Annotated in this window: 45 protein-coding genes, 1 pseudogene and 1 riboswitch (1 of these 47 running past the window's edge); of the genes and pseudogenes, 19 read left to right on the forward strand and 27 right to left on the reverse strand. The window is 70.9% G+C overall.

The genetic code is table 11. From position 1 onward, the window contains the following. Positions 1–117 precede the first annotated feature (117 nt). From moeZ to ACFHVL_RS04165, 4 genes are all read right to left on the reverse strand, one after another. Positions 118–1278 carry an adenylyltransferase/sulfurtransferase MoeZ gene (gene moeZ, locus ACFHVL_RS04150; RefSeq protein WP_416625693.1) on the reverse strand — a complete coding sequence of 387 codons (1161 nt, stop codon included), beginning with the start codon at positions 1276–1278 and terminating at the stop codon, positions 118–120. 141 nt (positions 1279–1419) lie between these two features. Then, positions 1420–2310 carry a DUF3152 domain-containing protein gene (locus tag ACFHVL_RS04155; protein ID WP_416625694.1) on the reverse strand — a complete coding sequence of 297 codons (891 nt, stop codon included), beginning with the start codon at positions 2308–2310 and terminating at the stop codon, positions 1420–1422. 310 nt (positions 2311–2620) lie between these two features. Then, on the reverse strand, positions 2621–3601 hold the full coding sequence (locus ACFHVL_RS04160) for a DUF3152 domain-containing protein (RefSeq protein WP_416625696.1): 981 nt from the start codon (positions 3599–3601) through the stop codon (positions 2621–2623). An 89-nt stretch (positions 3602–3690) separates the two neighbouring features. Next, complete coding sequence (locus ACFHVL_RS04165) at positions 3691–6600, reverse strand: hypothetical protein (protein ID WP_416625698.1); 2910 nt, start codon at positions 6598–6600, stop codon at positions 3691–3693. 236 nt (positions 6601–6836) lie between these two features. Here ACFHVL_RS04165 and ACFHVL_RS04170 point away from each other — a divergent pair, with 236 nt between their 5' ends. From ACFHVL_RS04170 to ACFHVL_RS04185, 4 genes are all read left to right on the forward strand, one after another. Beyond that, positions 6837–7523: a TetR/AcrR family transcriptional regulator gene (locus tag ACFHVL_RS04170; protein WP_416625699.1), complete on the forward strand. Its 687-nt coding sequence runs from the start codon at positions 6837–6839 to the stop codon at positions 7521–7523. A 66-nt stretch (positions 7524–7589) separates the two neighbouring features. Continuing rightward, positions 7590–7814 carry a DUF3107 domain-containing protein gene (locus ACFHVL_RS04175; RefSeq protein WP_326551264.1) on the forward strand — a complete coding sequence of 75 codons (225 nt, stop codon included), beginning with the start codon at positions 7590–7592 and terminating at the stop codon, positions 7812–7814. A gap of 564 nt (positions 7815–8378) precedes the next feature. Beyond that, complete coding sequence (locus tag ACFHVL_RS04180; protein ID WP_416625702.1) at positions 8379–10172, forward strand: DEAD/DEAH box helicase; 1794 nt, start codon at positions 8379–8381, stop codon at positions 10170–10172. A gap of 71 nt (positions 10173–10243) precedes the next feature. Continuing rightward, positions 10244–11413 (forward strand): methyltransferase, encoded by a 1170-nt coding sequence (locus tag ACFHVL_RS04185; RefSeq protein WP_416625704.1) that lies wholly within the window; start codon positions 10244–10246, stop codon positions 11411–11413. Here the strand turns inward: ACFHVL_RS04185 and ACFHVL_RS04190 are convergent. After that, complete coding sequence (locus ACFHVL_RS04190; protein WP_416625705.1) at positions 11406–12305, reverse strand: hypothetical protein; 900 nt, start codon at positions 12303–12305, stop codon at positions 11406–11408. The two genes, ACFHVL_RS04185 and ACFHVL_RS04190, sit on opposite strands and share 8 nt — an antisense overlap. A gap of 136 nt (positions 12306–12441) precedes the next feature. Between ACFHVL_RS04190 and ACFHVL_RS04195 the strand changes: the two genes are divergently transcribed. Next, the gene (locus tag ACFHVL_RS04195; RefSeq protein ID WP_416625707.1) at positions 12442–13410 is read left to right on the forward strand and encodes an NlpC/P60 family protein; all 969 of its coding nucleotides are present in this window, start codon (positions 12442–12444) and stop codon (positions 13408–13410) included. Between the two features lie 80 nt (positions 13411–13490). Here the strand turns inward: ACFHVL_RS04195 and ACFHVL_RS04200 are convergent, their stop codons facing one another. From ACFHVL_RS04200 to ACFHVL_RS04210, 3 genes are all read right to left on the reverse strand, one after another. Further along, positions 13491–15707, reverse strand: a complete 2217-nt coding sequence (locus ACFHVL_RS04200; protein ID WP_416625709.1) for a DEAD/DEAH box helicase — start codon at positions 15705–15707, stop codon at positions 13491–13493. After that, positions 15704–16453, reverse strand: a complete 750-nt coding sequence (locus ACFHVL_RS04205; RefSeq protein ID WP_416625711.1) for an SDR family NAD(P)-dependent oxidoreductase — start codon at positions 16451–16453, stop codon at positions 15704–15706. The genes ACFHVL_RS04200 and ACFHVL_RS04205 overlap by 4 nt, the downstream gene beginning before the upstream one ends. A gap of 127 nt (positions 16454–16580) precedes the next feature. Next, positions 16581–17591, reverse strand: a complete 1011-nt coding sequence (locus ACFHVL_RS04210) for a glycerophosphodiester phosphodiesterase (protein WP_416625713.1) — start codon at positions 17589–17591, stop codon at positions 16581–16583. A gap of 97 nt (positions 17592–17688) precedes the next feature. Here ACFHVL_RS04210 and ACFHVL_RS04215 point away from each other — a divergent pair, with 97 nt between their 5' ends. After that, entirely contained in the window at positions 17689–19023 is a 1335-nt protein-coding gene (locus ACFHVL_RS04215) for a TrkH family potassium uptake protein (protein ID WP_416625715.1), read from the forward strand. Then, positions 19016–19690, forward strand: coding sequence for a potassium channel family protein (locus tag ACFHVL_RS04220; RefSeq protein ID WP_416625716.1), 675 nt, complete (start codon positions 19016–19018; stop codon positions 19688–19690). The genes ACFHVL_RS04215 and ACFHVL_RS04220 overlap by 8 nt, the downstream gene beginning before the upstream one ends. 18 nt (positions 19691–19708) lie before the next feature. Here ACFHVL_RS04220 and ACFHVL_RS04225 read toward each other — a convergent pair whose 3' ends face one another. The 3 genes from ACFHVL_RS04225 to ACFHVL_RS04235 all read right to left on the reverse strand — a co-directional run bounded on the left by ACFHVL_RS04225 (position 19709) and on the right by ACFHVL_RS04235 (position 23947). Further along, positions 19709–21286, reverse strand: a complete 1578-nt coding sequence (locus ACFHVL_RS04225; protein WP_416625718.1) for a serine/threonine-protein kinase — start codon at positions 21284–21286, stop codon at positions 19709–19711. A 72-nt stretch (positions 21287–21358) separates the two neighbouring features. Next, positions 21359–22918, reverse strand: a complete 1560-nt coding sequence (locus ACFHVL_RS04230) for a fused MFS/spermidine synthase (RefSeq protein WP_416625720.1) — start codon at positions 22916–22918, stop codon at positions 21359–21361. A gap of 42 nt (positions 22919–22960) precedes the next feature. Further along, complete coding sequence (locus ACFHVL_RS04235; RefSeq protein WP_416625722.1) at positions 22961–23947, reverse strand: coiled-coil domain-containing protein; 987 nt, start codon at positions 23945–23947, stop codon at positions 22961–22963. 343 nt (positions 23948–24290) lie between these two features. Here ACFHVL_RS04235 and ACFHVL_RS04240 point away from each other — a divergent pair, with 343 nt between their 5' ends. Further along, complete coding sequence (locus ACFHVL_RS04240; protein ID WP_416625724.1) at positions 24291–24599, forward strand: DUF2218 domain-containing protein; 309 nt, start codon at positions 24291–24293, stop codon at positions 24597–24599. Positions 24600–24615: 16 nt separating this feature from the next. Here the strand turns inward: ACFHVL_RS04240 and ACFHVL_RS04245 are convergent, their stop codons facing one another. The 4 genes from ACFHVL_RS04245 to ACFHVL_RS04260 are packed head-to-tail and all read right to left on the reverse strand — an operon-like array spanning position 24616 to position 28714. Then, on the reverse strand, positions 24616–25422 hold the full coding sequence (locus ACFHVL_RS04245; RefSeq protein ID WP_416625725.1) for an inositol monophosphatase family protein: 807 nt from the start codon (positions 25420–25422) through the stop codon (positions 24616–24618). 3 nt (positions 25423–25425) lie between these two features. Continuing rightward, the gene (locus ACFHVL_RS04250; RefSeq protein ID WP_416625727.1) at positions 25426–25875 is read right to left on the reverse strand and encodes a response regulator; all 450 of its coding nucleotides are present in this window, start codon (positions 25873–25875) and stop codon (positions 25426–25428) included. Positions 25876–25886: 11 nt separating this feature from the next. Beyond that, the gene (locus ACFHVL_RS04255; RefSeq protein WP_416625729.1) at positions 25887–27491 is read right to left on the reverse strand and encodes a sensor histidine kinase; all 1605 of its coding nucleotides are present in this window, start codon (positions 27489–27491) and stop codon (positions 25887–25889) included. Next, on the reverse strand, positions 27488–28714 hold the full coding sequence (locus ACFHVL_RS04260) for a PP2C family protein-serine/threonine phosphatase (protein WP_416625730.1): 1227 nt from the start codon (positions 28712–28714) through the stop codon (positions 27488–27490). The genes ACFHVL_RS04255 and ACFHVL_RS04260 overlap by 4 nt, the downstream gene beginning before the upstream one ends. Before the next feature lie 261 nt (positions 28715–28975). On the opposite strand from ACFHVL_RS04260, the gene ACFHVL_RS04265 reads away from it, so the two are divergent. Beyond that, positions 28976–31411, forward strand: a complete 2436-nt coding sequence (locus ACFHVL_RS04265) for a M28 family peptidase (RefSeq protein ID WP_416625731.1) — start codon at positions 28976–28978, stop codon at positions 31409–31411. Between the two features lie 101 nt (positions 31412–31512). Here ACFHVL_RS04265 and ACFHVL_RS04270 read toward each other — a convergent pair whose 3' ends face one another. From ACFHVL_RS04270 to ACFHVL_RS04290, 5 genes are all read right to left on the reverse strand, one after another. Then, positions 31513–33777: a glycoside hydrolase family 9 protein gene (locus ACFHVL_RS04270; protein WP_416625733.1), complete on the reverse strand. Its 2265-nt coding sequence runs from the start codon at positions 33775–33777 to the stop codon at positions 31513–31515. Positions 33778–33991: 214 nt separating this feature from the next. After that, complete coding sequence (rsmI, locus tag ACFHVL_RS04275) at positions 33992–34885, reverse strand: 16S rRNA (cytidine(1402)-2'-O)-methyltransferase (protein ID WP_416625735.1); 894 nt, start codon at positions 34883–34885, stop codon at positions 33992–33994. A 222-nt stretch (positions 34886–35107) separates the two neighbouring features. Next, complete coding sequence (locus ACFHVL_RS04280) at positions 35108–35362, reverse strand: Smr/MutS family protein (RefSeq protein ID WP_326551239.1); 255 nt, start codon at positions 35360–35362, stop codon at positions 35108–35110. Next, positions 35359–35730: a tetratricopeptide repeat protein gene (locus ACFHVL_RS04285; protein ID WP_416625736.1), complete on the reverse strand. Its 372-nt coding sequence runs from the start codon at positions 35728–35730 to the stop codon at positions 35359–35361. The genes ACFHVL_RS04280 and ACFHVL_RS04285 overlap by 4 nt, the downstream gene beginning before the upstream one ends. 145 nt (positions 35731–35875) lie before the next feature. After that, on the reverse strand, positions 35876–36631 hold the full coding sequence (locus ACFHVL_RS04290) for an ROK family protein (RefSeq protein ID WP_416625738.1): 756 nt from the start codon (positions 36629–36631) through the stop codon (positions 35876–35878). Between the two features lie 40 nt (positions 36632–36671). On the opposite strand from ACFHVL_RS04290, the gene ACFHVL_RS04295 reads away from it, so the two are divergent. After that, on the forward strand, positions 36672–38333 hold the full coding sequence (locus ACFHVL_RS04295) for an ABC-F family ATP-binding cassette domain-containing protein (RefSeq protein WP_416625740.1): 1662 nt from the start codon (positions 36672–36674) through the stop codon (positions 38331–38333). A gap of 200 nt (positions 38334–38533) precedes the next feature. Here ACFHVL_RS04295 and nhaA read toward each other — a convergent pair. Next, positions 38534–39892 (reverse strand): annotated as a pseudogene (nhaA, locus tag ACFHVL_RS04300) (Na+/H+ antiporter NhaA); the annotation flags it as partial. A 113-nt stretch (positions 39893–40005) separates the two neighbouring features. Between nhaA and ACFHVL_RS04305 the strand changes: the two are divergent. Together ACFHVL_RS04305 and ACFHVL_RS04310 are read left to right on the forward strand one after the other, a co-directional pair. Then, positions 40006–40134, forward strand: a complete 129-nt coding sequence (locus ACFHVL_RS04305; protein ID WP_416625742.1) for a hypothetical protein — start codon at positions 40006–40008, stop codon at positions 40132–40134. A 210-nt stretch (positions 40135–40344) separates the two neighbouring features. Further along, positions 40345–41604 carry an LCP family protein gene (locus tag ACFHVL_RS04310; RefSeq protein WP_416625744.1) on the forward strand — a complete coding sequence of 420 codons (1260 nt, stop codon included), beginning with the start codon at positions 40345–40347 and terminating at the stop codon, positions 41602–41604. Positions 41605–41650: 46 nt separating this feature from the next. Here ACFHVL_RS04310 and ACFHVL_RS04315 read toward each other — a convergent pair whose 3' ends face one another. Continuing rightward, positions 41651–42652: a bile acid:sodium symporter family protein gene (locus ACFHVL_RS04315; protein ID WP_416625746.1), complete on the reverse strand. Its 1002-nt coding sequence runs from the start codon at positions 42650–42652 to the stop codon at positions 41651–41653. A 134-nt stretch (positions 42653–42786) separates the two neighbouring features. Between ACFHVL_RS04315 and ACFHVL_RS04320 the strand changes: the two genes are divergently transcribed. The 5 genes from ACFHVL_RS04320 to ACFHVL_RS04340 all read left to right on the forward strand — a co-directional run bounded on the left by ACFHVL_RS04320 (position 42787) and on the right by ACFHVL_RS04340 (position 50483). Beyond that, positions 42787–43659 carry a LysR family transcriptional regulator gene (locus tag ACFHVL_RS04320; protein WP_416625748.1) on the forward strand — a complete coding sequence of 291 codons (873 nt, stop codon included), beginning with the start codon at positions 42787–42789 and terminating at the stop codon, positions 43657–43659. Positions 43660–43817: 158 nt separating this feature from the next. Beyond that, positions 43818–44753: a glycosyltransferase family 2 protein gene (locus ACFHVL_RS04325; RefSeq protein ID WP_416625750.1), complete on the forward strand. Its 936-nt coding sequence runs from the start codon at positions 43818–43820 to the stop codon at positions 44751–44753. Between the two features lie 94 nt (positions 44754–44847). Beyond that, positions 44848–48159 carry a methyltransferase domain-containing protein gene (locus tag ACFHVL_RS04330; protein WP_416625752.1) on the forward strand — a complete coding sequence of 1104 codons (3312 nt, stop codon included), beginning with the start codon at positions 44848–44850 and terminating at the stop codon, positions 48157–48159. 70 nt (positions 48160–48229) lie between these two features. Next, entirely contained in the window at positions 48230–49585 is a 1356-nt protein-coding gene (locus tag ACFHVL_RS04335; RefSeq protein ID WP_416625754.1) for a VWA domain-containing protein, read from the forward strand. A 1-nt stretch (position 49586) separates the two neighbouring features. Next, positions 49587–50483 carry a peptidase gene (locus ACFHVL_RS04340; protein ID WP_416625756.1) on the forward strand — a complete coding sequence of 299 codons (897 nt, stop codon included), beginning with the start codon at positions 49587–49589 and terminating at the stop codon, positions 50481–50483. 46 nt (positions 50484–50529) lie between these two features. Here ACFHVL_RS04340 and ACFHVL_RS04345 read toward each other — a convergent pair whose 3' ends face one another. Together ACFHVL_RS04345 and ACFHVL_RS04350 are read right to left on the reverse strand one after the other, a co-directional pair. Beyond that, entirely contained in the window at positions 50530–51258 is a 729-nt protein-coding gene (locus tag ACFHVL_RS04345) for a hypothetical protein (protein WP_416625758.1), read from the reverse strand. Between the two features lie 49 nt (positions 51259–51307). Continuing rightward, positions 51308–52450, reverse strand: coding sequence for a branched-chain amino acid ABC transporter substrate-binding protein (locus ACFHVL_RS04350; protein ID WP_416625759.1), 1143 nt, complete (start codon positions 52448–52450; stop codon positions 51308–51310). 59 nt (positions 52451–52509) lie between these two features. Between ACFHVL_RS04350 and ACFHVL_RS04355 the strand changes: the two genes are divergently transcribed. After that, positions 52510–52977: a hypothetical protein gene (locus ACFHVL_RS04355; protein ID WP_416625760.1), complete on the forward strand. Its 468-nt coding sequence runs from the start codon at positions 52510–52512 to the stop codon at positions 52975–52977. A gap of 25 nt (positions 52978–53002) precedes the next feature. On the opposite strand, the gene ACFHVL_RS04360 is transcribed toward ACFHVL_RS04355, so the two are convergent. From ACFHVL_RS04360 to ACFHVL_RS04370, 3 genes are all read right to left on the reverse strand, one after another. Further along, positions 53003–54328, reverse strand: coding sequence for a sensor histidine kinase (locus ACFHVL_RS04360; RefSeq protein ID WP_416625761.1), 1326 nt, complete (start codon positions 54326–54328; stop codon positions 53003–53005). Further along, positions 54325–54993: a winged helix-turn-helix domain-containing protein gene (locus ACFHVL_RS04365; protein ID WP_416625762.1), complete on the reverse strand. Its 669-nt coding sequence runs from the start codon at positions 54991–54993 to the stop codon at positions 54325–54327. Before ACFHVL_RS04365 ends, ACFHVL_RS04360 begins: the two co-directional genes overlap by 4 nt. A 1074-nt stretch (positions 54994–56067) precedes the next feature. After that, positions 56068–56745 carry a potassium channel family protein gene (locus ACFHVL_RS04370; RefSeq protein ID WP_416625763.1) on the reverse strand — a complete coding sequence of 226 codons (678 nt, stop codon included), beginning with the start codon at positions 56743–56745 and terminating at the stop codon, positions 56068–56070. Positions 56746–57007: 262 nt separating this feature from the next. Continuing rightward, a riboswitch (cyclic di-AMP (ydaO/yuaA leader) is annotated at positions 57008–57144 on the forward strand. 2 nt (positions 57145–57146) lie between these two features. Here ACFHVL_RS04370 and ACFHVL_RS04375 point away from each other — a divergent pair. Then, positions 57147–57671: the 5' portion of a coiled-coil domain-containing protein gene (locus ACFHVL_RS04375; RefSeq protein ID WP_416625764.1), read on the forward strand. Its footprint extends 498 nt past the window's final position; the window shows 525 of its 1023 coding nt (coding positions 1–525); the start codon lies at positions 57147–57149; its stop codon lies off the right edge, out of view.

The raw sequence follows: 57671 nt of genomic DNA on the forward strand, positions 1-57671 counted from the left end.
TCCCAGGTCAGAAGGCACCTGTCTTTCAAGATCCACTATGTGGACCCGCCCATAATGAAGGGCTGAGGCTAGCCGGCCGGGGAGCTGGCCGCACCAGATCCCCGGCCGGCGGCGTCGTCAGTAGCTGGGCAGCGCCGGGTCGATCTGCTTGACCCAGGAGAGCACGCCGCCTTGCAGGTGCACCGCGTCGGCGAAGCCGGCGGCCTTGACCGCGGCGAGCGCTTCGGCCGACCGTACGCCGGACTTGCAGTGCAGCACGATCTGCCGGCCCTGCGGCAGCTTCGCGAGGGCCTCGCCGGAGATGAACTCTCCCTTGGGGATCAGCGTCGATCCGGGGATCTTGACGATCTCGTACTCGGCCGGCTCCCGGACGTCGATGAGGAACACGTCCTTGCCGGCGTCCTGCCATTCCTTGAGCTCGCGGGCGGTGATGGTGGAGTCGACGACCGCCTCCTCGGCTTCGGTCGAGACGGCACCGCAGAAGTCGTCGTAATCGATCAGCTTGGTGATCGGCTCGCCGTTCGGGTCCTTGCGGATCTTGACGACCCGGTAGGTCATCTCCAGGGCGTCGTAGACCATCAACCGGCCGAGCAGCGGGTCACCGATGCCGGTGATCAGCTTGATCGCCTCGGTCACCATGATCGAGCCGATCGAGGCGCAGAGCACGCCGAGCACGCCACCCTCGGCGCATGACGGCACCATTCCGGGCGGCGGCGGCTCCGGGTAGAGGTCCCGGTAGTTCGGGCCGTGCTGGTCCCAGAAGATGCTGACCTGGCCGTCGAAGCGGTAGATCGACCCCCACACGTACGGCTTGCCGAGCAGCACGCAGGCGTCGTTGACCAGGTAGCGGGTGGCGAAGTTGTCGGTGCCGTCGAGGATCAGGTCGTACTGGCCGAAGATGTCGAAGACGTTGTCGTTGTCCAGCGACACGTCGTGGATCTGGATGTTGACGTACGGGTTGATCTCCCGGACCGACGAGGCGGCCGATTCGGCCTTGGACCGGCCGATGTCGGACTGGCCGTGGATGATCTGGCGCTGCAGGTTCGACTCGTCGACGGTGTCGAAGTCGACGATGCCGAGGGTGCCGACGCCGGCCGCGGCCAGGTACATCAGCGCGGGCGAGCCGAGACCACCGGCGCCCACGCAGAGCACTTTGGCATTCTTGAGGCGTTTCTGACCGTCGACGCCGACGTCCGGGATGATGAGATGCCGCGAGTAGCGGCGGATCTCGTCGACGGTCAGCTCGGCGGCGGGTTCGACGAGCGGGGGCAACGACACGGTGAACTCCCCGGGATCGGCAATGCTGGCTGCGCTATTGTTGCTCGCCGACCGCCCACTCGACCATGAGTAGCGACACCGCCCGCCATCCGGGATCCGGGAATAGTTGGCGCCGCGCGGATGACGGTCACGGATGACCGGTCACAGGATCGGCGGTCCGGTGTAGCGCTTGCCGTCCAGGAACGGCCAGCCGTTGGCTGTGCAGCCCTGCATCCCGTACGTCTGCTGCTGCATGACCGGCGCGGGCCGCCCCGGCCCCGGGCACAGTTCGTGGCCCATCCCGAGCTGGTGGCCGACCTCGTGGTTGATCGCGTAGGCACGGTACTCGGCGAGGGTGCCGTCGAAGTGTGGCACCGCTTCGAGCCACCGCGCCACGTTAATGATCACCTGGCCGGGCAGCCGGCACGAGGTGTACTTCTCGGTGGCGAGTCCACCGAGCGCGCACATCTGTTCCGAGGTGCCCGGGGTGGCCAGATAGATGGTGAACTCGGCGATGTCCTGCCGGGGCACCCGCTGCAGCCGCAACTGCCGGCCGGCCACCCAGCTCCGCTCGTCGCCGAGGGTCTTGTCGACGATCGCCGCGAACTCGTCGGCGCGTTGGCCGGTCCCGTCCTCCACCGCGATCCGGAAGCGGCGCAGCTCACCGGACCAGCCGAGCGTCGGCCCAGCGCCGGTGAGGTAGCCGAAGGTGCCGGGTCCGGTCTCGGGGTAGCTGGCCGGCGGGCCGACGGCCGGATCCGTCGCCGCATCGGCCGGTGGCTCGGCGGGTGACGGCTGCAGCAGCGGCGGCAACCCGGCGTCACCAGGTGCGTCGCCCTCGACACCTTCACCCTCGGCACCGGCGGTGCCGGTGTCGGGGTCGGGGTCGTGCACGGCGGCCGGGATTCGCCCGTCGGCGTCGGCGGCGGCGTGCAACAAGTAGGTGCCGGTCAAGGCTCCGGCGATCACCACCAACGCGAGTACGCCTGCCCGTCGCCGGCGGCGCAGTCTCTCTCGGCGGGCCGGCACCGGCACCAGCCCCGGCTCTGACACCGGCCTTGCGGCCGACGCCGACCGGGTCGATCCGTACCACTGCTTCTTGCGGTCGGTATCTGGCTGCGTCCCACGCACTGCGGCCCGCCCCTCATGGCGTCCCTCGCCATTCCGCGCCGGTCGGGTCGGTGCTTGGCAGGGGGCGGACCGGCGCGGATTCCTGGCCTGACGTGCACAGATTGTCACGACTTGCCCACTCCGCCGAACCGACGCGCGGAGATCGCCGGTTCAGGGGTTCAATCTGGCCAAATGCCCCGTATCCGACGACGGTCGGCGCTGGTGGCGGTGCCGGTTCGCCGGGTGGCGACGGTCACAGCGATGGACCCGCGTACCGCTCTCCGGCCAGGTACGGCCACGGGTTGGCCACACATCCGTTGAGGAACAGGGTCTGCTGCATCATCACCGGCGCCGGCTCGCCGGCACCCGGACACTGCTCGTGCCCGTGGCCGAGCTCGTGACCGACTTCATGGTTGAGCACGTACGCCCGGTAGACGTCCAGCGGCACGGCCGCCGCCACGAAGTGCTCGACCGACAGCCGCCAGCGGTCCAGGTTGATGATCACTCTGCCCTGCGCCCGGCACGAGGTGTACGGCCGGCCGTCGATCCGGATGTCGACGAACCCGGCCTGGCACATCTGGTACGCCGTATCCGCGGTGGCCAGGTAGACGGTGAAGTCGTGGCCGGCCTGGTCGGGGACCCGCTGCAGCCGCCACTGGCCGCCGGCGGTCCAACTGTCCGGGTCGGCCAGGGTCCGGTCGACGATCTCACCGAACGCCTCGACGTCCTCGCCCGCGCCGACCTCGACCGCGACCCGGTACCGACGCAACGTGCCGGAGCGGCCGGTGACCTCCCCCTGGGCGCTCGCGAAGGCGAACTCTCCGCTGCCGGTCGACGGCACCGCGCCCGCCAACTGCAACACCGGCGGCGCCGGGGTGGTCGGCGGTGGCGGTGCCGGGCTGCTCGGCGCCGGGACGCTGCCGCTGCCGCTGGGTGCCGCGGCCTCGCTGGGTGCCGCGGTCACCTGCCGGCCGACGCCCGCGAGCGCGGCCAACGCGTCACCGTCCAACCCGAACTGGGGCAGCGCGAACCCGATTGCCGCCAGCCCGAGTACCGCGACCAGCGACGCGGCCAACACCGGCCAGTGTCGCCGTTGCCGGCGCCGCCGTTGGCGTTGCTGCCGCCGTTGCCGCTGCCGCTGCCGCGACTGGACAGCCCGGCTGTGCCGGTGACGGGTCGGCCGGCTGTGCGCCGAGGCCCCGCCATCGCGCAGGTTCGGGTCGCTGGCAGGCATCGCCGACCACCTTGCCACAGGTGGCGCCGATCGCGCAGGCTCGGGCGCGCCGCCGGAGGCAGCCGCTCGGGCGGCGGTCAGGCGTCGGGTCAGGCCAACAGCGCGTCGAGGCGGCGATTCACCGCGGCCAGGGTGGCGCGCACCACAGCCTGCCGAGGGTCGCCGGCTACCACCGCCGAGCCGGCGAGTTGCTCCACCCAGCCGCCGCAGGCGAGCAGCACGACGGCGACCGCCACCTCGCAGCCACCCATCGGCACGACCGCCGCGTGCTCCACGAAACACCGGCCCCGGTCGAGTGTCCCGGACGGACCGGTGAGCAACTCCTCGATCGCCGAAGCGGCGGCCACCGCGCACAGCCGCAGCACGTAGCTGTCGACCGCCGGGCCGGTCGCCAGCCCGGACGTGGTCCGGGGTCCAGCGGTCAGATGCACCTCGACGGTGGCGTCCACCCCGAACGTGCTGACCTGCACATGGTTCAGCACGACGCGGGGGCCGGGCCGCCCGCCGGGGTTCAGCGGACGCGGCGGGCCGCTCTCCGGCCCGGTGCCACTGTCCGAATAGGGCAGGGCCGAAGCCGGCACCGCCGACGTTGGCACCGCCGCCACTCCGGCGTACCCCGGTTGGGGACGCTGTCCCAGCCGACGACGTCGCGGCACCTCCACCGGATCCGGCGCGGACCAGGACATGGCCGGGCCGTCCGGCCCGGACCGCAGATCCGCCGGCTGTGTCCCGGCCAACGGACCGCCCCGCATCGGCGCCGTCGGCATGCTCGGGCCGGGGAAGGCACCCGGCAGGTTCTGCGGTGCCGCCGCCAGCCCCATCCGCTCCTGCAGCAGCCGGGCGACCATCCGGCTCACCTCAGCCGGGTCGGCCCCCTCAGCCAGGTCGAGTCGCAGGCTGTGCGCGCCGGCATCGGTGGTACGCAGCGACGCGTCCCGTACGCCACCGACGCCACGCACCGCGGCCAGGATGGCTTTGACATCGAAGCCCTCCGGCCGCTCCTGTGGCTGCCCGGTGGAGTCGCCCCGGCGCAGATGTGAGGCGATGCGGGCAAGTTCTGGCGTCTCCGCCGAAGGTTCCACCGCAGGTGGTTGCGGCACAGTTGGCACATCCGGGTCGGCAGGGACCCGCTGCGGCAGCGTGTCGAGCGCTGCCGCAGCGATCGGGGTGGACAAATTGGCCGGGAAATCTGGAGGCGGCACCGTGGCACCGGGCGGGGGGCCGCCATCGGCCGTACCGCTCGGTCCGCGCGGCATGGTCCGCCGCCGTGGCTCCGGCCCGCTGGCCTGTTCGGGGCCTGGGCCGGGCAGGGATGTGTTCCAGGGTTGGCCCGGGTCGTACCTGTCCTGGTCGTAGCCGAGGTTGGCCGGTGCCGGCTGTTCCGGTCGCCACGGCGGTTCGTCGGGTGCCCCGCCCTGCTCGGGCGGGGACCAGCCGGGGCCGTCGTTGGCTTCGCGCCCCCACGCGCGGTCGCCACCGTCGCCCGGCCATTGCTGATCGCCGACGTCAGCCGGCCAGGAACGGTCACCGGCGTCGGACCAGCCCGGCGGCGGCGGGCCGGCATCGGACCAGCCAGGGGTCGGCGGGCCGGCATCGGACCAGCCAGGGGTCGGCGGGCCGGCATCGGACCAGCCAGGGGTCGGCGGGTCGGCATCGGACCAGCCAGGGGTCGGCGGGCCGGCATCGGACCAGCCCGGCGGCGGCTGGTCCGACCAGTCTCCGCTGGTCCGAGGCGCCCAGGAAGGCGGCTCGGTCGGCTCTGCCGCCTGCTCACCGTGCTCGGCGGGGTTGGCCGGCCAGCCCGATTCGGCGGAGACCCAACTCTCGGCGTACGGCCAGTCTGGCCCGCCGCCGCTGGCCGGCCCGCCGGAGGTCGGGGTCGTGCCGACCGGCGGTTCGCTGGCCGGTGTGCCACTGGTCGGGGTGGCGCTGACCGGTGCGGCGCTGACTGGTACGGCGTCGGCCGCGTCGGTGCTGGTCGAGGGTGGCTGCTGCCACTGGCCGGAGCCGCCTGACCGCGACCACTGCTCGGTCATCGGTCTGGGCCACTCCCCGGTGGCACCCGAGCCACGATGGCCGGGGTCCGCGACGAAGTGCGGTGGCGTACTCGGCCGGTCGCGGCCCGACGATGGTTCGCGGCCCGACGATCGCTCACGGCCTGCGGACGGGTCGTCGGCCGGCCGTGCCGCGGCGGCACTGGCCGGCGGGTTGGCGGGCCCCGACCGGCTCCCGCCGGTGGTCTGCTCCGGGCCGGCCCCGGAGAACCGGTCGTTGGGGTTGGCCGGCGCGGGCCGCTCCCCTGACGGTCGACCGGTCTGCGGTGTCTGGAAGCCGGGTGGGGTGGCGGGCCGGGCCGGGCGGGGCGCGGCCGGTGACACCGGCGTCTGCGACGTCGCCGAGGCGAGCGGAACCGCCCGCAGCGGCGTGGTCGGCACCGCTCTTGCGGTCTCCTGCCAGCGTGGCGGCGGGTTCACCGGGGCAACTGTCGGGCGGGAGTTGTCGAATGACGACCGGCGGGGCGGCTCGCCGCCGGTGGGCCGGTCGGGCTGCGGCCCGCGTTCCCGCTCCGCGCCGGCTTCGGTGCCGGTCCGGGAATCCCCACCGGGGCGGTCGTCGGATCGGGCCTGCCCGGTGAACGCACCGCCGGGTCGGTCACCGATCGACTCACCGGCCGGTGCCGGGCGCGGTGTGGGCACCATGGCCTGGTCGCGGGGGTTGCCCGGCTCCATCGGGTACGGGCTGGCGCTGATCGGCCGGCTCATCGGATCGGCGGCCAGCCGCCCGCTGTCGCCGGCCCGCCCGCTACCGCGGGCCGGGCCGCTGCGCGGGTTCCGGGGAAACTGCAGTACCTCGGCGTAACCGGACGGGGTCTGCGCCCAGCCCGGTCCGCTGACCGGGGCGTCGCGGGAGCTCCAGCCGTCGCTGGCGCGCGTCGGCGCGTCCGGCTCGACGCCCGACCCGTCCGACCACCTGGTCGGCGACCCCGTCCAGCTGCTCATTGCCTGGTCACGACGGCCTCGCGGATCCGCTCCGCCATCGTCTGATCCCGGTGCAGCCCCGCGGGGTTCACCTGATTCGTCCACCGTGCGCTCCTCGGTCGCCCCCGCTGAGGCTACCGTGTGCTGAGAGTGTCGATAAGTTGCAACGTCGGGCCAATTGACCGGCCAGCTGATATGCACTGATCGTTTCAGTTCATTCGTCGACCAGATGGCTCCACCCAACTCGGAGGTTCGACATGACCGCTGCGTCGAGCGGCGCACAGACGGCCGGCCGGCCGGCGAGGCTGCCGCGCTCCGCGCGCCGCAAGCAGCTGCTCGCCGCCGCGCAGGAAGTATTCGTAGCACAGGGTTACCACGCGGCGGCGATGGATGACATCGCTGAACGCGCCGGCGTCTCCAAGCCAGTGCTATATCAACACTTTCCGGGCAAGCTGGAGTTGTATCTGGCGCTTCTCGATACGCACTGCGACTCGATCATCGCGAAAGTCTCGTCGGCGATGGCGGCCACCACCGACAACAAGGAACGAGTCAGCGGCGCGGTGCAGGCGTACTTCGACTTCGTGGATGAGGAGAGCGGCGCCTTCCGGCTGGTCTTCGACTCCGACCTGCGCAACGAGCCGGCCGTACGGGCCCGGGTCGAACGGGTCGAACGGGAGTGCATCGCCGCTATCACCGACACCATCATCTCGGACACCGGAGTGAGCCGTTCCCGTGCCGAACTCCTCGCGTCCGGGCTGGTCGGTGCGGCGGAGACCGCCGCGCAGTTCTGGTTGGCCGGCGGCCGGCAGGTGCCCAAGAGCGAGGCCGAGTCGCTGCTGGCCGCGCTCTCCTGGCGCGGAATCGCCGGGTTCCCCCTCCAGGGCGAGGCGCCCTCCACCGCCCAGGGTGAGGCATCCTTCCCGCTACAGGGTGAGGCATCCTGACCGCAGCCCGCACTCATCGGCTAACCTTCGCGATGGCGTTGTTTTCGCCCACCTCAAGGAGGACCCGTGGAGGTCAAGATCGGCGTGCAGTACGCGCCGCGCGAGCTCGTTCTGGAAAGCACCCAGTCTCCGGCTGAGATCGAGCAGCTCGTGACCCAGGCCATCGCGAGCGAGGGGACTCTGTCACTCACCGACGAGCGCGGCCGCCGGGTCATCGTGCCGGTGAGCAAGGTCGCCTACGTCGAGATCGCCGAGGCCGCACCCCGATCGGTCGGCTTCACCGTCCGCTGACCGAGCGGCAGCACCGCGCTGGTCGACACCGATTCGACCAGCGTCCGGCCGGCGGTTCGTGGCCGACGACACCGCCGGTCCGTTGATCTTCGCCGTGCCCGGCGGTCCAGCCCGCCGGGCTGGACCTGGACCAACGACCACCCGGTGGCAGTGATTCAGCTCACAGTCGACCCTCCCGGTTCCGGGCATCGTCGCTGAGCATCTCCACCTCGGCGCGGACCTCGGCTACCATGTTCAACAAATGCTGCGGCCGTCGAGTCTGCTCGCACGGGGTTCGCGGCGCGCGTGCGGCCCGCGATCGTTCGATCGCGTGTGGCCAGCGCCGTCAGTTGACGCACCGCTGCATCCCGCGGACACCGCTCCGCCAGCGACAGCAGGTGCCGTCCCGGTGCCGAACACAGCAGGCGCCGTCCCGGCGCCGCACGAAGCAGGCGCCATCCCGGCGCCGCACGAAGCAGGCGCCATCCCGGCGCCGCACGAAGCAGGCGCCATCCCGGCGCCGCATCCGATACGCGCCCTCACGACTCAGGCGGGGCGCACATGAGAGGGCACCCCCGAAATCTGATGACTGACATCATTGAACCCGCTGGCGACGAGCCGGCCGAGCGTGCACCGGGCCGTCCGAGCAGCCCCACCTTCGCCGAGCTGGGCGCTCGGCCGGAGACCGTCGCGGCGCTCGCCGAGGTCGGCATCGTGCACGCCTTCGCCATCCAGGAGTACGCGCTGCCGATCGCGCTGCGCGGGACCGACCTCATCGGTCAGGCACCCACCGGCACCGGCAAGACCCTCGGCTTCGGCGTACCGCTGATCGACCGGGTCTTCGCCCCCGCCGAGGGCGCCGACGGCGTACCGCAGGCGCTGGTCGTCGTCCCTACCCGTGAGCTGGGCCTGCAGGTCGCCAAGGACCTGGCCGTCGCCGGCAAGACCCGGGGCGTACGGGTCCTGCCGATCTACGGCGGCGTCGCCTACGAGACGCAGATCGAGACGCTCAAGTCCGGCGTCGAGATCCTCGTCGGCACCCCGGGCCGGCTGATGGACCTGGCCAAGCAGAAGAAGCTGCGGCTGGACCGGATCCGCGCGCTGGTGCTCGACGAGGCCGACCGGATGCTCGACCTCGGCTTCCTCGACGACGTCGAACGCATCCTGGCGATGCTGCCCGAGGACCGGCAGACGATGCTCTTCTCGGCGACCATGCCGGATCCGATCGTCGCGCTGTCGCGGCGTTTCCTGCGCCAGCCGGTCACCATCCACGCCGGGCACGCGGTGGTCGCCGGGGTCCCGCCGTTGACCCGTCAGGTGGTCTACCGCACCCACCCGATGAACAAGATCGAAATCGTCGCCCGGATCATGCAGGCCGAGGAGCGCGGCCTGACGATGATCTTCACGCGGACGAAGCGAGCCGCCGACCGGGTCGCCGAGGACCTCGACTTCCGTGGCTTCGCGGTCGCCGCCGTGCACGGTGACCTCGGGCAGGGCGCCCGGGAGCGGGCCCTGCGCGCCTTCCGGGCCGGGAAGATCGACATCCTGGTGGCCACCGACGTCGCCGCCCGCGGACTGGACGTCTCCGGGGTCACCCACGTGATCAACTACGACTGCCCGGAAGACCAGGACACCTACACCCACCGGATCGGCCGCACCGGGCGGGCCGGTGCCTCCGGAGTCGCCGTCACCTTTGTCGACTGGGAGGACGTCACCCGCTGGCGGATCATCGACAAGACCCTCGGGCTGGAGATGCCGGAGCCGCCGGAGACGTACCACACCTCCGACCACCTCTACGCCGACCTGGGCATCTCCCGTGACATCACCGGCACGCTGCCGAGCGCCGACCGGACCCGCGTCGGGCTCTCCGCCGAAGTCGAAGAAGACCTCGGCGGACGCGCCCCGAGCAGCCGACGCCGCGACGGCGGCGGCCGATCCGACCGCGGACCACGCGATGGGGACAGCCGCTCCCGCTCACGCGCCCCCCGGGCCGGGTCCGGGTCCGGCACCCGATCCAGCGGCCCGACGGCCAGCGCACCGAGCACCGGCACGCCAAGCGCCAGCACGCCAGCGGCCGGCGAAGACACCTCGGCCACCAGTTCCCGCCGGCCGCGCCGCCGCCGTCGGGCCGGGCAGCCGGTCGGCGACGCGACCACCGGCACCTCCGCCGGCACCTCAGGTGCCTCGGCCGGCCAGGCCTCGACCACCGGCCGCACCGGCACCGACCACAGCGGCACCGGACCGCAGAGCAGCACCGCCGCGACCGGCGTACCCGCCGCCCGGCGGCGGCGGCGTCGTCGCAGCGGCGCCAGCGAGAGCAGCCACGGCGACGCCAGCGGCGGCGGCCGGGACAGCGGCAGCACCAGCGGCGACGGCTGACGGATCACGAGCCGGGGTCCCACCGGGGTCGGACTTCGTCCGCCCGGGTCGGACCCCGGATCATCACGACCATGCCGCAAACCCTCGTTGACGCCCTCGCCGACGTCCGGGCGCTGCTCCTCAGCCCGCACCTCACCCGGGCGGTCGCCGCCGGCCGCCGCCGCGGCACACCGCCTGCGGTGACCCGCGCCGAGCTGCGCCTGGTCGCCCTGCGCGCCGGCACCCACCTGCAGATCGTCACCAGCGACGGAACCCGGCCGACCACCCGCAATCTGCCGTTGGGGGCACCGGCCGAGGCCGCCGTCGACCAACTGCTCGCCGAACCGTTCGGCAACTGGCACGTCGAGACCGCCACCGGCACCATGCAGCTGCGGGTGACGAAGAAGGGCGCGGCGCAGGTGCACCGGCGTACCGAGCAACGGACCGTCGCCGAACCCGCCGGGCACGACCGCGCCAAGCAGTACCTGCTCGACCCCGACGACCCGCTGTTCGCGGCGATCGGTGCCAGCTCCGCCAAACGCCGGCAGGTCGACGCGTTCCTGCGGGCACTGGCCGCCACCCTGCCCGACCCGCTGCCCACCGGGCCGCTGCGCGTGGTCGACCTGGGCTGCGGAAACGCGTACCTGACCTTCGCCGCGTACCGCTATCTCGCCGATCGGGGTGCCGACCCGCTGGTCACCGGCGTCGACGTCCGCGACGACCAGCGACGGCGCAACACCGCGCTCGCCGCCGAACTCGGCTGCACCGAGCAGGTGACGTTCGTCGCCGGCACCATCGCGCAGGTGACCGTCGACCCCGCACCCGATCTGGTCCTCGCCCTGCACGCCTGCGACACCGCCACCGACGAGGCGTTGGCCCGGGCGGTCCTCTGGCAGGCCCGATGGGTGCTCGCCGCGCCCTGCTGCCACCACGACATCGCCGCCCAACTGCGCCAGCGGCCGGCCCCCGCGCCGTACGGGCCGCTGGTCGCCAGCGGCATCCTGCGCGAACGCTTCGCCGACGTGCTCACCGACACGCTTCGCGCGACGCTGCTGCGGGCCCACGACTACCGGGTCGACGTGGTCGAGTTCATCGACTCCCAGCACACCCCGCGCAACCTGCTGCTGCGGGCGCGGCGCGGCGGCGTTCCCGACCAGCGGGAACACCTTCGGGCGTACGCCGAACTCGTCGACCAGTGGGCGGTCACCCCACGGCTGCAGGCCCTGCTGACCGCCGACGACCAGCCGGCACCGGTCAACTGACCGTCACCGTGAACTCGGCGGTACGCACCACCCCGGCCACCTGAAAGTCCAGGAACAGCCGGTAGTCACCCGGTCCCGGCGCGGTCAGCCAGAACTTCACCGCCCCGTCGACCAGCTCCGGGTCCGGATGCACATGCAGGTAGCCGAGGTCACCGGCGCGCACCGCGACCAGGTGCCCGTACGCGCCGAGGTACGGCTCCAGCCGGGGTGCCGGGTCGTCGGCGCGGACCACCTCGAACAACAGCGGCGCGACCACCGCGCGCTGCGGCGCACCCCGCATCCGTACGGTAAACCCGTCCACCTCGGCGGTGTCGGTCGCCGCCGGCAGGGCGGTCGGGGTGTAGTCGCCGGCCACGACGAGGTCGACGCCGAGCGTCAACGCCAACGGCGTACCGCCGGGGTCGCGGAGGGTGAAGTCTGTGTAGAGCCGCCAGATCCCCGGATCGGCCAGCCGCAGCGGGATGCTCCAGGTACCGTCCGGCGACATCTGCGGATGCAGATGCTGGTAGCCGGTCAGATCCCGGCGGGCCACGATCAGGTGCATCGGCTTGTCGTGCACGACCTCGAACGAGGTCACCGGCCGCAGCTCGGCGTCGACCACCTGGAACCGCAGATCGACCTCGACGCCGGCCGGCAGTTCGGTGCGCCGCGGGACGAGCGTGTAGCCGCTGTCGCTGACCGCCAGCCCGGACACCTCGTCACCGCCGTCGGTGCCGCCGTGCAGATGCGGGCCGGTGCCGGCTGGGTGGGAGTGGTCGTCGGAGCTGGCTGCGGGCTGCGTACCGATGCCGGTCGGGGCGGTGACGGCCCGGCCCAGGGCGAACCCGCCGAGCAGCGCGAGCAGGACGACGCCGGTCCCGGTGGCGAGCCGCACCGTGGATGTCTCCGTCACCTGCCGGCCGCCTTTCCCGTCTCGTCGCCGGTGTCCGACCGACGGTAGCCCGTGGCGGATCAGCAGAAATCAGGCGGGGCGTCGGCCGTGGCTTTCGTAACGTTCCGTCGTTGTACCCCCTGTGACCGTTAATAGCTTGGCAGGCAGGGCAGCCGCCCTCGTCACCGCTGTAACCGCCACGTTGCTGCCGGCTCCGGCCCAGGCACAAGCCTCGATCGCCGAGTTGGACCGGCGGATCGACCAGGCGGCCCATCAGTTGGAGACGGTGGTCGAGCAGTACAACGAGATCCGGGTGGACCTGCTCCACAACCAGAAACGCGCCGGTGAACTCAGCGAGACGATCGAGGAACTCGATCGTCAACTCGCCATCCGCCACGACCAGGTGGGCCAGCTGGCCGCCAGCACCTACCGGGTCAACGGCAACCGGCCGGTCGTCACGCTGCTGTCCACGGCGTCGGCCGAGAACTTCGTCGACCAGCTGCTGCTCGCCGACGTACTCAACCGCGACAACGAGCGCACCATCGCCGGGTTGCAGGCGGCGCGCGGCCAGAGTGAATCGGCCCGCCACGCGGCCACCGCGCTGATCGAGCGCCAGCAGCTGCAGGAGCAGCAACTGGCAGCCAACCGGCAGCAGATCGAGAGCGACATCCGGCACCTGACCGAGTTGCGGGCCCGCCAGCGGGCGCTGCTCAACCGGGCCGGTGCGGCGGCCGCCAGCCGCAGCCCGACGAACACCCGGCTGCCCGAGGCGGCGACCGGGATCGCCGCGGCGGCGGTCTCGTTCGCCCACGGCCAGCTCGGCAAGCCGTACCGGTGGGGGTCGGCAGGTCCCTACTCGTACGACTGCTCCGGGTTGACCTCGGCGGCGTGGGCCAGGGCCGGGGTGCAGTTGCCGCACAACGCCCGTCGCCAGTTCGGTGCCGTCACCCGGGTCGGCAAGGACCAGCTACGCCCCGGTGACCTGGTGTTCTTCTACAGCAACATCCAGCACGTCGGGATCTACATCGGCGCCGGGCAGATGATCCACGCGCCCCGGCACGGCGAAGTGGTCCGCGTCGACCGGATCGACCACATGCCGATCCGTGGCTACGGCCGGCCAGGCTGAGCCGGTCGCCACCCGCCGTCACTCCTGTCTGAAGGCCCCGCCGGGCACGCCCGGCGGGGCCTTGACGCACGGCCGGTCGGTCAGCTCGTGACGGCCAGGGTGAACGGCAGCACCGCCGGGGCACCGGACTGCCGCAGCAGCCGGGCCACCAGGGTCAGCGTCCAGCCGGAGTCGACCAGGTCGTCGACGAGCAGCACCGGACCGGTCAGCCCGGACAACGCGGCGGCCAGCTCCGGCGGCGTACCGAAGGCGTCGTGCACGGCCCGGACCCGCTGCGCGCTGTTGCCCCGACCGACCACCGGCGGCGCCTGCGCCCAGGTCGGCTCGACGAAGCCGAGCAGCGGTAGCCGCCCCACCTCGGCGATCCGCCGGGCGGTGCTGGCGACCAGCTCCGGACGGGTCCGGGAGGCGATCCCGACCACCCCGACCGGGCGGGCCGGCCACGGCTGGGCACCCCGCGCCCAGTCGCGCAGCACGTCGATCACCGCACCGGCGACGTCGGCCGGCAACGCCGTGTCCGGCCGGCCCGGCCCGAGTAGATCCCGCAGCCGGGAACCCCAGCCCAGGTCGGACAGCCGGCCGACCGCCCGCCCCGGCGACGCCTGCTGATCCGGGCTGATCTTGCCGCGCAGCGGGACCCCGACGGCTTCCAGCCCGGTCGGCCAGAGCTTCTTCGGGGCGATCTCGACACCGGCCCGGCCAAGGAACGCTTCGGCGGCGCGCAACGCGTCCGGACTCACCTGCGCGGACAGCCACCCGCCGGCGCAGCGGTCACAGCGCCCGCAGGGTGCCGCCTGCGGATCGTCGAGGCAGCCGCGCAGGAACTCCATCCGGCAGCTCGGCCGCCCGGGCACCACCTCTGCCGGCGGTACGGCGTACTCGCGCATGATCTGCTGCTCGGCGGATCGGGCCTGGGCGACCCGTTCCAGTCGGGCGGCGTCGTAGTGCCACGGCTGCCCGGTGGCGACCCAGCCGCCACGCACCCGGCGGACCGCCCCGTCCACGTCGAGCACCTTGAGCATCAGCTCCAGCCGGGTCCGGCGCAGGTCGACGATCGGTTCGAGGGCCTGGGTGGACAGCGGCCGGCCGGCGTCGTCGAGGGCGGCGAGCACCGAACGCACCTGCTCCTCGCGGGGGAACGCCAGGGAGGCGAAGTACCGCCAGATCGCCTGGTCCTCCGGCCCCGGCAGCAGCACCACGTCGGCGAACCGGTCGCCGTCGAGCGCCCGGCCGGCCCGGCCCACCTGCTGGTAGTAGGCGATCGGCGACGGCGGCGAGCCGAGATGCACGACGAATCCGAGGTCGGGCTTGTCGAAACCCATGCCGAGTGCGGAGGTCGCCACCAGAGCTTTGATCTTGTTGTCGAGCAGGTCCTGTTCGGCGGCGCGGCGCTGCGCGTCGTCGGACTGGCCGCTGTACGCGGCGACGGCGTAGCCCCGTGAGCGCAGGAACTCCGCCGTCTCGGTCGCCGCCGCGACGGTCAGCGTGTAGACGATTCCGGAGCCGGGCAGCGTGTCCAGGTGGTCGGCGAGCCAGCCGAGCCGGTGTGCCGCACCGGGCAGGTCGAGAACGGCCAGGCGCAGCGACTGGCGGTCCAGCGGGCCGCGCAGCACCAGCGTGTCCGCGAGCGTCCCACCGGCGGTGCCGTCGAGTTGCTCGGCGACGTCGTCGGTGACCCGGGTGTTGGCGGTGGCCGTGGTGGCCAGCACCGGCGTTCCGGGCCGCAGCTCCCGCAGGAAGGTCCGGATCCGCCGGTAGTCCGGGCGGAAGTCGTGCCCCCAGTCCGACACGCAGTGCGCCTCGTCGATGACCAGCAGCCCGGTGGTGGCAGCCAGGCTGGGCAGCACGTTGTCCCGGAAGTCGGGGTTGTTGAGCCGCTCCGGGCTGACCAGCAGCACGTCGACGGTGCCGGCGCGGATCTCCGTGCTGATCGTGTCCCACTCGTCGAGGTTCGCGGAGTTGATCGTCCGGGCCCGGATGCCGGCCCGCTCGGCCGCCGCGACCTGGTTGCGCATCAGCGCCAGCAGCGGCGAGACGATCACCGTCGGCCCGGCCGGGGCGCCACCGGCAGGGTCTACCCCGGTGGTTCCGGAGCGCAGCAGGGCGGTGGCGATGAAGTAGACCGCCGACTTGCCCCACCCGGTGCGCTGTACGCAGAGCACCCGGCGCCGGTCGACGACCAGCGCCTCGATGGCCCGCCACTGGTCGTCGCGCAGGGTCGTGTGCGGCCCAGCGAGGCGGTGCAGCACCTCCTCGGCCCGGTGACGTGTCCCGACCCGGTCCGGCGCCGCGGTCATCGGCCGTACACCGATCCACCGTTGACCCCGATGATCTGCCCGGTGACGAAGCCGGCGGCGGGGCTGGCCAGGTACCGCACGGCGGCGGCGATGTCGTCCGGGGTGCCGGCCCGCCCGACGAGGGTGGCGTCGACCCGGCTCTGGTGCCCCTGCGGGGTCATCCGCCCGGTGAAGAACTCGGTGTCGGCGACGTAGCCGGGGCTGATCACGTTGGCGGTGATGCCCTCCGGCCCGAACCGCGCGGCGAGGTCGAACACCCAGCCGTGCAGCGCGGCCTTCGCGGCCGAGTACGGCCCGCCGCCGCCGCGTTGGGCGGCGATCGAACTCATCAGTATCACCCGGCCACCGGGGCGACGCAGCACCGGCCGCAGCGCTTCGGTCAGCAGTACGGCGGAAACGACGTTGACGTCGAACGTCGCCCGCCAGTTGGCGGCGGTGTCGGCGGTGGTGGCGTCCGCGGCGGCACGCACGTAGGCGCCAGCATTGTTGACCAGCACGTCCACCGGTTGATCGCCGACGGTGTCGCGTACCCGGTCGACCTCGACCGGGTCGGTGAGGTCGGCGGCGACCGACACGACCGCGTCCGGGCGCCCGCACCGTTCGCTGATCCGCCGGGCCGCCTCGGCGAGCACCTGCGCGCGGCGGCCGATGATCCATACCTGGTAGCCGTCGTCGGCCAGAGCCTGCGCGGCGGCGGCACCGATACCGGTGCCACCACCACTGATCACGGCGAGTCTGTGTGCCATCGGTTCGGACGGTAGCAAGGATCCGCGACTGCGGGGCAACCGCGTTCCAGCGGTAGGCCGCTGTGGCATGTTCAGACGGCAGCGGCGTACGCCTCGAACAGCATCCCGGTGGCGGTGGCCACCGGGGTCACGGCTGGGCGGCGCGGGCGGCCACGGCAGTGTCCGGGTGGTCGGCGAACAGGCCGTCCAGCCCGAGCCCGAAGAAGAACTCGTACTCGGCGGTGAGGTCGCCCCGGGCGGTCGGGTCGACGCCGATGCGGTGGTCGACCGGCAGGAACTGGTTCTCCGCCCGGAACGTCCAGGCGTGCACGACCAGCCGTACCCGGTGGGCGTCGCGGATCAACGTGGTCGGCGGGCGCAGTGATCCGCTGGCGTCGCGCGGCACGATCAGGTCCTTGTTGGGGCCGATGGCGTCGGCGTACCCGGCGATCCACTTCAGGCCGTCCGGGGTGGCCAGGTCGGCATAGGTGCGCGGGTCGCCGGCGACGGTGAAGTCGTACGGCCGGCCGCTGGCGTTCAGCAGCTGCACCAACCGTACGTCGGTCATCTCGTTGAGTTTGTGCAGGTTGGCGGTCTCGAACGACTGAATGAAGACCGCATCGGAGCGGTCGGTCAGGTTGTTGTGCCGCAGGGTGGCGACGAGCGGTTCCTCCAACGGCAGCCCGATCGACTGGAAGTAGCTGGGGTGCTTGATCTCCGGGTAGATGCCGATGGTGCGTCCCAGCCGCCGGCTCTCCGCGCCGGCCAGGTCGATGATCTCCTGCAGGGTCGGCACCGGGAACTGCCCGTCGAAGGCGGTGTTGGTCGGCCGCACCTGCGGCAGCCGTTCGACGGTCCGCAGGGTGCGCAGTTCGGCGAGGGTGAGGTCCTCGGTGAACCAGCCGGTGGCGGTGACTCCGTCGATGGTCTTGGTTGCCCGCCGGTCGGCGAACTCGGGGCGGGTGGCCACGTCGGTGGTGCCGGAGATCTCGTTCTCGTGCCGGGCTACCAGTACGCCGTCGGCGGTCGGCACCAGGTCGGGCTCGATGTAGTCGGCACCCTGGCGGATGGCCAGCCGGTACGCCTCCAGGGTGTGCTCGGGCCGGTATCCGCTGGCGCCACGGTGTGCGATGACCAGCGGGGTGCCAGCGAACAGCATGATCGACAGGGTACGCGACAACGTCGCCGCCGCCGAACGGCTGATACACCGGCGAATACCAATATGTCGGCTGCTTGCCGGTGGTATGACAGGTCTGATGCGCCGGCCGCTGCGAAACCCCGCCCGGATCGTGCCGCTCGCGTTCCTCGGGGCGATCGCCGTCGGCACCGTACTGATGATGCTGCCGGCCAGCCGGCAGGGACCCGACCCGGCGCCATTCGTCACCGCCCTGTTCACCGCGACCTCGGCGGTGTGCGTCACCGGGCTGGCCGTCACCGACACCTCGACCTACTGGACACCGTTCGGGCTGGTGTTGATCACGCTGCAAACCCAGATCGGCGGGTTCGGGATCATGTCGATCGCCACCCTGCTCGCTCTGCTCGTCTCCCGGCGGCTCGGGCTGCGCAGCCGCCTCACCACGCAGGCGGAGACGAACAGCCTCGGCCTGTCCGCCATCCGGCAGGTGCTGCTGCGCATCGCCGCGACGATGCTGGCCGTCGAGTCGACGGTCACCCTGCTGCTGGCCGCGCGGCTGTGGCTCGGCTACGACTATCCGCCGGGTCGGGCTCTCTGGTACGGACTGTTCCACGCCGTCCAGGCCTTCAACAACGGCGGCTTCGCCCTGTACCCCGACGGGCTGGTCCGGTTCGTCAGCGACTGGTGGATCTGTCTGCCGATGATCTGCGCGGTGGTGATCGGCGGGCTCGGCTTCCCGGCCCTGTTCGAGGTGGTCCGCCAACGCGGCGGACCACGCCGATGGTCCGTGCACACCCAGCTGACCATCTGGGGCACGCTCACGCTGATCACCCTCGGCTTCGGCGCCGTGTTGACCTTCGAATGGGCCAATCCCCGTACGCTCGGCGCACTGGACCTGCCCGGCAAGCTGCTGGCCGCGCTCTTCCAGGACGTGATGACCCGCTCCGGCGGTTTCAACACCGTCGACACGGGAGCGCTCAACCCGGAGACCACCGCGGTCTCCATCGGCATGATGTTCGTCGGCGGCGGCAGTGCCAGCACCGCCGGCGGGATCAAGGTGACCACGTTCTTCCTGCTCGCCTTCGTGATCTGGTCGGAGTTGCGCGGCGAGCCCGACGTGGTGATCGGTCGGCGGCGGATCGCGGCGGCGAGCCAACGTCAGGCACTCACCGTCGCGCTGATCGGGGTGGCCCTGGTCGGCGCCGGCACCCTGGCGCTGATCGGGCTCACCGACGATGTCGGTCCCGCGCAGGCGTTGTACGAGGTGACGTCGGCGTTCGGCACCACCGGGCTGTCCACCGGGATCACCGGCGAGTTGCCGGCGCTGGCACAGGTGCTGCTCACCGTACTGATGTTCATCGGTCGCATCGGCAGCGTCACGTTGGGATCGGCGATCGCGTTGAACACCAGACGCAGACGGTTCCACTACCCGGAGGAGCGACCCATCGTTGGCTGACCGCAACGGCAGCAGGTCGACCAGGACGGTCGTCGTCATCGGGCTCGGCCGGTTCGGCGGCCAGGTCGCCGAATCGATGCTGCGGCTCGGCTTCGAGGTGCTCGGTGTGGACGAGAACGACGCGGTGGTCCAGCAGTGGGCCGACCGCCTGACCTACGTCGTGCAGGCCGACTCGACCGACACCGAGGCGCTGCGCCAACTCGGAATGGGCGACTTCCCCCGGGTGGTCGTCGGCATCGGCTCGAACGTCGAGGCCAGTGTGCTGACGGTGCTCAGTCTCGCCGAGATCGGGGTCGCCGACGTGTGGGCCAAGGCCGTCTCCGGCAAACACGGCAAGATCCTGCGCTCGGTCGGTGCCAGCAACGTGATCTACCCGCAGGCGGCGATGGGTGACCGGGTGGCCCATCTGATCACCAGCAGGATGCTGGACTTCATCGAGTTCGACGACGGCTTCTCGATCGCGGAGACCCGGCTGCCGGCCGACGCGGTGGGGCGGCGCCTGGCCGAGGCCGGTATCCGGTCGCGGTACGGGGTGACCGTCATCGGGTTGAAGATGCCCGGGGAGCGGTTCAGCTACGCCGACGGCGAGACCGAGCTGCGCGACGGTGCCCTGCTGATCGTCTCCGGCACCACCGAGCAGGTGCAGCGGTTCGCCGCCGGGACCTGATCGGTCGGCGGCCGGTGGTCACGTACGGTTTCCGCCGGCTGCCCGGTCGGTCGCCGCCGCCAACGGTTGACCGCCGACCGTGGCCACGCTCACGTCGCAGTCGCGACCGTCGAGCTGGAACGCCAACGGCAGCCTGTTGACACCGTCGTGGCTGCCGGTGACGGTCAGCACCGTCGCGGCACCCGCGGCCAGCGTCACCGCGTCCGGTGCCGGGCGCAGCCGTACGTCGGGTCCCTGTTGTTCCCACTGCGCCGACTCCGCCATGGTCAGTCGCTGGCCGCCGGGGAAGGTGAACCGCAACGACCAGTCCGTCAGCTCCTTCGGGCCGGTGTTGGTGACGGTGGCCGCGGCGACGAACCGTCGACCGGTGTCGGCGTGCACGGCGTAGTCGACCTGGCAGGGCGCGCCGGGCTGGGCGGCCAGCCCGAACTGCGGCGGCGCGGCGACCGCCTGCCGGGCCCGGTCGGTGGCCGGGGTGGCACCGGCACCGGCCCAGACGAGGGCGCTGAGCAGCATCAGGCCGACGCCGATGGCCGTGGCCTCGGCCCGGCGCTGCACCCACGAGGTACGCAGTCGGCGCCGCCGCGGCGGGGCCGGTGCGGCCGCCGGGGTGACAGGCAGATCAAGCCCGGTGATCTCCAGCCCGCAGGTGACGTCGAAGACCCCGGAGCTCGGGGTGTCGGGCTGGAGACCTGGTTGGCCGGCGTCGGGGCCCAGCTGCATCGGCAACGCCATCATGGACGGAGACAGTCCGGCCGCCACCCCGACGGCGGCCGCCAACGTCTTGGCGACCTCCTCGCTGCTCGGCCGGTCGGCGGGTCGCTTGGCCAGACACCGCGCGGTCAGCTCGACCACCTCGGCGGGCAGTCCGGCGACCGGCGGCATCGGGTCAGGTACGGCGTGCAGGTGGGCGCGCAGCATCTGGGTGACGCTCGCGGCGTGCCAGGGCAGCCTGCCGGTCAGGCAGCGGTAGAGCAGCAGCCCGACCGCGTACACGTCGGTGGCCGGCGACACCTGTCCGCCGTTGAGACGTTCCGGTGCCAGATACGCCGGGGTACCGAGCAGGTTGCCGTCCGGATCGACGTCGTTGTCGCCGGTCAGCGCGGAGATGCCAAAGTCGACGACCTTGGCGCCGGTGCTGGTCAGCATCACGTTCGCCGGCGTCACGTCGCGGTGGACGACGCCGACGGCGTGTGCGGCGGCCAGCGCCGACGCGACCTCGGCGCAGGCGACCAGGGCGGCGCTCCAGGACAGGACGTGTTCCCGACGCAGCCGGTTGGCCAGTGACTCGCCGTCGACGAGTTCCATCACCACGTACGGCAGGGTGGCGGCGTCCTGGACGGCTTCGCCGTAGTCGTAGACGTTGGTGATGTGCGGGTGGCACAGTCGGGCGGCAGCCTGTGCCTCGACCCTGATCCTGTGCCGGAAGGCCTGGTCAGGGGCGTACTGCGGGGCGAGTACCTTGATCGCCACCTGCCGGTCGAGTACCTCGTCGAATCCGCGCCACACCACCGACGTCCCGCCGGCACCGAGCCGTTCGATCAGCCGGTACCGGTCGCCGAGCAGTTGCCCATGCTGCGTCGCCACCCCACCCATGACTCCGGAATTGCCCGATCTGGTCGCGGATACACCTGGCAGCAGAAAACGTCAGGCGTTCGGGTGGACGCCTCAGGGGGCGACCAGCAGCTGGTCGACCGGGGCGTAGTCGTCGGTGAGCGGCTCGGCATCGGCGATGAAAGCGGATAGATCATCCCCGGAGAGCAGGATGAAATCGGCCCCTGCCGTCGTCGTCAACCTTGCCTTGACCTCGTCGAGCGGCAGCGGACGCTCTGCGGCGAGGATCACGAAGTTGCTCCCGGTGGCCAGCGTCAACGCGCCCGGCCGGGTGACCAGCGCCACCTCGGGGAACTCGGCGGCGACCGTGGCCAGCTGCGCCTGAACGAACCGCAACGGCGGATAGTCGATCACGTTCTGCAGGTAGATGCCGTCCGGCCGGGTCACCCGGCGGATCTCCACGACCATCTCCCGGGTGGCCAGGTGCCACGGCACCACCAGGTGCCCGAACGCGTCCCCGATCACCAGGTCGACGCTGTCGGTGGGCAGGCCGGTGACGAGCACGCGGGCGTCCCCGACCACGGCCGAAAGGTCCGGCCCGAGCTGTACGTCGAGCTCCCGCACCCCCAGGTCGACCAGCCCACCGTCGATCTCGAACACCGTGCTGCTGGCGCCGGGCCGGGTGGCGCCCAGGTAGCGGGGCATGGTGAATCCGCCGCCGCCGATGTGCAGCGCCTCCAGCGGCTCGCCGGGCGGCTTGGCCACGTCGGCGGCCGCCCCGAGCCACTTGGTGTAGGCGAACTCCAGGTGGGTCGGGTCGCCGAGGTCCACGTACGAATGCCGGGCCGAGTTGAGCAGCAGCAGCCGGCCGCCGTCGCGGTCCGGATCGGCCTGCACGGTGGCGCAGTGGTACTCGGTCTCCACGTCGCAGGGGTTCGGCGCGATGACGGCGAGGCCGGCCGCGATCAGGCCGACCACGGCGACCGCCGCCCCCGTCCCGGCCGACAGCCGGCCACCGGCCGGTGCGTCACCCACCGGGTCGGGCGGCCGGGTGCGGTGCAGATGTACGCCGAGCACGATGCCGCAGAGGCCGAGCAGCACCGCCAGACCGACCAGGATCACGCTGCTGGGCAGGGTGGCGACCAGGAAGAATCCGGTGCCGAGGGTGGCGGTGATCGCGCCGAGCGTACCGATGCTGGACAGCTTGCCGACCACCTCGCCGGTCCGACGCAGGTCGCCGAGTTGCAGCTTGATCACCAGCGGGGTGACCGCCGACAGCAGCGCCGCCGGCAGCACCACGGCGACCATGGTCAGCAACAGGATGCCGACCACCGCACTACCGCGCAGCAGTTCACCGGCGTAGCGCACCAACGGCAGGGTGATCGCGGTGGTGATCGCGGCGAGGACGAGCGCGGCCGGCAGCAGCGGGCGCGGATCCCGCCGGTCGGCGATCCGGCCGCCGATCCAGGTGCCGTAGGCGATCGCCGCCAGGGCGACCCCGATCACCGCGCTGTTGGTCTGCAGGGTGACCCCGACGTACGGTCCGACCAGCCGCAGCGCGACGATCTCCAGCACGAGCACCGCGCCACTGGAGATGAAGACCAGCGCGGCGGCCAGGCCGGGGCGCAGTGGCGCGGTCGGCGCTTCGGTGAGATCCGGTGGTGGCGAGTCCATCGCTGTGATGGTACGCAGACTCCCCCGATGTGGAGCCTGCGGTTACAACATCGACAGGTGCACGTGGTTCGTGTGGTCCCCGGCAGGGCTGCCGCCGCCGTTGTAGGAACTCCAGCCGACGCCGGGCATCCAGATCTGCCGGTACCAGATGACGTAGAGCACGCCGAGCCGGTCCGCGTTGTTGACGTAGTAGCCGGCCAGGTTGTTGCCGTACGTCCGGTTGTCGCCGGTCGCGTCGCGCTCCTTGAACCCGCCGGCCTCGGCGGAGAAGTCGCAGGCCCGGCCCTTCGGGTGCTCGCCGCTGCCGCCGTTTCGGAAGCAGGAGACGAACTTGGTGAAGCCGGCGGCCTTCGCCTGGTTCATCGCGTGCAGGGTGCGCGGCGTGATGCAGCCCGAGGTGGTGGGATCGTCGACGTTGCACGACTCGGACGGCCAGGAGCCGTCGGAGTTGCGGGGTGCCGGGTTGGCCGCCGCCGAGTTGGCGCTGACGACACCGCCGCTGGGCCCGGTGCTGACGGCGGCCAGCGCGCGTTGGGCGTCCTGCTTCTTGCGGGCCATGATGGTGACTTGTTTCTCCTGCTCCCGGACCTCGTTGTCGATCGCGGCCTTGGCGCGGGCGGCCTGTTCGTGAGCTTCGGCGAGGGCCTGCAGGTTGCGGCCTTCGCGTTGGGCGATGACCTCGAGCCCGGCGGCACGTTCCAGCATGTTCTCCGGGGATGCGCTGTTCAGCAGCAGGGTGACCGAGGTCAATCGGCCCAGCCGGTACGACTCGGCCGCCATCAGGCCGACTTCGTCGGTGAGTGAGGTGAGTCGGGCCTGCACGCTGTCGAACTGGGCGGTCAGCTCACCTTGGCGCTTCTTGGAGTTGTCCAGCTTGGCCTTGGCCTCGATGTGCCCCTTGGAGGCGGCCTCCAGCACGTCACGCAGGCTCTTGCTGTCACCTTCGTCCGGTGCGTTCTGCGCGGCGGCGGGGCCCGACCCCCCGAAGAGCAACGCGATCGCGGTGACCAGCGCAACGATCGACGTCACCGTTACCCGGCGCCGTTGTCCTGCCGTTGTGCCGACCACAGTGCGTCCCTCCCGGATCGTTCCACTACTACCGGATCGTTCTCCTGCTATCGGAAACCGTCGGTAGCCTACCGGATTTCGGGGTCGGAACCGGGGGTACACCGCCGGGCGTTGCAATACCACATCGTGCAGATGGCGCGCAGCCGACTCGCCACTATTACTTCCCACAGTGAACCACTCACGCAAAATGGCTCCATGCCGGTAACCCACACTTTGCGTGACGGAAAGGCTCCCCTCCGACATCGGCCGCCGATAGTCGTAGCATAGGCTAACCTTATTCGAGTCTCCTGCGAGGAATTCACCGGTGCCACGATCCGAGGCCATTGTCCGGACCCCACACGCGCTGCACTACCTGACGCAGCTCGGTGAGCACTTCGCCACCGCCGTGGCGGTGAAGGCGACCGCCAACCAGGCACTGATTGACTTCACCTTCGGCACCTGCCGGCTGGACGCCACCGACGACCAGTTCACGTTGCACGCCGACGGCCTCGACGACATCTGCCTGGCCCGGATCGAGTACCTCGTCGGAGAACACCTGGAACGGCTCGGCGCCCGGGAGAGCCTGACCACGGCCTGGCAGCCGGTCACCGACAGCGACTCGGCGCAAGTCTGAGACCGGACCGGCCACCTCAGTCGGCGGGCAGCAACGCCTCGCGCAGCTCCTGCCAGGCTGCCTCGCTTCGCGCCACCAGCAGCCCCGGCCGGTCATCGGTGTAGTCGTACGGGCTACCGTCGAGCCGCCGCGCCACCCCACCCGCCTCCCGCACCAGCAGGGTGCCCGGCACGTGATCCCACGGCAGCGTCCGCCAGAACAACGCGAAGTCCTGCTCACCGGTGGCTATGTCCCAGTGCTCCCGGCCCGCGCAGTGCTGCCCGGGCAGCACCACGCCGAGCCCGTCGACGCCGGCCAGCACCCGGGCCCTGAGCTCGTCCGGCAGGTACCGCAGGGCGAGAGCCCCGCGCAGCTTGCCCAGCGGCGGTGACTCCCCGGACACCCCGTCGGCAAGGCGTACCCCGTCCACGACGCAGCCGGCACCGCGCTCGGCCACCGCCAACGACCCGACGATCGGATCGAGGATCCAACTCGCGACCGGCACCCCGGCGTCCAACAACGCGACCATCATCACGAACGGCCGGCGACCGGCGGCGAAATTCGCCGTACCGTCGATCGGGTCGACCAGCCAGACCCGGCCGCCGTCGCGCAGCCGACGCAACAGATGATCGTCGACGGACACCGCCTCCTCACCGACCACCACCGAGCCCGGCAGCAGCCGACGCAGCCCGGCCGCGACGAACTCCTCCGCCTGCTGGTCCGCGATGGTGACCAGGTCACCCGGGGCCTTCTCGACGATGTGCTCGGCGGACAGCTGGTTGAACCAGGGCAGCACCGTCCGCGCAGCCGCTTCCCGCAGCAGCTCACCTACTTCGTCGATCATGGGTCAGCCGCGCGGTGGCAGCTTCACCACGCTGACGAAGAACTCGTCGATCTGCCGGATCACCGCGATGAACCGCTCGAAGTCCACCGGCTTGGTCACGTACGCGTTCGCGTGCAGCTGGTACGAGCGCAGGATGTCCTCGTCGGCCTGGGAGGTGGTCAGCACCACGACCGGGATCCGACCCAGCGTGTCGTCCTTCTTGATCTCCTTCAGGACCTCCCGACCGTCGCGCCGGGGCAGGTTGAGATCGAGCAGGATCAGGTCAGGCAGCACCGCGTCGGCGTACTTGCCCTCCCGCCGCAGGTACGCCAAGGCCTCGGCACCGTCGGACACGACATTGAGCCGGTTACGGACCTTGTGCTCCTCGAACGCCTCCTGGGTCATCAACACGTCACCCGGGTCGTCCTCGACGAGCAGCACCTCGATCGGGCTCTTCCCGTCCGGTTCGGTCATTGCTTCCTCCCTCATGACGCCGCCTGAGTGGCTACGGACGCCTCCACCGGGCGCGCGGTCACCGGAAGCGTAAAGCTGATCGCCGTACCCTGCTCGACCTGGGTATCCACCCAGATTCGGCCGCCGTGATACTCCACGATCTTCTTGCCGATCGCCAGCCCGATCCCGGTACCCGGGTACGCGTCCTTGGAATGCAGCCGCTGGAAGATCACGAAGATCTTGTCCGCGAACTCGGCCTCGATCCCGATGCCGTTGTCCCGGCAGGTGATCTCCCACTCGTCGCCGACCTGCCGGGCCGAGATCTCCACCTTCGGCGCGACCTCGGGCTGGCGGAACTTGAACGAGTTACTGACCAGATTCACCAGCAGATTCGTCAGCAACGGCTCCTCGCCGAGCACCACCGGCAGCTCCGACCAGGTCAGCTCGCCACCGGCGTACTCGCGGGTCGGCTCGGTCTGGCTGGACACGCTGGCCATCACCTTGTTCAGGTCGACCTCGGCGAAGCCACTGGTCACCCGGCCGATCCGGGAGAACGCCAGCAGATCGTTGATCAGCCGCTGCATCCGCTGCGCGCCGTCGACGGCGAACCCGATGTACTGATCGGCACGGGCGTCGAGTTGGCCGGCGTAGCGCCGCTGCAGCAACTGGCAGAAGCTGGCCACCTTGCGCAGCGGCTCCTGCAGGTCGTGCGACGCCACGTAGGCGAACTGCTCCAGATCCCGATTGGAGCGCACCAACTCCTCGGCCTGCTTCTGCAGCTGGCTGTAGACCCACTCGACGCGCTCGCGCGCCTCCCGTACCTCGTCCAGATCCGCGGCGATCTTGCGGCGCATCCCGTCCACGTCGCTGGCCAGCACGGCCAGCTCCGGCGGCCCGATCCCGGTGATGTCCCGCTGGTAGTCGCCGTCGGCCACCTGCCGGACCTGGGCGGCCAGCCCGGTGACCGGACCGATCACCAGCCGGTTCAGCGACACCAGCAGCACCACGCCAGCCAGCACCACGACGCCGGCGGCGACGATCAGCAGCAGAACCAGCATCCCACTGGTCCGCCGGGCGTCGGCCGCCACCTGGTTACGCACCACCAGGATGTCCGCCTGCAGTTCGTTGACGCTGATACGCAGCGCGTCGAACTGCAGGCGGGCCGCGTCGTCGAGCAACTCCTGCGCGGACGCCGTCCCCTCGGCCTCAACCGTGGAGATCGCCGGCTCCGCGACCGTCTCCCGCCACCGCTGCGCCTGCGCGGTCACCTCGTCGATCTGGGCCAGCAGCGGATCACCCGGGTCGAGCAGCCCGACCATGTGGTCGAGCAGTTCCTGTTCGTGAGCGATCCCCTCCTGGTACGGGGCGAGGTCCGCCGGATCGCCGGTGACCGCGTACCCGCGTACCCCGGTCTCCTGGTCGACCAGGGTGGTGAGCAGGCTCTCCGCGTCGGCCCGCAGCGGGCCGGTCTGGGTCAGCATGGTGTCGATGTGATCGCGGTTGGCGTTGGCGACCACCGCCGCGCCGCCGGCCAGGACCGCCAGCAGGCCACCGACCACCACACAGAGCAGCGCGACCCGGGCCCGCAGCGTCAACCGGCTGGGCGAGGGCAGCGCCGGGGCCGAAGCGCCGGTCACCGGCCGCCACCCCGGCTGACCAGCAGCATCGCGACATCGTCAGCGAGCGGACCACCGTTGATCTCCTCGGCCCGACCGACCAGCCAACCGGGCAGCGCCGGCAACGACACGCCACGGGCCGCCGGCTCGGAGAGCAGCCGTTGCAGCCCGGCCACGTCCAGCCGTTCGTCGGAATCGCCGACCCGGCCCTCGATCAGACCATCGGTGTACATCAGCAGAGACCACTCATCGGTGTCGAGCTCCACATCGAAAGCGCGGGGTGGGCGGGGCTGGACACCGAGCAGCAGGCCACCCGGTGCTGGCACCGGCACGACCCGGCCACCGCTGAACAGCAGCGGCGGTGGATGTCCCGCCAACCGTACAGTGGCCCGGTTCGCGGCCAGATCCAGCCGGACCTCGGCGACCGTGGCGAAGATCTCCCGGAGCCGACGCTCACTCATCAGCACCTGCTCCAGCGCCGGCAACACCGCGTCGTCGGCGACGCCGGCCAGCACCAGGGCCCGCCAGGCGACCCGCAACTCGACCCCGAGCGCGGCCTCGTCCGCGCCGTGCCCGCAGACGTCGCCGACGATCAGGTCGATCCGCCCCGGCCGGGTCTGCACCACGTCGAAGAAGTCGCCGCCGATCAGCGCCGCGTGCCGGCCCGGCCGGTAGAACGTGTGCACCGAGACCTCGTCGGTCTGCATCAGCGGCTGCGGCAACAGCCCGCGCTCCAGCCGGGCCGACTCGGCCTGCCGCAGCTCCACCTCACGCAGCCGACGGGTGCTCTCGTCGGCCCGCTTGCGCTCCACCGCGTACCGCAGTGCCCGGCTGAGCAGGACCCCGTCGACCTGTCCTTTGACCAGGTAGTCCTGGGCGCCCTCGGCGACCGCGTCGATGCCGAGGTGCTCGTCCTGACGGCCGGTCAACACACAGACCGCGGCCCGGCCCGCCATGCTCAACACCCGGCGCAGCCCGTCGAGGCCCTGCGCGTCGGGCAACCCCAGGTCGAGCAGCACACAGTCGACCCCGGCGATCCGCTCCCGGGCCTGGTTGAGACTGTTCGCCACCACCAGATCGACCGCCGCCCGCGCCTCGGCCAACAGCTCGCCGACCAGGAAGGCGTCGCCCTCGTCGTCCTCGACCAGCAGCACCCGCAGCCGGTCGGTCGGCAGCACCGGGGCCGAGGCACCCGACACCGGATGAGGATGCGAGCGGGGCGGCACCAGCGACGAACCGGTCATGCCGGCCTACCACTGGCCAGCAGCCGCACTCGTTGAGTGTCGATGGTCGGCTCCTTCTCGAAGACCCGCTGATCGTCCCCCACCCGCGCGGGGCACACAACCAGCGCACGCCGAGCCGCCGACGACGGCACGCTGGGTCGTCCCGATAGCTGAGGGGCGGGCATGCTCCCAAACTAGGCCACCGGGCCGTCGCCAGGTGACCCGGCCGGCCCAGGTTGGGCAGGATGTAGACACCCGAACGCCCCAGGGCAGGAGAACGACATGGCCGTACCCCTCGCCGCCGCCGACCGGGCGTTCGCCCGCCCCCGCCGCCGACTGCCCACCGCGCTGGCCGCACTGGCCGTCCTCGGACTCGTCGGCACCGCCGCGCTGCTGCACCTACGCCCCCCGGCGGCCCGCGACGTCGACACCCCGGTCACCGAGTTCAGCGCCGACCGCGCCTACCGGCACGTCGAACAGGTCGCCGCAGCGCCGCACCCGGTCGGCAGCGCCGCCAACGACGACGTCCGCGCCTACCTCGTCGAGACGCTCACCGGGCTGGGCCTGGTCCCGGAGGTGCAGGAGACCATCGGCGGCGAAGCCGGGCAGCTCAGCGGCGCCGCCAGCGGCGCAACCCTGGCCCGGGTACGCAACGTGATCGCCCAGATCCCCGGCTCGGACCCGACCGGACAGGTCGTCCTGGTCACCCACTACGACTCGGTGCAGGTCAGCCCGGGTGCCAACGACGACGGCGTCGGCGTCGCCACCCTGCTGGAGGTGGCCCGCGCGCTCACCGAGGTCGAGCAGCCCCGCAACGACGTCGTGCTGCTGTTCACCGACGCCGAGGAGGCCTGCCTGTGCGGGGCGGCCGCCTTCGTCGCCGAACACGGGCTGGCCACCGGCCGCGACACCGTGGTGCTCAACCTGGAGGCGCGGGGCAGCAGCGGACCGGTCGTCACCTTCGAGACGTCCCGGAACAACGCCGCCCTGGTCGACGTGTTCGGCCGCTCGGCCCCGCACCCGATCGGCACGTCGTTCGCCGTGGAGGTGTACCGGCTGCTGCCCAACGACACCGACTTCACCCCGTTTCTCGACGCCGGCTTCGCCGGCCTGAACTCGGCGTACATCGACGGCTCGGCGATCTACCACACCCCGCAGGACACCCCGGCGTCGATGAATCGGGCCAGCCTGCAGCACCACGGCGACAACACCCTCGGGCTGGCCCTCGGCTTCGGTGCGGCGGACGTCCCGGCGCTGACCGTCGACTCCGACGCCACCTACTTCCCCACCCCGGCCGGGCTGGTGCACTACTCGGGCACGCTGACCTGGCCGCTGGCGGTGCTGGCCGTGCTGGCGGTGGGCGTACTGACCTGGCTGGTCCGCCAGCGTGGCCGGGCCAGCTGGCCGCAGCTGGCCGCCGGCTTCGGGCTGACGATCATCCCGCTGGTCGCCGCGCCGGGCGCCGCGCAAGGGCTGTGGGCCGTCGTGGTCACGGCCCGTCCCGAGTACGCCGACCTGCTCGACCCGTACCGGCCGGTGCCGTACCGGCTGGCGGTGCTGGCGCTGACCGCCGCCGTCGTGTTCACCTGGTACGCCCTGCTGCGCAGACGGGTCTCCCCGGCGGCGCTGGCGGTCGGCGGGCTCGGCTGGCTGGCGCTGCTCGGCGTACTGCTCGCCGCCGTCGCGCCCGGTGGGTCCTACCTGGTGGTGCTGCCGGCGTTGGCCGCAGTGGCCGGCTGCCTCGCCGCCCTGTCGCTGCGTACCACCGGGGTGTGGCCGGTCGTCGCGCTGGTCGCCGGCGCGGCGGTCGGGGTGCTGATCCTGGCGCCGACGGTGATGCTGCTCTTCCCGGCGTTGGGGATGGGCACCGGCGGGGCGGCGGCGTTCTTCGCGGTCCTGCTGGCCCTGGTCGCGTTGCCGGTGCTCGACCTGACACTGCCGCAGGCCGGTGGGCAGCGGGGGGTCGCCGCGGTCCGGGCCCGCCGGTTCGGCCCGGTGCCGGCGGTGGCCACCGGCCTGGCCGCGCTGGTGCTGACCGTGGTCGGCCTGGTCGTGGACCGGTTCGACGCGGCGCATCCGGTGCCGACCCAGCTGATGTACGCCCTGGACAGCGACACCGGCGACGCCCGCTGGTTCAGCCGGGAGACCAGTGCGCAGCCGTGGACCGCCGGCTACCTCGACGGCGGCGCCGCCTCCGTTGCGACCGGGTTCCCGCTGTTCGGCACCACCGTGTTGGCCAGTGGGCCGGCGGAGCCCGCCGACCTGCCGGCGCCGGCGCTGGACGTGCTCGACGACAGTGGGGTGGCCGCCGACGGCCTGCGTACGTTGCGGTTGCGGCTGCTGCCGCAGCGCCCGGTACGGCTGGTGGCGCTGCACGTGGCGGCCGGCGCGACCCAGGTGGAGTCGGCGACGGTCGCCGGGCGGGCGGTGCCGGTCACGGCGACCGGCACCGACCCGGACGGGGCGTGGAGTTTCGGTACGGTCTTCCACGCCCCGCCCCCGCCAGGGGTGGAGATCGTGCTGGTGCTGCGGGCCACCGACGCCGGTTCTTCGGATGCCGGCGGTTCCGGCGACCCCGGCTCGGTGCGGTTGCGGGTGGCCGACGGAAGCGACGGGCTCGACGAGTTGCCGGGATTCACGCCGCGTCCGGCCGGGGTGGGGATCGCCGGCTCACACACCGCCGAGCTGGTCACCGTCGCCCGCACCTACACCTACTGACAGGGGTTTCGCCGCGGCGATCTTGCACTTATCGAGAGCTTTTGTCCAATTTGTCGAGCGATAAGTGCAAGATCGTCGCGATCTTGGACGAGGGTGGTGGATCAGCCGCGACCCTGGTCGGCGATGAAGGCCGCGATCCAGGCCAACGGGGCGTTCCAGTTGATGGTCAGCTCGTTGGTGGACCAGGAGTCGATGTCGTCGACGTAGCAGAACTGCGGCGCGCAGCCGCTCAGCAGCCGCTGCGCCACCGGGTCCTGGATGGACGAGTTCGGACCACCCGCGAGGGTGCCGCGCGGCGGATTCGGCAGATCCGGGTTGAGCTGCCGGGCGTACCAGCGGGAGTGCTGGTTCTGCGAGGACACCGTGCCGTAGCCGGTGACGTAGGAGATGTTCAGCGCGTTGCGGCCGAAGATGTAGTCCATCGACTGCAGCACGCCGTCGCGGTACCGGTCCTTGCCGGTCAGGTCGAACGCGGTGGCCACCACGATCGCGTTGTTGACGATGATGTGGTTGGAACCCCAGTCGTAGATGTTGCCGGCCGGGGTGTACGGGATGCCGTACGGGTGCGCTTGCATCGTGGCCAGGTAGTTGTCCGCGGCCTCCACCACCGACCGCTGGACCCGCTTGCGGTCCGGCAGTCGACTCCAGCCGGTGGCCAGCGCCATCCGGCCCAGCGGGGCGGTCCACTGCCAGCCGAAGGAGCCCTCCTGGAAGATGTCGCCGGTGTGGTGCGGCGAGGCGAGGACGAAGTCGCGGAACTCGCGCTCCCCGGTGGTCAGGTACAGCTCGGCGGCCGCCCAGTAGAACTCGTCGGTGACGTCGGTGTCGTCGTAGGGGCCGCCACCGTTGGCGTCCGCCGGGTCGGCGTACATCTGCGGGTTGGCCTTGGCCGCCGCCCACGCGGTGCGGGCCGCGCGCAGGTTACGCTCGGCGAACGCCCGGTCGTACGGCTTGAAGACCCGAGCCGCCTGTGCGGCGGTGGCCGCCAGGTTGAGCGTGGCGGCGGTCGACGGCGGGTGCAGCTCGCGCAGCTGGGAGTCCAGGTGCGGCAGCAGCGGCAGGCCGGTCCACGCCGCGTCGTGGATCTTGTGGTGGGCCATGCCGGCCAGCGGCTGTCCGGCCGGGACCTGCATCTTGAGCAGGAACTCCTGCTGCCAGCGGGCCTCGTCGAGGATGTCCGGCAGCCTGTTGCCGCTCTCCGGCAGGTCGAGCACGCCGTCGCGCTGCAGCCACGGCTTGCCCCGGTGCACCCGCAGGGCCCGCTCGTACTCGTTCATCAGCTGGTAGACGGAGATGCCGCCGTTGACGACGTACTTGCCGTGGTCGCCGGCGTCGTACCAGCCGCCGGAGACGTCCAGGGTGTAGTCACAGACGCCGGGCTGGCACGGCACCGCCAGGTCGCCCTGGTTGGGGGCGACGCCGACGTGCCCGGCCGGGCGACCGTAGCCGGGGCGCAGGTCGTCTGAGATCTCGATGCCGCTGCGCTGGGTGTAGTAGAACTTGAGCGCGTCGGCGCGCAGCTGTTCGTAGAAGCTGGTGCCGATCTCGAACGGGTGGCTGGTCTCGCCGTCGGCGACCAGCGTGTAGCCGGTGCCGGATCTCGTGTAGCGGCTGAAGTCGACCGAGTGGACCTGCTCGCCGGACGATTCGTCCAGGCCGCGCGGGGTGGACCGGCCGTGGGCGACGACCCGGCCGCGTGCATCGCGTAGCTTCCAGGGCAGCGGGTCGGCGGCCTCGGTGACGATGGTGGCGTTCTTCGGCCCCTTCGGCAGGTAGCCGACCTGGTTGACCCGCACCCGGGGCCCGGTGTCCGGCACGTACTCCTCCGGTTCGGCGCCGCCGCGCAGCGACACGTTGTCGAGGCACAGCCGCCACGGGTCGGTGCTGCCGCCGACCTGGAAGGCGACCTGGGCGTTGGGCAGGTCGGTCGGCGCGGTGAAGGTGTACGTGTAGTTGTTGCCGGAGACGCTGACCTCGGGGTTGGCCGCCATGAACTGGGTCCACGGGTCGACCGGCAGTTGGATCAGCGCCCGGACCACCTTGGCCGGGGTGGCGGTGGCGAAGAACCTGTATTCGTACGTCTCACCGGCGACCAGTGGAATGTCGTCCTGGCCGATGATCACGTCCCAAGGGTTGATCGTGCCGCCGGGGATGTCGGCGCAGAGCTGCTGACTGCTGGAGTCGAGGGTGATGTTCGGGGTGCCCCACCAGGGGGCGTGGCCGTCGTCGAAGGTGCCGTTGACGATCTGTTCGGGTGCCTCGTCCTGCGCGTGCGCGGGGGTCGCGGCGGTGAGCGCGGTGGCGGTCAGCGCCGTCACCGCTGTGATGGCGAGCGGGACGGTCCGCCGCCGAGGGAGTATCGACACGCCGGATCCTTTCGATGGTCGTGCGGCGCCGCCGTGGGGCCGGACGCCGCGAAGGCGGTCGTGCATCGAAAGCTGCGGATGGGAGCGCTCCCATCCGCAGTACCCGAATATTCGCAGCGTGTTTCGAGCATGTCAATAGATCGATTCGACAGCTGTCCTCGGCGACCCGTCCCACGCCGACCCGTCAGCGCGGGCGCAACGCCTGTCCGTCCGTCTAGCGCGGGCGCAACGCCGCCACCCGGTCGTACACCTCGTTGCGCGCCAGCCCGGTCAACTCCCCGGCCAGCGACCGCACCGTCCGGGTGTCCAGCCCGGCACCGAGCAGCAACTCGATCACCCGGTCCGGGTCGAGAGCGCCGGTGGTCGACTCGCGCCGCCGGGCACCGTCCACCACAAGGGTGATCTCGCCCTTCACCTCGTCACGGGCCGCCAACTCGGCGTACACCTGCGACAACGGGCCGCGCAGCCACTCCTCGTACGACTTGGTCAGGTTCCGCACCAACGCCGCCGACCGGTCGCCGAGCACCTCACGTACGTCGGCCAGCATCTCCACCACCCGATGCGGCGCCTCGAAGAAAATCAACGTGGCGGCCACCGGGGCGACCTCGGCCAGTGCGGTGCACCGGGCCGCCGACTTGCGGGGCAGGAAACCGACGTACAGGAATCGGCTGGCCGGCAACCCGGAGCCGACCAGCGCACTCAGCGCGGCGCTCGCACCGGGCAGCGGATCGACCCGCAACCCGTCGGCGAGCGCCGCCCCGACCACCAGGTAGCCGGGGTCGTTGACCAGCGGCGTCCCGGCGTCGGAGATCAACGCGACGTCGGTGCCGGCGTTCAAAGCGGAGATCAACTGCCCGGTACGCGCCTGCTCGTTGTGGTCGTAACAACTGACGATGCGGACGTCGATGCCGTGCGCGTCGAGCAGCCGCCGGGCCCGCCGAGTGTCCTCGGCGGCGACCAACCCGGCGGTACGCAGCACGTCCAGCGCCCGCAGCGTGATGTCGCGCGGGTTGCCGATCGGCGTCGGCACCACCGACAGCGTGCCGCGCCGCTGCCCGCCTTCGGCGCTGCCCCGCGCGCCCTCAGCCCCCCGCTTCGCCTCACTCACCCGGCGATGGTAGCCACCCGGCCTGATGCGGTCGGTCAGTGCGGTCGACCCGACGGTGGTCGACCCGAGGTGACGCTGACGCACGTCAAAACGCGAAAATAGCGTGCGCCAGCGTCACCTCGATGGATGTTCAGGCGGGAGCTGTGGGACTGCCACGAGTGCGCTGGCGCTGGAACACCCGACTTCCGGGTGGTCACGACGGGCCATGCTCAGTTTTTCTTTCTACTTCCAGCGGAAGTGGATGAACAGCCGGCCGAAGTTCTTCGAGTCCTTCTCCACCCGGTGGTAGAGCTGCTTGATCTCCTTCTGGTCGAGGAACCGCAGCACCCGCTTCTTCAGCTGGCCGGAGCCCTTGCCGGGGATGATCTCGACGAGGGTGGCCTTCTTGGCCACCGCCTCGTCGATGATCCCCTTCAACGCCCGGTCGATGTCCTGACCACGGTTGAAGATGTCGTGCAGGTCCAGTTTGAGCTTCACGGCACCCTTCCGTTGACCTTCGCCTCGACCCGGTGCAACGCGGCCAGGTAGTCCGAGTGCTCCGAGCGCATCGCGGCGGCGAGCCGCAGGTGCCGCAGCGCCTGCGACGGCCGACCGAGTCGCTCCAGGGTACGGCCCAGCACGTGGTGGGCGTAGTGGTCACTCGGGTCGCGGGCGATCAGTTCCCGCAACTGCTCCTCGGCCCGGCCGAGCTGCGCCGACTGGAAGTAGGAGCGGGCCAGCAACTGGCGGACCGCCGAGTTGTCCGGCTCGGCGGCGATGATCGGCTCCAGCAGCCGGGCCGCCCCCGACGGGTCACCGGAGTCGAAGTACAGGTTCGCCCGGCGGTACTCCTCCAACAGATCCATGGCCGCCCCACCTTTCCGGTCGCCATCAGTATCAGGTCGCGATCACCGACAACCCTGACGCTGGCACAACCACGACAGGAATGCGACTGTTCCCGCCCCGGACATCCATCGGTCACCAGATCAGTTTCCGGACTATCGCCGCAGATCAGTCAGGCGGGATCAATGTCCAGGCCCGTACGCCGCCGACGATCCCGGCCGTGTTCGGCACCACCACGACGTCGTCACCCGCCCTCGCCAACTGTTCGGGGCGGACCAGCCGCGAGTTGCCGCCGCCGAGGTAGAGCCGGTCCCACTGGAACACCGGGCGCAGTCCGTCGACCACACCGCGTACCCGCCGGGACCAGAACGCGTCACCGAGGCGGCGCCGCTCGTGCTCGCCGACGTAGGTGTCGTAGGTCTGCCCCCAGCGCACCGGCGCCTGGGACAGCTCCAGATGCGGGGCGAGCCGGCCGCCGTCGAACAGCGCGCAGCCCAGCCCGGTGCCGAGGGTGAGGACCAGTTCGCAGCCGGTTCCGGCGACCACGCCGGCGCCGTGCACCTCGGCGTCGTTGAGCACCAGCACCGGCAGGTCGAACGCGGCCGACAGCGCCGTCCGGGCGTCGAACCCGGACCATTCGTCGCGCAGCGCCGGATCGACCCTGGTACGCGGACCGGCCCGGGTGATGTAGTGCGGGGTCGCCACCACCACGCCGTGGCGGATCATCCCCGGCATGCCGACCGTGACCCGGTCCGCCGTCGGCAGCCGCTCGCCCAGATCGTGCAGGGTGTCGACGAACAGCTTCGGTGGCAGCGGGTACGGGGTGGGTATCCGGATCGGCCGGGCCCGCATGGTGCCGGTCTCGTCGAGCACCGACGCCTTGACGCCACCACCGCCACAGTCGATCGCCAGCGTGGAAAACATGCAGCACAGTGTGCCGGCCAGCGGCTAGGATCGCCGGGCCATGAGCGCCACACTGATCGTCAGGGACCTGTCCGCCGGACACGGTGACCGGCAACTCTTCACCGGGCTCGACCTCGTCGTCGCGCCGGGGGACGTGATCGGGCTGGTCGGCGCGAACGGTGCCGGCAAGTCGACGCTGCTGCGGATCCTGGCCGGAGCCGAGCCGCCGGAGTCGGGCACCGTCACCCGCAATCCACCGACGGCCAACGTCGGTCTGCTGCCGCAGGAGCCGCAGCGGCGCCCCGGTGAGACGGTGCGCGACTTCCTGGCCCGTCGGACCGGGGTGGCGGCGGCGCAGCAGGCGATGGACGCCGCGGCCGAGGCGCTGGCCGCCGGTGGTGCCGGGGCCGACGACGAGTACGCGGTGGCGCTGGAGCGGTGGCTGGATCTCGGCGGTGCCGACCTGGACGAACGGGCGGGGCAGGTGGTCGCGGATCTCGGGCTGACGGTGGCGTTGGACCGGCCGATGACGGCGCTCTCCGGCGGCCAGGCGGCGCGCGCCCAGCTCGCGTCGCTGTTGCTCAGCCGTTACGACGTGGCGCTGCTCGACGAGCCGACCAACGATCTGGACCTGGCCGGGCTGGCCCGGTTGGAGCAGTTCGTGACCGGGCTGCGCGCCGGCACGGTACTGGTGTCGCACGACCGGGAGTTCCTCGCCCGGACGGTGACCCGGGTGGTGGAGCTGGACCTGGTTCAGCAGCAGGTCAACCACTACGGCGGCGGGTACGCGGGCTATCTGGAGGAGCGCGAGGTGGCCCGCCGGCATGCCCGGGAGGCGTTCGAGGAGTACGCCGACACCCGGGCCGGCCTGGAGGCCCGGGCCCGCACTCAGCGGGCCTGGATGGAGAAGGGCGTGCGCAACGCGAGACGCAAGGCCACCGACAACGACAAGTTCGGGCCCAACTTCCGGGCCGAGACGGCGGAGAAGCAGGCGGCGAAGGCCCGGCAGACCGATCGGATGATCGAGCGGATGGAGGTGGTCGAGGAGCCGCGCAAGGAGTGGGAGCTGCGGATGGAGATCGCCGCTGCGCCCCGCTCGGGCGCGGTGGTCGCGGTGCTACGACAAGCGGTGGTACGCCGTGGCGAGTTCGCCCTCGGCCCGGTGGACCTGCAGATCGACTGGGCGGACCGGGTCGCGGTCACCGGCCCGAACGGGTCCGGCAAGTCGACGCTGCTCGCCGCGTTGCTGGGCCGGCTGCCGCTGGACTCGGGTGAGTCGTGGCTCGGCCCGGGGGTGGTGGTCGGCGAGGTGGACCAGGCCCGTGGGCTGTTCCTGCGCGACGAGCCGGTGCTGGAGGCGTTCCGGGCGGCCGCCGAGCTGGCCCCGGGGCAGGCCCGTACGTTGCTGGCGAAGTTCGGGTTGCGGGCCGACCACGTGCTGCGGCCGGCGGCGACGCTCTCGCCGGGCGAGCGGACCCGGGCGGCGTTGGCGTTGTTGCAGGCACGCGGGGTGAACCTGCTGGTGCTGGACGAGCCGACGAACCACCTGGACCTGCCGGCGATCGAGCAGTTGGAGTCGGCGCTGGATTCGTTCAACGGCACGTTGCTGCTGGTCACGCACGACCGGCGGATGCTGCAGTCGGTCCGGCTGACCCGCCGGATCGGCCTCGACGGCAGTGGCAGCCCCGCGTTCCAGTCGCTGCTGGACCTGTCCCTGGAGTAAGGGAGGTGTCCCTGGGTTCAGGGAGGTGTCCCTGGGTTCAGGGAGCTGTCCTTGGCGCACGGAATCGCGGGGCCGCCGTCACCGAGTTCGTCTCAGCGGCCGTCGTTGCGGGCCGCTTTCTGCGTACCGTCGGGATCTTTCTGCGTACCGTCGGGGTCGGTCGCGGTGCGGTCGTCGGCGGCTTCGGTGACGTCCGGCGGGTCCGGCTGCTGATAGATGTCCGGAATCCCGTCGCCGTCGGCGTCCTGCCGTTCCCGGGCGGAGATCCGCCGGTAGACCTTGTTGCGCTGGACCAGGATCAGCGCGGCGAGGACTGCTGCGGTCAACGAGCCGATCAGCACGGCCGCCTTGACGTGTGCGTCCCGGTCGCTGCCGGCGCCGAACGCCAACTCGCCGATGAGCAGCGAGACGGTGAAGCCGATGCCGGCCAGTAGCGACACCCCCATGATGTCGATCCATTTCAGCCCGCCCAGATCGGCACGGGTGAAACGGGTCATCAACGCGGTCGCGCCGAGGATGCCGATGGTCTTGCCGAGGACCAGACCGGCGATGACGCCGATCGCCACCGGGTCGGTCAGCACCGATCCGATGCCGCCGTCGCGCAGCGACACCCCGGCGGCGAAGAAGGCGAAGACCGGGACGGCGAAGCCGGCGGAGATCGGTCGCCACAGGTGCTCGAGGTGCTCGGCCAGGCCGTGCTGCTCGCCCCTGCGGGGCAGCACTGGCACCACGAAGCCGAGCAGCACGCCGGCGATCGTGGCATGCACCCCGGAGGCGTGCATCAGCGTCCAGGTGACGGCGGCGAGTGGGATGAGCGCCCACCACCAGGTCTTGCCGGCCCGCAGCAGCAACGCGAAGATCAGCAGCGGAAGCAGCGATCCGGCCAGCGCCAGGAAGTTGACCTGCTCGGTGTAGAAGAAGGCGATGATGGTGATCGCCAGCAGGTCGTCGACGACGGCCAGGGTGAGCAGGAAGGCACGCAGGCCCTGCGGCAGGTGGGAGCCGATGACCGCCAGCACCGCGAGGGCGAACGCGATGTCGGTGGCGGTCGGGATGGCCCAGCCGCGCAGCGCCCCGTCGCCGGTGCCGAGGTTGATCAGCACGTAGATGAGCGCCGGGACGGCCATGCCGCCGACCGCGGCGACCACCGGCAGGGCGGCCCGCCGAGGGCTGCGCAGTTCGCCCGCGACGAACTCGCGTTTGAGCTCCAGCCCGACCACGAAGAAGAAGATGGCCAGCAGTCCGTCCGCCGCCCAGTGGCCCAGGTTGACGTCGAGGTGCAGTGCCTCGCCGCCGGGCCAGGGCACGAACTGCCCGAGTTCGGAGTAGGCGTCACCCCAGGCGGAGTTCGCCCAAATCAGGGCGATGACGGCGCCGAGCAGCAGCAGCCCGCCGCCGACGGTCTCCATCCGGAGCACGTCGCCGACGAACTTCGCTTCCGCCCAGGACGAAAGTTGGAACGGCCGCCGCGCTTCGCCGGCCCTGGCCGGCTCGTCGGCCGTGGTCGACTCGGTTGGCTCGTTGGGATCAGACGCCTTGGTGGGGGTCGGGTCGGCCATGAAAAGGTCTCCACCTCCACAGTCACAGCAGGAACAGCGACGCCGGCCAAGGCGGCCGGCGCGCGGACAGTGAGCACACTATCCGTTTCGCCCCGGTCACTGAAGGTCCACACATGGTGAACACGGTCATGGACGACGCCCGGCGTCGGGTGTCGCCGTACCCGGATTCTCCCAAGATCGGGTGCCACCTGGCCAGCCAGCGAGGCACCTTTCACCTGCGCGGATCTGTCACCGCGCTGTAGCCGCCGCCTACCGCACTGGTTGGACCGTCTGCCGACATTCCGATGATCAACGACACAACTGGACACCGACCGCCGATGTGCTGCCCCGGTCCGGGAATCCAGGCGCCCCCAGAGCCCCGGGTTCCCTGGAGCTATCGAACGATTCTCCTGATAATTACTTAATGTCTGGTTAGTCTGAGTCTCGAATCGACGAGGTCAGAGGTGGGAGCAGTGACCGGACGACCGGACGACCAGCAGCAGTGGCACGACCGACCAGAGTGGCCCGGGCAACCGGAGCCGTCGCACGGCCAGCAGTGGCCCGACCACCAACAGTGGATCGAGTCGTTGCGACCGTCGGCGACCACCAGCGCCGAGAGGGCGCCGGCCGACTCCCACGCGGACCAGACTGCGAGCAGACCGACGCCGGAGGCGACCGTCGTCGTGTCACCCGGCACCGGCGGCCAGCACCGGCGGCCGCGACCTCCCCGGTCTCCCCGGCGGTTGCGCCGCATCGCCCTGCTCGGCATCACCGGCCTGGTGGTGACCGCGCTCGCCGCAGCAGGCGGCATCACCGCGGTCAGCCACCACTACCTCGGCAAGATCGAAAGGTTCCCCGATCCGTTCGCCGCGATCCCGGCGGAGCAACGACCGGCGCCGACCCCCGAGGGGTTGACCATCCTGCTCGCCGGAATCGACAGCCAGGCGGCGAGTGCCACCGGCGCCGACTCCGACGGCACGCCGGCCGGCCGGACCGATTCGCTGATGGTCGTGCGCCTGACCGCCGACCGCCAACGGGCGTACGTGGTGTCGATCCCCCGGGACTCCTGGGTGCCGATCCCCAGGCACGACAACTTCAAGATCAATTCGGCGTACGCCCTGGGCGGCGTCAGCCTCGCCGTACAAACCGTCGAGAACGTGACCGGACTACGGATCGACCATGTCGCCCTGACGGATCTCGCCGGGCTACGGGACCTCACCGACGCGGTGGGCGGAGTGACCGTGGACATTCTGGCCGACACTCCCCCGATCGGCCAGCATGCCGGCTGGCAGAGCGGGCCACAGCGGCTCGACGGCGATCAGGCGGTCGACTACGTACGGCAGCGGCACGGCCTACCTGAAGGCGACTTCGACCGGATGCGCCGCCACCAGAACTATCTGCGGGCCATGCTGACCGAGATCCTGGACCGGGACACCCTCACCAACCCGCGACAACTCGGCGCGCTGCTCGACGCGGCCACCCAGACCGTCACCGTCGACGACGGCCTGACCAACGACAAGCTTCGCCGGATCGCCCTCGACCTGCGCAACGTCCGCACCGACGTCCGGTTCGTCACCGCCCCGGTGGCGTCCACCGGGTTCGTCGGCGACCAGTGGGTGATGTGGCTCGACACCGAACGCGGCGTCGACTTCTGGAGCGCGGTCCGTAACGACACCCTCGACCAGTACATCGACCGGTACGGCGCCGACCAGTTGGACACGGCCGTGCGCTGACCGGGTTCGGGCTCGTCGCCCGGCGGACCCGGGCGACCTGCCGTGGTCAGCCGGCGGTGGCGGGCTGTTCGGCCTCGGTGGCGGACGCCCGGCCCGCCCACCACCGGGCGAGTGCCGCGCAGACGATCAACTGGATCTGATGGAAGATCATCAGGGGAAGCACCAGCATGCCGAGCAGTTGTGGGCTGAACAGCACGGCGGCCATCGGCAGCCCGGTGGCCAGGCTCTTCTTGGCACCGCAGAACAAGGTCGCTACCCGGTCGGCGTGGTCGAAACCGAAAGCCCGACCGGCACCGACCAGCAGCCCCATCACCACCGCCAGCAGCATACTGACGGTCACGGCGAGGATCAGCAGTTGGCCGGCGGAGATCTGCTGCCAGATCCCGGCGACGACGCCCGCGCTGAACGCTGTGTAGACGACCAGCAGGATCGAGCCCCGGTCGACCAACGAGGTGACCGCCTTGTGCCGGCCGATCCAGCCGGCCGTCCAACGCCTGGACAGTTGGCCGGCGACGAACGGCAACAGTAGTTGCCCGACGATCGAGCCGATCGAGCCGGCGGTGAGCCGCAGCGCCCCGGTGTCGGCCATCAGCAGCACTGCCAGCAGCGGGGTCAACGCGATCCCGGCGATGTTGGAGAACGTAGCGCTGAACACCGCGGCCGGCACGTTTCCCCGGGCGATCGAGGTGAACGCGATCGAGGACTGGACCGTCGAGGGAACCACACAGAGGAAGAGCACCCCCTGGTAGAGCTCGGCGGGCAGCAGTTGCGGACTGATCAGCCCGATGGCGATCCCGAGTAGCGGGAAGACCACGAAGGTCGTGGCCAGCACCACGGTGTGCAGCCGCCAGTGCCGCGCGCCGGCGACCGCGGCCGCTGGCGCGATCCGGGCCCCGTGCAGGAAGAACAACAGCGCGATGCCGACACCGGCGACGATACCGGCGATCGAGGCGGCGGTACCGCGTACCGGCAGCAGGGCTGCCAGCGCGACGACGCCGAGCAGCATCGCGATGAACGGGTCGATGATCAGCCAGCGGGGCCAGCGCATCCGGGGTACTCCAGGTCACGAGGGGGGTGAAGGTCCGCCGGCAGCGGACAGCCACAATTCTGGGCGGCAGACCAATCAGCGGGAAAGCCGATCACCGCTCTGACTGCCATCACGAAACGCGATAACCTGGAGGGGTGTACGAGCCCACCCACCTGCGAAGCTTTCTCGCCGTCGCGCAGGCGCTGAGCTTCACCCGCGCCGCGCAGCGGCTGGCGGTCCGCCAGTCCACGGTCAGCCAGCACGTCCGCCGATTGGAGGACGCAACCGGCCGGCCGCTGCTGTTGCGGGACACCCACACGGTCGAGTTGACCGTCGACGGCGAGGCGATGGTCAGCTTCGCCCGGGACATCCTCGACGCGCACGACCGCGCCCGGCGGCACTTCAGCACCGCCGTGGTGCGGGGCAAGCTCCGGCTCGGAGTGTCCGAGGACCTGATCTCCACGTACCTGCCGGACGTGCTGCAGACCTTCCGGCGGCGCAACCCCCTGGTCGACGTCGAACTGACGGTGGCGTTGAGCGGTACGCTGCACCAACTGCTGGACAGCCGCGGCCTCGACCTGCTCTTTGCCAAACGGCTCACCGGGCAGGGCCGCGGCACGTCGATCTGGCGCGACCGCCTGGTGTGGCTGGGGGCGGCGGAACAGCCGGCGCAGTGGCGGCCCGGGGATCCGGTGCCGCTGGTGGTGTACCCGCCGCCCAGCATCTCCCGGGCGCAGGCGCTCGCCGCGCTGTCGTCTGCCGGTCGTCCCTGGCGGATCGCCTGCACCAGCGGCAGTCTCGGCGGGTTGGTGGCGGCCGCCCGGGCCGGGCTGGGTCTGCTGCCGCACTCCGCCCGGTTGATCCCCGCCGGTCTGGCTCCGGTCGGCTCGACGGACCTGCCACCGCTCGGCGAGGTGGACTTCATTCTCCGCTCCCACCCGGACACCGACGCGGCGGTGGTCGGCGCGCTCAGCGAGGCGATCGCCACCGCCGGGCAACCGGCGGCCAAGTCGGACCAGCCGGGCTGAGACTCGTCGAGTCGACCCGGGCGGGACCGAGCAGGGCCGGCGCACCATCGCGCGACTGGCTCCATCGGATGACGGCCGACGAACGGTGTCGCGGGCTGAGGACCGACCTGATAGCTTCGCCATAGGGAGGATCGGCCCAGCATCAGGAGAGGCCGTTCGTGCGACTCGGGCCACAGGTAGCGACCATTGTCGTGCACTACAGGCACGACGAGGACACCGTCCGTTGCCTGAATTCGCTCCAGGCAAGCGACAACGCCAGTCAAGAGCTGATCGTCGTTGACAACACCGAGCCCGAACACACCGGTGCCGACCTTGCCGATCTACTCGAGCCGACGGTACGCCTCATCCGATCCGGGGACAACCTCGGCTTCGCGGGCGGCTGCAACATCGGAATCCGAGCCGCGCTGGAGACACCGGTCGAGTTCATCTGGTTGGTCAATCCCGACGCGGTGGTCGGGGCGGAGACGCTAACCCGCATGCTCGCCACCGCCGAGGAGCATCCGGACGCCGGGATCGTCGGCTGCCGCATCCTCGACGGCGGGCATCCGGCCCGGATCCTGTTCAACGGCGGGGTGATCAAGGGAAAGGGCTCCACCTACCATGCCGACGCGGGCAAGTTCGACCCGTGCGTCGCCGATGACGCCGTCCGCGACGTCGACTATGTCACCGGTGCGTGTTTTCTCATCCGTCGGGACGTGGTGCGGCAGCTCCAGGAACTCTCGGAGGACTACTTCCTCTACTACGAAGAGACCGACTATTGTCTCCGCGCCCAGCGTGCCGGCTGGCGTACTGTGATCGCACCATACGCTCGGACCTGGCACTACAAGAGATCGGCTGGAAAGTACCCACCCGCACACTACATCTACTACATGTGCCGGAACCGGGTGCACTTCAGTCAACGCTTCTTCTCGGCTTCCTTCGAGGAGGTAGTGACCGAGCTGCAACCCTTCATCGCAGCTTGGACCAATCAGGTCACCACGCACACTCCTCACCTGGTCGGCGACCTCGAAAAGATCGTGCAGCTCGCTCTCTCCGACGCCCAGAAGGGCCGGCTGGGCCGACGTGACGACATCGGCGACTTCGCATTCACCTAGCCGGTCGGGGCAGGGCGCACAGCAGGGCAGGACGCGCGCAGACCGCAGACGACTCGCGCCCCGGCCAACCGGCGGCGGATCGGCGGAGGTAGGTATGAGCAAGTACACGTACAGTTTCGACCCGGCCGACACCAACAACACGGCCGCGGCGGTCTACCGTCTCGCCCGCGGCGGTGGCGAGCGGGTCCTCGATCTGGGCTCCGGTCCGGGGATCGTGTCCGGCCTGCTCGCCACCGCCGCTGGCCGCACGGTTACCTGCGCCGATCACGACGCGGACGCCCTCGCCGAGGCCCGGGCCGCCGGCGTACCCGAGACGGTCCTTCTCGACCTCCGCGACCCGCAGTGGACGCAGGAACTGCGCGGCCGCCGATACGACGTGGTCATCCTCGCTGACGTCCTGGAACACTTGGTCGAACCGGGGCTCGTGCTACGCGCCCTGCGGGACGAGAAGATCATTGCTGCCGACGGCATGGTGGTCATCAGCTTTCCGAACATCGCCCACGAGTCGATCATCCTCGAACTGTCGACCGGGAACTTCGAGTACACCCAGACCGGGCTGCTGGACTCGACGCATCTTCGGTTCTTCACCCGCAACAGCATGCAGGCGCTCCTGGAGTCCACCGGCTATCTGCTGGTCGAGACGCATCGGACGCTGCGGACGGCGGAGCAGACGCACCACCGCAGCCGGGCTCAGGAGGTGGACGCGGAGCTGCGGCGAATCGTCGGAAAACTCGGCCGTGAGGCGGACACCTACCAGTACGTCATGGTCGCCCGACCATCGACCGAGGTCGCCCGCGTTGCCATCGCCGAACGTCGGCTGAACTGCGAACACGCGGCCCATCTCAGCTCGCTGGCCGAAGTCGGACGACTCACCCGGCAGTTGTGCGACCTGCAACACAGACATCAGCAGCTCGACGAACAGTTGCGGCGCGCACAGGACGCCGTCGGACACGAACGACTCGACGCCCTGCAGGCCCGCGAGGCGCAACTGCACGCCGAACAGGAACGCATCGAGTTCCAGGTCAAGCTCAAGGAGTCGCAGAAGAATCTCAAGAACCTGCAGACGAAGCTCGACACCTCGCAGGAGCAGCTGATCAGACTTCAGGCCAAGCTGGGCCGGATGACCACAAGCAAGACGTACCGGGCGGGAAAGGCGATCCGGTTCCTGGTCAGGCCGGCCGCGGGACTTCGAGCGGTCAATCGCCGTCGAGCCCGGTCGGCCAGTCGCCGTACCACCGGGCGCACCACGGCGGACCACCCGGACAACCGCCGACCAGGCGCGGACGAGACGGTTCCCGACCACTTCCGTGGCCTGACCGCAGACACCGCACTGCGTGCCTCCTACGAACATGCGGTACGCGCGGAGTTCGGATCCGGCCACCCCAGGATCGCCTTCTGTGTCGCCACGACGGATCTGGACGCCGGCCGTGGCGACCTCTACGTCGCCGCCGGCATCGGTCGCCAGCTGAAACGACACGGATACGACGTGGCCTACCTGCCGTCGGAACGCTGGGCTGAGCTACCCGCGCCGACCGACCTGGCTGTCGCGATGATCCCCACGTTCGACCCGCTGGCCGTGCCGGACGGCTGTCGGGTCATCGCCTGGGTTCGCAACGAGACCGAACGATGGATGGCGCACCCGCACCTGGCGCTGTTCGACGCGGTCCTGGCGTCCTCGACCATCGCACTCAACCGGCTCCGCGAGCGGTACGACGGACCGACCGGTCTGCTGCCGCTGGGCGTCGACACCGAATTGTTCACTCCGGCGGCGGTCGACCAGACCCGCGCTGGCGTGGTCACCACGGTCAACTCGTGGGGCCGCCGCCGGCATCTCTACCAGTGTCTGCGCGACGTCGACATCACGTTTCCATTCGTCATCTTCGGCGAACGGCGAGGCCTTGACCCCTTCTTCGAATCCTACGCGGGTGGCAGCACAAGCTACTTCAACCTGCCGGACCTCTACCAACGGACGTTGCTGGTCCTCGACGACCTCAACCACACCACGCGCCCGTTCGGCAACATCAACTCCCGGCTCCTGGAAAGCCTGGCCGCCGGCGCGCTGCCAGTCACCAACTCACGGATCGGGTTGCCGGAACTCGGCCTGGGTGAGACGCCGACCTACAGCGACTCCGCGAGCCTCGGGGCGGTCATCCGCCGGCTGATCGACGACCCGGTTGGGACCGACGCGTTGGCCCGGCGGCTGTCGGCGGTGGTGCGTGACCGCCACTCGTACGCGCGGCGGGCCGAGCAGTTGCACAAGGTGCTCGCCGAACTCGATCCGCGCCCGCGCCGCACTGCCACCTACCTGGTCGGCGTCTTCCCACACTACGTGGACAACCCGTATCAGGATCTGCTGATGTCACGCCTTCGTTCCGTCGGCGTGCAGTCCTATCCCGTCGACGACGTCGTGACGGGCCCGGTAGCGCCACACGCCCCGGCCGGACGCCTCGACAACTACCTGCTGCATGTGCACTGGACGGATCCGATTCTGCAGCCCGCTGGTTCCGACGACGAGGCCGCCGCCCGACTCGCCCAGTTCAAGCAGCGGATCGCGCAACTGCGCCAGCGGGGCGGTCGATTGATCTGGACCATCCACAACGTGTTCCCACACGAGTGCGGGTTCCCTGAGGTCGAGCGGGAGCTGGCCCGGTTCCTCGCGGCCGAGGCGGACATCGTGCATGTCCTCAGCGCCGAGACCGCAGCGGCCGTCGAGGCACATTACCCGTTGTCGATGGAGAAGGTCCGGGTTGTTCGACACAGTAGCTACCTTGGTGTCTATCCCGACGCGCTGAGCCGGCTCGCGGCACGTCGGCGGTTCGGTTTCGCCGCAGACGATCACGTGCTGCTCTTCTTCGGCGGGGTACGTCCGTACAAGGGTGTTGGTGAGCTGCTGGACGCCTTCGCGGTCGCCGCCGATGAGGACCCTCGGCTGCGGCTGATCGTGGCAGGTCCGGCCAAGCGGCTCGATCCCCGCGACGACCTGCGTGAACGCTGTGCACGCAACCCGCAGATCACCCTCGTGCTCGACTCGATCCCGGACGCGGACATCCAGCTGTACTTCAAGGCGGCGGACACGGTGGTGCTGCCCTACCGCTCCGTGCTCAATTCGGGCTGTTTCCATCTCGCGATCTCTTTCGGCCGGGCGGTGGTGGCACCACGCACCGGATCGTTGGTCTCGTTGCTGGATCCCCGCTACACGGTCGGTTTCGACCCCGAGGACGATGCGGGGTTGTCGACGGCCATACTGGCCGCCCGCGGCCTACGCGGTCGGCACGTCGAGCTCGCGGCCCGGGCCGCCGCGCGCGACTACCAGGTCGGCGACATGGCCCGTGACTACGCCGAGTTGGTCACCGGGCTGTTCGAGACGTCGCCCAGCGTCCGGCTCGAGCTGGTGTCGTCGCGCTGAGCCCAGCCGCGACAGTCCACCTTCGCAGCTACTGTGGATGAATTCTGACGATGATCACTAAGATCGCCCGGTGATCATCCGACGCACGGCCCAGATAGTCCTGATCGGACTACTGGCCGCTATCATCCTGCCAGGAATTCCGCCCGCCCACGCCGACGAGACCAAACCGGCCGAGAACCTCCGGATGCAACTGGTCCTCGACGTCAGCGGCTCGATGCGCGAAGCCGACATCGACGGGCAGACCCGGATGGCGGTCGCCCAGCGCGCCTTCAACGAGGTCGTCGACGCCGTGCCGGCCGGCACCCACCTCGGGATCCGGGTCCTCGGCGCTACCTACCCCGGCGACGACCAGGCGCTCGGCTGCCAGGACACCCAACAGATCGTGCCGGTCGGACCGGTCGACCGTGAACAGGCCAAGGCCGCGATCGCCAGCCTACGCCCGACCGGCTACACCCCGATCGGGCTGGCCCTGCGGGAAGCGGCCAAGGACCTCGGCACCGGGGAGACGGCCCGCCGAATCGTGCTGATCTCCGACGGGGAGGACACCTGCGCGCCACCCGACCCCTGCGACGTCGCCCGGGAACTCGCCGCACAGGGCACCCGCCTGATCGTCGACACCCTCGGGCTCACCCTCGACGACGCCGTACGCCAGCAGTTGGTCTGCATCGCCAGCGCCACCGGGGGCACCTACACCACCGCGCAGAGCGCCGACGAGCTCGCCGACCGGATCAACCAGTTGGTCGACCGGGCCCAGGACACCTACACCCAGACCCCGGAGCTGGTCGCCGGCAGCGCGGACTGTGCCGCGGCCCCGCTACTCGCGCCCGGCGTGTACGCCGACCGGGAACGGTTCTCCGAGCACCGCTGGTACCGGGTGCCGATCCAGCCGGACCAGGAGCTGCGCGCTTCGGTGAGCATCGCCCTCGACCGGCCGGTCAACCGGGACTACGGAGTCCTGCTGCGCGCGGTGCACCCCAACGGCCGGGAACTGGTGCGCGGCACCGACGCCGGCAGCGGACGGACCGACGTGCTGTCCACCGGTCTGCGGTGGTCGGCCGCCTCGGAGACAGACTCCGGGAACGCGGACTCCGCGGCGGCCGACCCCGAAGGCTCCGACCAAGAGGACTCCGGCACCGGATCGGACGTTCCTGGTGCCGGCTCGGACACCCTCGGTGCCGAGGCCGCGCTCACCGAGGTCTGCCTGGTGGTGAGCAACTCCTTCGCCGGACCCGGCGGTGCCGGCAACACCCCCGGCATGCCGGTCGAGCTCACCCTCGACCTGGTCCCCGCCTCCCCCACCCCGGACAGCCCTGGCCTCGGTCGCGGCTGGCTGCTGCTCGTCGTACTCGGCCTCGCCGGGCTGCTCACCGGTGTCGTCACCGGCTGGCTCACCCGCTGGTGGGGCACAGTCTGGAAGGAGAACTGAGATGGCTCGTCACATCCCGCAGCTGATCCGGGCCGGCGTCGCCGGCATCGCCGTCGTGCTGCTCGCCGCGACCCCGGCGGCGGCCGACGGTCCGACACCACTCCCGGTCGAGGCGACGCTCACCAAGGCCGGCACGTCGTTCCTGACCGCCGCCGCCGTCAACATCGATCAGCCGGTACGGGTCTCCGCCGCGACCGGCGAGTACCTCTACTGGTCCTTCCCTGCCGAGGCCGGCCAGACCAGCTCGATAGCCGCGACCGTCACCCTGGCCGATCCGGCCAGCCGTAGCGGCGCCTCCACCTGGACCATCGACGTCTTCGACGGACTACGGCGCCGGCAGCCCTGTACCGCCGGAGCGCAGTCGCCGGTCGGCTCGGCGACGGACCGCCAGGTTCAGGCCGGTTGTGTGCTGCGGCAGGTACGTGGGTGGGCCGAGCCGTGGTCGGCGGATCCGCTGCCCGGGACCTACTTCGTCCGGATCTCGGTGGCCGAACTCGCCGAGCAGGACCTCGGGTTGCCGGTGCAGGTCGAGCTGCGGATCACCGCCGATGTCTCCGGTGACACCAGCCCGGAGGGCGGGCGGTTGCGCGCACCGCTGACCCCGACCGGACAACAGGGTGCGGTGCTCACCAGCGCCGCGCAGCTCACCGACGACGAGGCTGCCAGCGACGAGGTTGCTGGCGACGACCCGGACTCCGCCACCGACGGTGACCAGGTTGCCGCCGGGCAGGACGAGGAAGGCAGTTGGTGGGGCAGCGTCACCGACTGGTTCGCCGGCTGGCTGCCCGAGTTCTCCAGCCGCTGGGTCTGGACGGCGCTCGGCGGCGTACTGGCGGCGGTCGGCGGCGTCGTCGGATTCGGCCTGACCCGAAGGCCTCGCCGGCGGCTCGCCGGCTGACGATCTCCGCCTACCGGCCGGCCGGTAGGCGGGTCGACGGCGACCGTCAACCGGCAACCGCGGTAGGTACCCGGGCACCCGGCCGCCGGACACCCACCCGCCCGGCGAACGCCGGCGGGTCGAGATCGACCAGCAGCCGGCGGAACAGCGCCGGCCGGTCCACCCGGATCACCGTGCTGCGGACACCCCGTTCGACGACGGTGTGCGGGAGTGCGAGGACCGGTGCGGCGCTGCGCAGCAGCGCCGCCGCCGGGGTGCTCACCGAGAAGGTGAGCACCCCGGCGGCCGGGTCGGGCGACGCCAGCAGCGCGGCCATCCGCCAGACCGCCAGCGCCGCCGGATAGTGCACGGCGGCCAGATCGGCGCTGGCGAGCATCCGGCGGCCGTCCCGCCAGGCACCGGCCAGCGCCCGCAGCACCCGGTGGTACGCCTCGGCGGTCACCTCGATCCGGGCCAGTGGCGTCGCCGCCCCGACCGGAACGCTGACCGCCCAGGTCATCGTGGTCAGTAGCCGGGTCATCCGGGCCGCGGCGACCGGTTGCTCGGTCTGCACGACCGGCAACGGCCCGGTCGGGCCGGTCGGTGCCGGACCGAGCCGGCGCCAGCCGACCGGTCGACGCTCGTTCCAACAGAACGCTGCCTCGAGCAGGGGATACGGTCCGAGGGGGCCATCCGCGACAGCCCACAGGACCCGGTCGGGCCCGTTGGCCGGGCGGCGGCCGGGGATGGTCACGGCCGGATGGTTCGCGGCACCTGCTGACACCGTTGCGGTCACGGTCAAACTCCTCTGCCACAGTCACGGACACGCCGTTGCGGCGCGCAGATCAACTTGCCGGGATGGACCGCTCCGCCACGAACAGTCCACCCTCGACGCGAAACGCCCACACCGAGACGGACGAATCGACCAGCTCGCCGGTTTTCGTCCAGACGATGTGGGTAGCGACGCCAGGTGCGTCGTACGCGTCGACGAAGGCCTCCATCGAGGTCCGGTCGCTGTGCCCGGCCCGGAGCCCGGCGAGGAACACCCGCGCCGCGTCGTACGATTCCGCGCTGTTGGTGCCCGGTTCCATCCCGAAGGCGTCCCGATAGCGCCGGGGAAACTCCTCGCCGGCCCGCTCGGGTGGCAGGCACGGACAGGTGATCACCACGTCGGCGTCCGCGTAGTCGCCGGCGGTTCGGAAGTACCCGTCCGCCTTGACGGCGTCACCGGCGACGAAGGTCGGGGTCAGCCCGGCTGAGCGTAGCTGCCGTTGCAGGCGACCAGCTTCCCCGTAGTAGCCGCCGTAGAAGATCACGTCCGCCGCGGCGGACCGGACCTGACCGACCACCGCCGCGAAGTCGGTCGTCCGGGGTGCGATCGTCGCCCGCTGCACCACCTTGGCACCCAGCCGGTCGACCACCTCGTCGGCCAGTCCCCGGCCGTACGCGCCGCCGTCGTCGATGACGAACACGGCCGCCCCGTCGAGGACCTGGTCGATGTACCAGCCGGCGGCGCGGCCCTGCGCCGTGTCGTTGCCGATCAGGCGGTGGAAGGTCGACCAACCACGCTGGCTGAGCTCGGTACGGGTGGCCGAGGTGGTGATCGTGGTGACCCCGCCCTGGTCGAGGATCGGCAGTGCCGCCTCGGCCTCACCGGAGAAGCCCGGTCCGATCACCCCGACGATTCTCGGATCGTCGACGATCCGTTGGGCCAGCGCCGGTGCCTGTTTCGGATCGCCCTGGGAGTCGTAGTCGACCAGGTCCACCGGGCAGTCCGGATGCTCCGCGCGATCCTGGTCGAATGCCAGCCGGGCCCCGTCGAAGATGTAACCGCCGAGATCCGCCGAATCCCCGCTGAGTGGACCCAGTACGGCGATCCGGCTGCCGCAGACAGCGGCCGGCGAGGCCTCGTCGCCACCGGTAGCCACGCACCCGGCGACCACGGGCAGTAGGGCAAGCACCGCCATCGGGCCCAGCGTTGCGCGCACGTCCACCTCCTGCACCCGGTCGGACTCACCTATCCTGCGGGTTGGAGCGTGAGTTTTTGATGAGACGGATCTTGCTCGCGGCGGTACTGGCCGTCGCGGGGTGCAGCAACCCGCCGGCGGGTGCCCCGGCCGAGTCGCCGACGAGCGAGTCGGCGGCTCCGGCCGGCACCGCACTGTACGCCGTCGCCTCCCGGACGTTGGAGAACATCGTCATCGACACCCAGGGGTTCGTGTTGTACCGCTCAGATCGGGACTCGGCGAGCCCTTCCCGGTCGGCTTGCACCGGCTCCTGCCTGCAGTCCTGGCTGCCGGTGCGCTGTCAGGGCGAGATCCGGGTCGAGGGCATCGACCGGCAGCTGGTCGCCTGCTTCGACCGGCCCGACGGCCGACGGCAGTTGAGCCTGGCCGGCTGGCCGTTGTACGGGTACGCCGGTGACCGGATGCCCGGCGACACGAACGGGCACGGGCAGCCCGACGGCTGGTTCGCGATCAGCCCGAACGGCGAGCGCGCGATCTACGTGTCGTGATCAGTGCTACGTGTCGTGATCAGTGCTACGGGTCGGGCAGCCGTAGCCGGGCCTCGGTGCCCCCGTCCGCGACGTTGACCAGCCGCACCTTTCCCCCGTGCAGCTCCGCCACCCAACTGGCGATCGACAGGCCGAGTCCGGTGCCGTCCTCGGCTCCGGACCGGAAGCGCTGCTCCGGGGCGTCGACGACCGCCTCGCTGAGCCCGCCACCCCGGTCCCGGACCCGTACGGTCGGCGGGTCTGCCGTGACAGTCAGGCGCACCTCGGCGGGCTGGTCGGCGACCCGGCCGTGCTGCACCGCGTTCTGGATCAGGTTTCGCAACGCGATCCGGATCAGCGCGGGATCCCCGGAGGCCACCACCGGCATGGTGTCCGGCATGGCGGTGTGCGGCGGCTGGACGGTGTCCGACAGCACCTCTTCCGCGAGCTGGTCCAGCCGGAACGGCTCGCGGCGCAGGTCCCGCAGCCCGGCTACCAGTTGGGCCCGGGTGAGCAGGACGGAGACGGAGTCGGCGAGTCGGTCGGCGGAGCGCACCACCTGGCGCAACGCGGCCGGGCGGCGCTGTGGTTCGGTCAGCGCGGTCTCCGAGACTGCCCGGATCACCGTCAACGGGGTACGCAGCTCGTGTGCGGCGTCGGCGACGAACCGCTCCTGCTGGTTGAGCGCGTCGGCGATCGGCTCGGTGCTCCGCCGGGCGAGCAGGTAGCCGCCCGCGCAGGCCAGAACGGTGAAGGTGACCCCGCCGACGACCAGGGCCAGGGCGAGTCGCTGGTTGGCGGACTCGGCCGGACCGGTATCGCCGAGCACGACGACGGCACCGGAGACCGCGCCGGTGATGGCGTGTTCGAACGGCACGGCGAGCAGCGGGGTCGGGTCGGTCTGGTCCTCACCGACCGGTCTGGCGATCTCGGTGCCGGTCGACCATACGGTGCGGGCCGGGGCGAGCAGCACGTCCGGCGAGATCACCGGCAACCGGGCCGGGTACGCGAAGACCAGGCTGAGTTCGGCCCGGCCGGCCTCGTACACGTACACGGCGGTGGTGCCGTTGGCCACCGCGTTGTCGAACAACTTGTCCAGTTGCAGCGCCCCGGAGTCGTAGTAGAGCAGCGCGGCCGCGGTGCTGGCGGTACGCCGCAGCTCGGCCGCGACCACCTCGTCGCGCTGCCGTTCGTCGACCAGCAACGCGACCGCCCCCATACCGGCCAACCCGACCACGTTGATCGCCATCACCAGTGCGGTGAGCCGGATCCGCAGGTTCCACAGCCGGTCGGCGGTCTGCAGCGGTTTGGCCGCCTGCTGGCCCCGCGCCGGGCGCCACCGCCACCGCCACCGCCACCGCCACCGGATCACGGCAGCACCGTGGCGATGCCGTAGCCGACCCCGCGCACCGTAGAGATCAACTGCGGTTCACCGAGTTTGCGCCGTAGCTGGGCCACGACCGCGTCCACCACGTTCGAGCTCGGGTCGGCCAGCTCGTCCCAGCAGTGTTCGAACAGGTCGCTGCGGCTGACCACCGCGGGTCGGCGGATCAGCAACATCTCCAGGACCGCGAACTCCTTGCGGGTCAGGGTCAGCAGGATGCCGGACCGGCGCACCTCCCGGCGCGCCACGTCGACCTCCAGATCGGCGACCCGCAGCAGCGCCGGGGTGGTGACGGCCCGGCGGCGGCACAGTGCGCGCACCCGCAACACGAGTTCGGCGGTGACGAACGGCTTGACCACGTAGTCGTCCACGCCTGCCTGGAACCCGGCGATCCGGTCCCCGGCGCTGTCCAGGGCGGTCAGCACCAGGGCCGGCAGGGCCAGCCCGGCGCGGCGGCGGTGGCCGAGTTGGTGCAGCGAGTCCCCCTCCGGCAGGATGCGGTCGAGCACCAGGCAGTCGTAGTCGTTGACGCTCATGCTCAGGTCTGCCTGGCTCCAGTCCGCGGCCTGATCCACAGCGAATCCGCCCCCGCGCAACGCGGTGACCACAGCGCTGCGTACCTCGGGGTCGTCCTCGACCACCAGCACCCGCATGCGGGCGAGGCTAGCAAGTCGCCGTCACCGCAACGTTTCGTTGCCGGCAGTCCGTCGACCTGTCGGACACCTGGTCAGCTCGACCGACGACGGCGCAGTCGACCCGTTGTGCACAAACCCGATCGGCGGCGCGCTGCTCCCGCACAGCTGCCGACGAATCCGAACTGGATCTTCCCACCGGATTCGGTCCGGCTGGTCCAGGAGGCGTTGCGGACAGCGGCGACGTGTCGCCGGCAGCGGCACGGGCACCACCATCGGCGGTTCGAGGGCGACCCGGCCGGGCCAGGCGCGGTCGGCGCAGATGTGACCTTGCCCACCGCCGCATCGCACGCCCCGTGTCGGTCGGCGGGACGGCCACCCAGCCGGCCTGCCGCCCACCCGACGCCCGGACGGCCGCCGCGCCCCCGGCCGCCCGACCGGTGCCCGCAACGACCGACAGCACCGGAACCCCTGGCTGAGCTGGGCACACCGGACCGCCGCGGCGGCGGGGCAGCCAACGTGGAGCCCGTCAGGGTCCGCTATACACAACGAAGCCCGCCGATGCATCGGCGGGCTGGACAGGGCTATCGGCCAGACTGGCGTCGCGGTCCTGACTTGTCGGCGATTCCGCGTCGTAACAATCGGGGACTAGCGTGGGGACGGGGAGGGCAACCCCCGTCCCCACCATCAGTTACTGACACGCACGAGCGGTTTGGCGTCCAGATCGTGCGTGACGCGCGGGAGCCGGGCCACGCGAGTGGCTCTGGTTCCACCTCCTCTCGACAGGTGGTGCGTGGGCTGGCGGCGGAGTCCGGGCTGGCCCGCCGCCAGCCGTACGGCTGAGCGGTCGACGTGCTGACGCAGACCTCGCGTCAGCGTACGTCTGACCCTGATCTAGGGGCACGTCCATCAATGGAAGCGCTCCCATGCAGGGACTGTAGCCTGAGTCACGAGTTTGCGAAAGTCCAGAGGCTGATCAGCTCACGAAATGAAGGCGTGACGAGACGGTTACGACCAGGATCACAGGCCGGTGATCGCCGGAAACCCGGCCGTCACGTGCGCCAGGGCCCGGTCCGGACGGCTCGTTCGGCGGGTTCAGCGGCCGAACTGCTGGACCTCGGCGGTGGACCCGGCCACGATCAACAGCGCGTCCGGCGGGATCGTCGTTTCGGGTCGGGCGTAGCGCAGGTGCTGATCCCGCTCCTTGATTCCGACCACGGTGATGCCGTACCGCTGGCGTAGCCGCGACTCGGCCAGGGTCCGACCGGCGGTGTCGGCCGGGGCACACACCTTGGCGATGGCGAACCCGTCGTCGAACTCGATGAAGTCGAGCATCCGGCTGGCCAGCAGGTGGGCGACCCGGTCACCCATCGCCGCCTCCGGAAAGATCACGTGATGGGCGCCGACCGAGCTGAGGATCCGGCCGTGCTTGGCGGTGACCGCCTTTGCCCAGATCTCCCGCACGCCGAGCTCGGTGAGCGCCACCACGGTGAGGACGCTGGCCTCGATGTCGGACCCGATGGCGACCACGACGCACGGATGGCCGGTCAGCCCTAGCTGCCGGAGCACCTGCTCGTCCGTCGAGTCCGCCTCGACCACCCGGGGGAGCCGGTCGGCGAAGCGGTGCACCCGCTTGGGATGGTCGTCGATGCCCAGGACGTGGTGCCCGAGACGGCGCAGCGACAGCGCCACCTGTCCACCGAATCGGCCGAGCCCGACGACCACGACGCTGTCGTCGCCCGACGCGACAGGTGAAGCATTCTCGTCCGACATATCAATTCGCCCAAAGCTTTCAATTGGCATTTTTGTTCTTTATCGTACTTTATCAAGCAGAGAACCGGGCTGCAGCCAGACGTGACGGGGCACGACGTCAACCCCGAGTACGCCATCAAGTGCAGACAGTGGACATCACCGAATGTCGTTGCCCGGTAACGGATTTCCCCCAGGTCAACCACGGTTCCGGAGGTGTCGGGGCCAGCCATCGATCCGGTAGGCTTGCCTGCGGTCTCTGCCAGGCGGCACCCTCCGGTGCCGGCAGTGACCGCCGCCCAATCACCCCTCCGGGGTGAGCCGGGGAACCAAGTTTCCACTGGGGTGAATCCGCATCAGCGGTAGGGATCGTTCCGTCCCGAACCCGTCAGCTAACTCGGTCGGCGGCCAAGGAAAGGAACAGGATGACCGCACCCCTCCGCCGGCGGTTTCCGCTGGCTGCGGCGCTGGCCGCCGTCACCGCCCTACTCGCCGGGTTCGTCGTCGCGTCGCCGGCCGCCGCCCAGGAGTCCGATCCTGCGGGCGAAGGCGCACCACCGCTGCTCAGCGAGGTGCTCGAATCGACCGGACGCGGTTTCGTCGAGGCGAAGGCAGCCGTCGAGGAATCGCGTAAGCGGCAACTCCAGCTCAGTCTCGAACTGGAGAAGATCCAGGAACGACTGGACGCGCTGACCCCCCAGATCGGCGAGGTGGCCGCCAACTCGTACCGGCTCGGCCGGATCACCCCGGTGATGGTGCTGCTCAACAGCGCCAGCCCGGACGATCTGCTGGAGCGGGCCGAAGGCCTGGACATGATCGCCATGCACGACAACAAGCGGGTACGCGAACTCAACCAGGCACGCGAGCAGGCCGCCCGCGCCGTCGCGGCGATCGACGCCGAGGTCGCCCGCGAGGAGCAGCAGCTCACCGCCATGGACAAACAGAAGAAG

The organism is Micromonospora sp. LOL_023 (assembly GCF_048060115.1).
Taxonomy (GTDB): domain Bacteria; phylum Actinomycetota; class Actinomycetes; order Mycobacteriales; family Micromonosporaceae; genus Micromonospora_E.

Bases quoted from the DNA above. Each gene is read 5' to 3' on its own strand.
- ACFHVL_RS04160 (WP_416625696.1), bottom strand. From the start codon at position 3,601: ATGCCTGCCAGCGACCCGAACCTGCGCGATGGCGGGGCCTCGGCGCAC.
- ACFHVL_RS04165 (WP_416625698.1), bottom strand. From the start codon at position 6,600: ATGAGCAGCTGGACGGGGTCGCCGACCAGGTGGTCGGACGGGTCGGGC.
- ACFHVL_RS04170 (WP_416625699.1), top strand. From the start codon at position 6,837: ATGACCGCTGCGTCGAGCGGCGCACAGACGGCCGGCCGGCCGGCGAGG.
- ACFHVL_RS04180 (WP_416625702.1), top strand. From the start codon at position 8,379: ATGACTGACATCATTGAACCCGCTGGCGACGAGCCGGCCGAGCGTGCA.
- ACFHVL_RS04185 (WP_416625704.1), top strand. From the start codon at position 10,244: ATGCCGCAAACCCTCGTTGACGCCCTCGCCGACGTCCGGGCGCTGCTC.
- ACFHVL_RS04200 (WP_416625709.1), bottom strand. From the start codon at position 15,707: ATGACCGCGGCGCCGGACCGGGTCGGGACACGTCACCGGGCCGAGGAG.
- ACFHVL_RS04205 (WP_416625711.1), bottom strand. From the start codon at position 16,453: ATGGCACACAGACTCGCCGTGATCAGTGGTGGTGGCACCGGTATCGGT.
- ACFHVL_RS04210 (WP_416625713.1), bottom strand. From the start codon at position 17,591: ATGCTGTTCGCTGGCACCCCGCTGGTCATCGCACACCGTGGCGCCAGC.
- ACFHVL_RS04215 (WP_416625715.1), top strand. From the start codon at position 17,689: ATGCGCCGGCCGCTGCGAAACCCCGCCCGGATCGTGCCGCTCGCGTTC.
- ACFHVL_RS04225 (WP_416625718.1), bottom strand. From the start codon at position 21,286: ATGGGTGGGGTGGCGACGCAGCATGGGCAACTGCTCGGCGACCGGTAC.
- ACFHVL_RS04230 (WP_416625720.1), bottom strand. From the start codon at position 22,918: ATGGACTCGCCACCACCGGATCTCACCGAAGCGCCGACCGCGCCACTG.
- ACFHVL_RS04245 (WP_416625725.1), bottom strand. From the start codon at position 25,422: ATGATCGACGAAGTAGGTGAGCTGCTGCGGGAAGCGGCTGCGCGGACG.
- ACFHVL_RS04250 (WP_416625727.1), bottom strand. From the start codon at position 25,875: ATGACCGAACCGGACGGGAAGAGCCCGATCGAGGTGCTGCTCGTCGAG.
- ACFHVL_RS04260 (WP_416625730.1), bottom strand. From the start codon at position 28,714: ATGACCGGTTCGTCGCTGGTGCCGCCCCGCTCGCATCCTCATCCGGTG.
- ACFHVL_RS04265 (WP_416625731.1), top strand. From the start codon at position 28,976: ATGGCCGTACCCCTCGCCGCCGCCGACCGGGCGTTCGCCCGCCCCCGC.
- ACFHVL_RS04285 (WP_416625736.1), bottom strand. From the start codon at position 35,730: ATGGATCTGTTGGAGGAGTACCGCCGGGCGAACCTGTACTTCGACTCC.
- ACFHVL_RS04290 (WP_416625738.1), bottom strand. From the start codon at position 36,631: ATGTTTTCCACGCTGGCGATCGACTGTGGCGGTGGTGGCGTCAAGGCG.
- ACFHVL_RS04295 (WP_416625740.1), top strand. From the start codon at position 36,672: ATGAGCGCCACACTGATCGTCAGGGACCTGTCCGCCGGACACGGTGAC.
- ACFHVL_RS04305 (WP_416625742.1), top strand. From the start codon at position 40,006: ATGGTGAACACGGTCATGGACGACGCCCGGCGTCGGGTGTCGCCGTAC.
- ACFHVL_RS04315 (WP_416625746.1), bottom strand. From the start codon at position 42,652: ATGCGCTGGCCCCGCTGGCTGATCATCGACCCGTTCATCGCGATGCTG.
- ACFHVL_RS04330 (WP_416625752.1), top strand. From the start codon at position 44,848: ATGAGCAAGTACACGTACAGTTTCGACCCGGCCGACACCAACAACACG.
- ACFHVL_RS04340 (WP_416625756.1), top strand. From the start codon at position 49,587: ATGGCTCGTCACATCCCGCAGCTGATCCGGGCCGGCGTCGCCGGCATC.
- ACFHVL_RS04355 (WP_416625760.1), top strand. From the start codon at position 52,510: ATGAGACGGATCTTGCTCGCGGCGGTACTGGCCGTCGCGGGGTGCAGC.
- ACFHVL_RS04365 (WP_416625762.1), bottom strand. From the start codon at position 54,993: ATGCGGGTGCTGGTGGTCGAGGACGACCCCGAGGTACGCAGCGCTGTG.
- ACFHVL_RS04370 (WP_416625763.1), bottom strand. From the start codon at position 56,745: ATGTCGGACGAGAATGCTTCACCTGTCGCGTCGGGCGACGACAGCGTC.